Annotated in this window: 58 protein-coding genes and 2 pseudogenes; 40 read left to right on the top strand and 20 right to left on the bottom strand. The window is 43.8% G+C overall.

Annotated elements, in window-relative coordinates:
- Window positions 1-343 precede the first annotated feature (343 nt).
- From HF974_01790 to hisH, 3 genes are all read right to left on the bottom strand, one after another.
- The gene (locus HF974_01790; GenBank protein MBC2697075.1) at window positions 344-1435 is read right to left on the bottom strand and encodes a hypothetical protein; all 1092 of its coding nucleotides are present in this window, start codon (window positions 1433-1435) and stop codon (window positions 344-346) included.
- Between the two features lie 238 nt (window positions 1436-1673).
- Entirely contained in the window at window positions 1674-2486 is an 813-nt protein-coding gene (gene hisF, locus HF974_01785) for an imidazole glycerol phosphate synthase subunit HisF (GenBank protein ID MBC2697074.1), read from the bottom strand.
- A complete protein-coding gene (gene hisH, locus HF974_01780; protein MBC2697073.1) occupies window positions 2480-3079 on the bottom strand; it encodes an imidazole glycerol phosphate synthase subunit HisH in 600 nt (199 codons plus the stop codon). Before hisH ends, hisF begins: the two co-directional genes overlap by 7 nt.
- A 175-nt stretch (window positions 3080-3254) precedes the next feature.
- Here hisH and HF974_01775 point away from each other — a divergent pair, with 175 nt between their 5' ends.
- Together HF974_01775 and HF974_01770 are read left to right on the top strand one after the other, a co-directional pair.
- Entirely contained in the window at window positions 3255-3602 is a 348-nt protein-coding gene (locus tag HF974_01775) for a P-II family nitrogen regulator (protein MBC2697072.1), read from the top strand.
- Between the two features lie 12 nt (window positions 3603-3614).
- On the top strand, window positions 3615-4808 hold the full coding sequence (locus HF974_01770) for an ammonium transporter (GenBank protein MBC2697071.1): 1194 nt from the start codon (window positions 3615-3617) through the stop codon (window positions 4806-4808).
- A gap of 84 nt (window positions 4809-4892) precedes the next feature.
- Here the strand turns inward: HF974_01770 and HF974_01765 are convergent, their stop codons facing one another.
- The 4 genes from HF974_01765 to HF974_01750 all read right to left on the bottom strand — a co-directional run bounded on the left by HF974_01765 (window position 4893) and on the right by HF974_01750 (window position 9030).
- Entirely contained in the window at window positions 4893-5039 is a 147-nt protein-coding gene (locus tag HF974_01765; protein ID MBC2697070.1) for a hypothetical protein, read from the bottom strand.
- Window positions 5040-5070: 31 nt separating this feature from the next.
- The gene (locus tag HF974_01760) at window positions 5071-6210 is read right to left on the bottom strand and encodes a hypothetical protein (protein ID MBC2697069.1); all 1140 of its coding nucleotides are present in this window, start codon (window positions 6208-6210) and stop codon (window positions 5071-5073) included.
- A 203-nt stretch (window positions 6211-6413) separates the two neighbouring features.
- Complete coding sequence (locus HF974_01755; GenBank protein ID MBC2697068.1) at window positions 6414-7001, bottom strand: DUF2119 domain-containing protein; 588 nt, start codon at window positions 6999-7001, stop codon at window positions 6414-6416.
- A 1-nt stretch (window position 7002) separates the two neighbouring features.
- The gene (locus HF974_01750) at window positions 7003-9030 is read right to left on the bottom strand and encodes a DNA topoisomerase I (GenBank protein MBC2697067.1); all 2028 of its coding nucleotides are present in this window, start codon (window positions 9028-9030) and stop codon (window positions 7003-7005) included.
- A 173-nt stretch (window positions 9031-9203) separates the two neighbouring features.
- Here HF974_01750 and HF974_01745 point away from each other — a divergent pair, with 173 nt between their 5' ends.
- From HF974_01745 to HF974_01725, 5 genes are all read left to right on the top strand, one after another.
- Window positions 9204-10664 (top strand): NAD(P)H-hydrate dehydratase, encoded by a 1461-nt coding sequence (locus HF974_01745; protein ID MBC2697066.1) that lies wholly within the window; start codon window positions 9204-9206, stop codon window positions 10662-10664.
- A 15-nt stretch (window positions 10665-10679) separates the two neighbouring features.
- Complete coding sequence (locus HF974_01740) at window positions 10680-10850, top strand: hypothetical protein (protein MBC2697065.1); 171 nt, start codon at window positions 10680-10682, stop codon at window positions 10848-10850.
- A 15-nt stretch (window positions 10851-10865) separates the two neighbouring features.
- Complete coding sequence (gene moaC / locus HF974_01735) at window positions 10866-11339, top strand: cyclic pyranopterin monophosphate synthase MoaC (protein ID MBC2697064.1); 474 nt, start codon at window positions 10866-10868, stop codon at window positions 11337-11339.
- A gap of 75 nt (window positions 11340-11414) precedes the next feature.
- On the top strand, window positions 11415-11567 hold the full coding sequence (locus tag HF974_01730) for a hypothetical protein (protein ID MBC2697063.1): 153 nt from the start codon (window positions 11415-11417) through the stop codon (window positions 11565-11567).
- A gap of 22 nt (window positions 11568-11589) precedes the next feature.
- Window positions 11590-11775 (top strand): hypothetical protein, encoded by a 186-nt coding sequence (locus HF974_01725; GenBank protein MBC2697062.1) that lies wholly within the window; start codon window positions 11590-11592, stop codon window positions 11773-11775.
- A gap of 57 nt (window positions 11776-11832) precedes the next feature.
- Here HF974_01725 and HF974_01720 read toward each other — a convergent pair whose 3' ends face one another.
- Window positions 11833-12621, bottom strand: coding sequence for an NAD+ synthase (locus HF974_01720; GenBank protein ID MBC2697061.1), 789 nt, complete (start codon window positions 12619-12621; stop codon window positions 11833-11835).
- Between the two features lie 220 nt (window positions 12622-12841).
- Here HF974_01720 and HF974_01715 point away from each other — a divergent pair, with 220 nt between their 5' ends.
- The 7 genes from HF974_01715 to HF974_01685 all read left to right on the top strand — a co-directional run bounded on the left by HF974_01715 (window position 12842) and on the right by HF974_01685 (window position 18512).
- Window positions 12842-13306: a tetratricopeptide repeat protein gene (locus tag HF974_01715; GenBank protein MBC2697060.1), complete on the top strand. Its 465-nt coding sequence runs from the start codon at window positions 12842-12844 to the stop codon at window positions 13304-13306.
- A gap of 598 nt (window positions 13307-13904) precedes the next feature.
- Window positions 13905-14927 (top strand): phosphate uptake regulator PhoU, encoded by a 1023-nt coding sequence (locus HF974_01710; GenBank protein MBC2697059.1) that lies wholly within the window; start codon window positions 13905-13907, stop codon window positions 14925-14927.
- 236 nt (window positions 14928-15163) lie between these two features.
- The gene (locus tag HF974_01705; GenBank protein MBC2697058.1) at window positions 15164-15442 is read left to right on the top strand and encodes a photosystem reaction center subunit H; all 279 of its coding nucleotides are present in this window, start codon (window positions 15164-15166) and stop codon (window positions 15440-15442) included.
- A gap of 17 nt (window positions 15443-15459) precedes the next feature.
- A complete protein-coding gene (locus tag HF974_01700; protein MBC2697057.1) occupies window positions 15460-16188 on the top strand; it encodes a tRNA 5'-guanylyltransferase in 729 nt (242 codons plus the stop codon).
- A gap of 559 nt (window positions 16189-16747) precedes the next feature.
- Entirely contained in the window at window positions 16748-17173 is a 426-nt protein-coding gene (locus HF974_01695; protein MBC2697056.1) for a peptidylprolyl isomerase, read from the top strand.
- Window positions 17174-17472: 299 nt separating this feature from the next.
- Window positions 17473-17763 carry a hypothetical protein gene (locus HF974_01690; protein MBC2697055.1) on the top strand — a complete coding sequence of 97 codons (291 nt, stop codon included), beginning with the start codon at window positions 17473-17475 and terminating at the stop codon, window positions 17761-17763.
- Window positions 17764-17774: 11 nt separating this feature from the next.
- Complete coding sequence (locus HF974_01685) at window positions 17775-18512, top strand: DUF166 domain-containing protein (GenBank protein MBC2697054.1); 738 nt, start codon at window positions 17775-17777, stop codon at window positions 18510-18512.
- Between the two features lie 39 nt (window positions 18513-18551).
- Here the strand turns inward: HF974_01685 and HF974_01680 are convergent, their stop codons facing one another.
- Window positions 18552-18998, bottom strand: coding sequence for an Lrp/AsnC family transcriptional regulator (locus HF974_01680; protein ID MBC2697053.1), 447 nt, complete (start codon window positions 18996-18998; stop codon window positions 18552-18554).
- A 186-nt stretch (window positions 18999-19184) separates the two neighbouring features.
- Here HF974_01680 and HF974_01675 point away from each other — a divergent pair, with 186 nt between their 5' ends.
- Entirely contained in the window at window positions 19185-19859 is a 675-nt protein-coding gene (locus HF974_01675; GenBank protein ID MBC2697052.1) for an NAD(P)/FAD-dependent oxidoreductase, read from the top strand.
- Between the two features lie 71 nt (window positions 19860-19930).
- Here HF974_01675 and HF974_01670 read toward each other — a convergent pair whose 3' ends face one another.
- Together HF974_01670 and HF974_01665 are read right to left on the bottom strand one after the other, a co-directional pair.
- On the bottom strand, window positions 19931-20674 hold the full coding sequence (locus HF974_01670; protein ID MBC2697051.1) for a YkgJ family cysteine cluster protein: 744 nt from the start codon (window positions 20672-20674) through the stop codon (window positions 19931-19933).
- A 19-nt stretch (window positions 20675-20693) separates the two neighbouring features.
- On the bottom strand, window positions 20694-21743 hold the full coding sequence (locus HF974_01665; protein ID MBC2697050.1) for a hypothetical protein: 1050 nt from the start codon (window positions 21741-21743) through the stop codon (window positions 20694-20696).
- Between the two features lie 964 nt (window positions 21744-22707).
- On the opposite strand from HF974_01665, the gene HF974_01660 reads away from it, so the two are divergent.
- The 4 genes from HF974_01660 (at window position 22708) to HF974_01645 (ending at window position 27205) form a co-directional block, all read left to right on the top strand.
- Complete coding sequence (locus HF974_01660; GenBank protein MBC2697049.1) at window positions 22708-24900, top strand: ATP-dependent DNA helicase; 2193 nt, start codon at window positions 22708-22710, stop codon at window positions 24898-24900.
- Window positions 24901-25199: 299 nt separating this feature from the next.
- A complete protein-coding gene (locus HF974_01655; GenBank protein ID MBC2697048.1) occupies window positions 25200-25718 on the top strand; it encodes an amino acid-binding protein in 519 nt (172 codons plus the stop codon).
- Window positions 25715-26725, top strand: coding sequence for a homoserine dehydrogenase (locus HF974_01650; GenBank protein ID MBC2697047.1), 1011 nt, complete (start codon window positions 25715-25717; stop codon window positions 26723-26725). Before HF974_01655 ends, HF974_01650 begins: the two co-directional genes overlap by 4 nt.
- Window positions 26726-26746: 21 nt before the next feature.
- Complete coding sequence (locus HF974_01645; GenBank protein ID MBC2697046.1) at window positions 26747-27205, top strand: pseudouridine synthase; 459 nt, start codon at window positions 26747-26749, stop codon at window positions 27203-27205.
- A 273-nt stretch (window positions 27206-27478) separates the two neighbouring features.
- Here HF974_01645 and HF974_01640 read toward each other — a convergent pair whose 3' ends face one another.
- Window positions 27479-27937 carry an Lrp/AsnC family transcriptional regulator gene (locus HF974_01640; GenBank protein MBC2697045.1) on the bottom strand — a complete coding sequence of 153 codons (459 nt, stop codon included), beginning with the start codon at window positions 27935-27937 and terminating at the stop codon, window positions 27479-27481.
- Window positions 27938-28230: 293 nt separating this feature from the next.
- On the opposite strand from HF974_01640, the gene pdxS reads away from it, so the two are divergent.
- Together pdxS and HF974_01630 are read left to right on the top strand one after the other, a co-directional pair.
- Complete coding sequence (gene pdxS, locus HF974_01635) at window positions 28231-29127, top strand: pyridoxal 5'-phosphate synthase lyase subunit PdxS (protein ID MBC2697044.1); 897 nt, start codon at window positions 28231-28233, stop codon at window positions 29125-29127.
- A gap of 225 nt (window positions 29128-29352) precedes the next feature.
- Complete coding sequence (locus tag HF974_01630) at window positions 29353-29490, top strand: hypothetical protein (protein MBC2697043.1); 138 nt, start codon at window positions 29353-29355, stop codon at window positions 29488-29490.
- 261 nt (window positions 29491-29751) lie between these two features.
- On the opposite strand, the gene HF974_01625 is transcribed toward HF974_01630, so the two are convergent.
- The 5 genes from HF974_01625 to HF974_01605 all read right to left on the bottom strand — a co-directional run bounded on the left by HF974_01625 (window position 29752) and on the right by HF974_01605 (window position 34822).
- The gene (locus HF974_01625; GenBank protein ID MBC2697042.1) at window positions 29752-30804 is read right to left on the bottom strand and encodes a hypothetical protein; all 1053 of its coding nucleotides are present in this window, start codon (window positions 30802-30804) and stop codon (window positions 29752-29754) included.
- Window positions 30805-30946: 142 nt separating this feature from the next.
- Window positions 30947-31879: a tetrahydromethanopterin S-methyltransferase subunit H gene (mtrH, locus tag HF974_01620; protein ID MBC2697041.1), complete on the bottom strand. Its 933-nt coding sequence runs from the start codon at window positions 31877-31879 to the stop codon at window positions 30947-30949.
- 24 nt (window positions 31880-31903) lie between these two features.
- Window positions 31904-32497 carry a tetrahydromethanopterin S-methyltransferase subunit A gene (locus HF974_01615; GenBank protein ID MBC2697040.1) on the bottom strand — a complete coding sequence of 198 codons (594 nt, stop codon included), beginning with the start codon at window positions 32495-32497 and terminating at the stop codon, window positions 31904-31906.
- 72 nt (window positions 32498-32569) lie between these two features.
- Complete coding sequence (gene mtxX, locus HF974_01610; GenBank protein MBC2697039.1) at window positions 32570-33394, bottom strand: methanogenesis marker protein Mmp4/MtxX; 825 nt, start codon at window positions 33392-33394, stop codon at window positions 32570-32572.
- Between the two features lie 18 nt (window positions 33395-33412).
- On the bottom strand, window positions 33413-34822 hold the full coding sequence (locus HF974_01605; GenBank protein MBC2697038.1) for a dihydroorotase: 1410 nt from the start codon (window positions 34820-34822) through the stop codon (window positions 33413-33415).
- Window positions 34823-35024: 202 nt separating this feature from the next.
- Between HF974_01605 and phoU the strand changes: the two genes are divergently transcribed.
- The 8 genes from phoU to HF974_01565 all read left to right on the top strand — a co-directional run bounded on the left by phoU (window position 35025) and on the right by HF974_01565 (window position 43179).
- The gene (gene phoU, locus HF974_01600) at window positions 35025-35693 is read left to right on the top strand and encodes a phosphate signaling complex protein PhoU (protein MBC2697037.1); all 669 of its coding nucleotides are present in this window, start codon (window positions 35025-35027) and stop codon (window positions 35691-35693) included.
- Window positions 35694-35696: 3 nt separating this feature from the next.
- The gene (locus tag HF974_01595; protein MBC2697036.1) at window positions 35697-36737 is read left to right on the top strand and encodes an inorganic phosphate transporter; all 1041 of its coding nucleotides are present in this window, start codon (window positions 35697-35699) and stop codon (window positions 36735-36737) included.
- Window positions 36737-37426 carry a TIGR00153 family protein gene (locus HF974_01590; GenBank protein MBC2697035.1) on the top strand — a complete coding sequence of 230 codons (690 nt, stop codon included), beginning with the start codon at window positions 36737-36739 and terminating at the stop codon, window positions 37424-37426. Before HF974_01595 ends, HF974_01590 begins: the two co-directional genes overlap by 1 nt.
- Window positions 37423-38358: a radical SAM protein gene (locus HF974_01585; protein MBC2697034.1), complete on the top strand. Its 936-nt coding sequence runs from the start codon at window positions 37423-37425 to the stop codon at window positions 38356-38358. Before HF974_01590 ends, HF974_01585 begins: the two co-directional genes overlap by 4 nt.
- A 262-nt stretch (window positions 38359-38620) precedes the next feature.
- Window positions 38621-39922, top strand: coding sequence for an ABC transporter substrate-binding protein (locus HF974_01580; protein MBC2697033.1), 1302 nt, complete (start codon window positions 38621-38623; stop codon window positions 39920-39922).
- Between the two features lie 43 nt (window positions 39923-39965).
- Window positions 39966-40838, top strand: coding sequence for a branched-chain amino acid ABC transporter permease (locus tag HF974_01575; GenBank protein ID MBC2697032.1), 873 nt, complete (start codon window positions 39966-39968; stop codon window positions 40836-40838).
- Window position 40839: 1 nt separating this feature from the next.
- Window positions 40840-41868, top strand: a complete 1029-nt coding sequence (locus HF974_01570) for a branched-chain amino acid ABC transporter permease (protein MBC2697031.1) — start codon at window positions 40840-40842, stop codon at window positions 41866-41868.
- A gap of 711 nt (window positions 41869-42579) precedes the next feature.
- Window positions 42580-43179, top strand: a complete 600-nt coding sequence (locus tag HF974_01565) for a hypothetical protein (protein MBC2697030.1) — start codon at window positions 42580-42582, stop codon at window positions 43177-43179.
- Window positions 43180-43650: 471 nt separating this feature from the next.
- On the opposite strand, the gene HF974_01560 is transcribed toward HF974_01565, so the two are convergent.
- Window positions 43651-44346, bottom strand: coding sequence for an ABC transporter ATP-binding protein (locus tag HF974_01560; GenBank protein ID MBC2697029.1), 696 nt, complete (start codon window positions 44344-44346; stop codon window positions 43651-43653).
- Between the two features lie 11 nt (window positions 44347-44357).
- Window positions 44358-45086 (bottom strand): annotated as a pseudogene (locus tag HF974_01555) (ABC transporter ATP-binding protein).
- 147 nt (window positions 45087-45233) lie between these two features.
- On the opposite strand from HF974_01555, the pseudogene HF974_01550 reads away from it, so the two are divergent.
- The 6 genes and pseudogenes from HF974_01550 to HF974_01525 all read left to right on the top strand — a co-directional run bounded on the left by HF974_01550 (window position 45234) and on the right by HF974_01525 (window position 48789).
- Window positions 45234-45548 (top strand): annotated as a pseudogene (locus HF974_01550) (tyrosine-type recombinase/integrase).
- 113 nt (window positions 45549-45661) lie between these two features.
- Window positions 45662-46321 (top strand): HNH endonuclease, encoded by a 660-nt coding sequence (locus tag HF974_01545; protein MBC2697028.1) that lies wholly within the window; start codon window positions 45662-45664, stop codon window positions 46319-46321.
- Between the two features lie 135 nt (window positions 46322-46456).
- Window positions 46457-46882, top strand: coding sequence for a hypothetical protein (locus HF974_01540; GenBank protein MBC2697027.1), 426 nt, complete (start codon window positions 46457-46459; stop codon window positions 46880-46882).
- Window positions 46883-47260: 378 nt separating this feature from the next.
- Window positions 47261-47470 carry a hypothetical protein gene (locus HF974_01535; GenBank protein ID MBC2697026.1) on the top strand — a complete coding sequence of 70 codons (210 nt, stop codon included), beginning with the start codon at window positions 47261-47263 and terminating at the stop codon, window positions 47468-47470.
- Window positions 47471-48194: 724 nt separating this feature from the next.
- Window positions 48195-48443, top strand: a complete 249-nt coding sequence (locus HF974_01530; GenBank protein ID MBC2697025.1) for a DUF433 domain-containing protein — start codon at window positions 48195-48197, stop codon at window positions 48441-48443.
- Entirely contained in the window at window positions 48427-48789 is a 363-nt protein-coding gene (locus HF974_01525) for a DUF5615 family PIN-like protein (GenBank protein ID MBC2697024.1), read from the top strand. The genes HF974_01530 and HF974_01525 overlap by 17 nt, the downstream gene beginning before the upstream one ends.
- Window positions 48790-48985: 196 nt before the next feature.
- Here HF974_01525 and HF974_01520 read toward each other — a convergent pair whose 3' ends face one another.
- Window positions 48986-49405, bottom strand: a complete 420-nt coding sequence (locus HF974_01520; protein MBC2697023.1) for a hypothetical protein — start codon at window positions 49403-49405, stop codon at window positions 48986-48988.
- A 108-nt stretch (window positions 49406-49513) separates the two neighbouring features.
- Here HF974_01520 and HF974_01515 point away from each other — a divergent pair, with 108 nt between their 5' ends.
- From HF974_01515 to HF974_01495, 5 genes are all read left to right on the top strand, one after another.
- Window positions 49514-49903 (top strand): plasmid pRiA4b ORF-3 family protein, encoded by a 390-nt coding sequence (locus HF974_01515; protein MBC2697022.1) that lies wholly within the window; start codon window positions 49514-49516, stop codon window positions 49901-49903.
- Window positions 49904-50545: 642 nt separating this feature from the next.
- Entirely contained in the window at window positions 50546-50764 is a 219-nt protein-coding gene (locus tag HF974_01510; GenBank protein ID MBC2697021.1) for a hypothetical protein, read from the top strand.
- Between the two features lies 1 nt (window position 50765).
- Complete coding sequence (locus HF974_01505) at window positions 50766-51149, top strand: type II toxin-antitoxin system VapC family toxin (GenBank protein ID MBC2697020.1); 384 nt, start codon at window positions 50766-50768, stop codon at window positions 51147-51149.
- A 127-nt stretch (window positions 51150-51276) separates the two neighbouring features.
- Entirely contained in the window at window positions 51277-51465 is a 189-nt protein-coding gene (locus tag HF974_01500) for a hypothetical protein (GenBank protein MBC2697019.1), read from the top strand.
- Window positions 51462-51728, top strand: coding sequence for a type II toxin-antitoxin system RelE/ParE family toxin (locus HF974_01495; GenBank protein ID MBC2697018.1), 267 nt, complete (start codon window positions 51462-51464; stop codon window positions 51726-51728). Before HF974_01500 ends, HF974_01495 begins: the two co-directional genes overlap by 4 nt.
- The last annotated feature ends 200 nt before the right edge of the window (window positions 51729-51928 follow it).

Below are 51928 nucleotides of genomic sequence, written 5' to 3'. Positions count from 1 at the left end.
TATAGAGGCAGCCCCACAATTCAAAAAACCGGGAGAAATAAGGCCAAATATATCAACATCTTATCACTGGCTGTCAGTAATAAAGGGCCTGCTCTGCCATTATACTGGATTGTCCTTGATTGAAAAGGAAACAGTTCCTTTGAGCACTGGAAACATGTCTTAACACCAGTAATTGAAGAATTGCAGAAGATGGAAAGGCTTTCAGGCAAATCAATCCTTGTTGTGGCATATCAAGAATTTGCCAGCCCAAAACTGCCTAAATGGCCTGAAAATAGATATGGTGTGGAAGCTATACTGCGAATACAAGCAAGCATGTATACAAAAAGTGTTACTTACTGAACATTCACTCTTCGTATTCATTCACCGCTCCAACAATCGCATCGACAAAGTCATCTGCACTGGCACCAACCATCCGGATATCATTCTCATCAAAATATCTGTGAACGATCCGTTCTATATTCTCTCTTTCTGTTTTTGATCCGACAAGCAGCCCCTCCAGGGGATCAAAATCAATATCATTTATCTGCATGAAATCGCCGGTAATCCCGGCATCCATTATCTTTCCTTCATTTACATATAATGAAATCCTGATAATTCCCTTCTCTGCAGGATAGACACACGAGACATTTGATACACTGCAGTGACCCGGTCTCAGGATAAATTTCTTTGACGAGAAAATATCCATCTTTTTATTCCATATTGCATTTTCCGCCTCGTTTAATCCCGCTTTAGTTAATTTTACGTTTAATGCCTCTTCAAATCCCTGGATCAGACAATCCCTTAGTTCTGCAGGAGGTATCTTTCTCCCTAATTCCTGGATAATTGTGGTTATCCTTTTCTGTACGGAAGAAACTCCTTTCTTTTTTAATTTGGGTGCCGGGATCCTGGCTATCTTCATAAATGTGTCCATATCGAAATCCCATATAACGCTGCCATATATCAGCATGGAATTCTGCCTGGTCATTGCGGTCATCCCGCCAACCTTCTTATCCCCGATATTTATATCGTTAACTGGGGCAAAAATCGCATCCAGGCCAAGTTTTTTCAGACCTATTATGACACCTCTTGACAATATCTTAAAATTCCGATCCATATCATTTGAAACACGGGAATCCCTTTTATCCATACAGATACCCCAGGATGTGGAGCCAGGAACCATTAATCCCGCTCCTCCACCAGTCTCCCGCCTCTCGATCGTTATTCCAAGTTTTTCACATTCCACAATGTCACATTCTTCCTCACAACATTGATTCCTGCCTAAGGAAAGCACATAACCTGGGCATTCTTCTAAAAATACGGTATTGGGACTTATTCCTTTGATCATCCCGTCTACAAGCGTGGAGTGTATGGAATTGCACCTTATTACTTCCTTTTCTTTTACCTCAAGGTACCGCCATTCATTATTATCATTGTTTTCTTTTATTTCCCCCGTCATTTTATCATCCTTATAGCAGATCAGTTAGAGACTTTCTATTATTTAGCATGAAAGTACCCTTGGGTTCTTTCATTTTTTGAGCATGTCATTCGAAGAATTTCATGTACGTTTCCTGGAACGGTTAATAACCACAGAGTGCACAGAGAGCACAGAGAAACAATCACGCTCTGTGTTCTCTGTGGTTGATCTTCTTTACAATGATCTATTTCATCCAGAATAAATTAAAAAGTCTCATCAACTATAACCTCACATGCACACCGTTCTTCTTCAAATACTCCTTAACCTCAGAAACTGTATATTCTCCAAAATGGAAGATACTTGCAGCCAATGCAGCCGATACATTGGTCTTTTTAAACACTTCAAGTATGTGTTCCAAATTCCCGCAGCCGCCTGACGCAATCACAGGAATGTTCACACTATTGCTGACCGCTTTGGTTAGTTCTATATCAAACCCATCCTTGGTGCCGTCTCGATCCATGCTTGTGAGCATAATATCTCCGGCTCCGCGCTCCTCTGCTTCCATTGCCCACTGTATCGCATCTATACCTGTAAATTCCCTTCCCCCATAGAGTGAACATTCAAACCAGCATTCGCCCTGTGGAGTGTCAACAATTTCCTGACCGGTCTTACGTTCGTATCTGCGTTTGGCATCGATCGCTATCACACATGCCTGTGTCCCGAAGTATTTTGAAATTTCATGAATAAGGTCAGGGTTCTTTATTGCAGCCGTATTGACCGAGACCTTATCAGCTCCGGCATTAAAGGCAGTCCTGGCATCCTTTAAACTCCTGATACCGCCACCAACCGTAAGCGGCATGAACACGTTCTCAGATGTCTTTTCAATCACCTTAGACATTGTTTCTCTTCTTTCATGTGATGCTGTAATATCCAGAAAGATCAGCTCATCCGCACCCTGTTCATCATACTCCTGCGCCAGTTCCCAGGGTATGCCTGCATATCTGATCTGTTTGAACTTGACCCCTTTTACGACCCGTCCGAATGGAACTCCAAGATCACAATCAAGGCACGGAATAATCCTTTTTGCTAACATCTGGTCATCTCGACAAAATTTTTCAGGATAATAAGCCCTTTAGTGCTTGACTTTTCCGGATGGAACTGGACTGCATGGATATTATCCATTTCTACAACCGCAGCCAGATCCACACCATAATCAGTTGTTGCAGTGATAGTGTGCTTATTTGCAGGGACGCAGTAATATGAATGCACAAAATAGAAAAAATCACCATCATTGATCCCTGAAAGTAGGTCTGAATCGCAGCGAATTTGCAGCTCGTTCCATCCCATCTGTGGGACCCTGACCCCCTGTGGCAGACGGATAACATCTCCTTTGATAAGTCCGAATCCTGCGCAGTTGCTTTCCTCACCCCAGTCAAATAGAACATGCATTCCGATACATATCCCAAGCAATGGTATACCGTCGTGTATCAAGTCTAACAGTTCATTTTCAAACGGTTTTAAGTTGTTCATTCCATCACCGAATGACCCAACTCCTGGAATAACAACTGCATCAGCACCTGAAAGTTTTGCACTATCTGATACAATAACCGGATCTCCATTGACATTCATCAATGCATTATAAATACTGCGCAAGTTTCCCATCCCATAGTCAATTATTGCAATCATAATCGCTTGAATTACTGTTGTGTTTATTAAATGATCGGTGAGGCAGTACTACTTATTTGTTTAATTGCTTTACAATTTTTTCAATACTCTTGACTGTCCACACATTAATAAATTATAGAATATGTTTATAGAAATCTATATATATTATGCAGTAGGCTATCGTGTAGTGATACCTGTGAAATACGTAATAGCAATAATAAGACCTGAACGGCTTGATGCTGTCAAGCGGGAGCTTCAGGAGGTTGAAGTAAACAGATTGACAGTAACATCTGTTTCTGGATATGGGGCACAAAAAGGGCATTTGGAAGTTTACAGGGCACTGGAGTATGAGGTAAACCTACTTGAAAAGATCAAACTTGACATCGCAGTGAATGACGAGTTTTTAGAACCCACGATCGAGGCAATACAGCGAGGAGCCAAAACCAACGATAAAGGGGAGATCGGGGATGGTAAAATATTCGTGCTGCCACTTGAGGATGTCATAAGGATAAGCACCGGCGAAATCGGGTCCGGGGCTATTTAGGAAGGTAAAGATATGGCTATTGTTGCAGCAGATACTGCATGGGTCCTGATCTCATCAGCACTGGTATTATTCATGCTTCCCGGGCTTGCGCTGTTCTATGGCGGGATGGTGCGGCGTAAGAATGTCCTTAGCAGCATGATGCACTCGTTCGTTGCGATGGGTATTATTGCTGTAGAGTGGGTGATAATTGGTTACTCGCTTGCATTCGGGACAGGGAACTGGTTCATAGGTGGGTTCGAGCATGTATTCCTGCGCGGGATTGACCTTTACTCGACATCAGGCACGATTCCCACATATGCATTTATTGTATTCCAGGGGATGTTTGCCATAATAACGCCTGCCCTGATCTCTGGTGCTATTGTCGGGCGTATCAAGTTCAAGTCATACATAGCATTCGTCGCATTATGGGGCCTTATCGTCTATGCACCAGTATGTCACTGGGTATGGGGCGGCGGATTCCTTACAGGGGAAGCACTTGATTTTGCAGGTGGTACGGTTGTCCACATAACATCAGGTATCTCAGCCCTTGCACTCCTGGTCTTCCTTGGCAAGAGGAAAGGATATGGCCTGGATGCAATTAAGCCGCACAACGTTACTTTCACACTGCTTGGTGTAGGGCTTTTATGGTTTGGCTGGTTCGGGTTCAATGCAGGGTCAGCCCTGGCTGCCGATGAGGTTGCAGGACTTGCATTTATAACCACGTTCATTGCACCGGCAGCTGCAGGACTTTCGTGGATGGCAGCAGAATGGACCCACAGCGGAAAACCAACTGCACTGGGTTTTGCAACCGGAATTTTGGCCGGACTTGTTGCAATCACGCCAGGTGCAGGTTTTGTCACACCGATGGCTGCACTCTTAATCGGGCTAATTGCAGGATTTGTGTGCTATTGGGCTGTAATGCTAAAAGGTAAGCTGGGCTATGATGATTCACTGGATGTGTTTGGGGTTCACGGTGCCGGCGGGATTACGGGTGCACTCTTAACAGGCGTGTTTGCAAGTGTGGGGACCACAGGTCTCCTGCTTGGTAATCCACAGCAGCTATTGCTCCAGCTTGAAGGGGTAGTTATTACGATCATCTATGCAAGTGTTTGTACTATCTTGATCGGATTTGTGCTTGACAGAACGATGGGGCTGAAGGTTACTGAGAGTGAGGAAAATATCGGGCTTGACAAGACATGTCATGGCGAGACAGCGTATAATATTTGAGTGAAGGGATCATTGGATTCCTTCCACTATTTTTCCATGACCTGCTAATTCACTGACGTTTTGAAATAAGGATAAATCAGTAGCTCATCCAGTCACCTGGATATTGTAGGGGACTTCATGCTGTGCCTTTCTTGTGGCCATAATCTTCCCACCCAGAGCAAGCTGGTTGACCTCTTCAAAGGCCAGGAGGTTTCCCTCTATTGCAGTAAAGGCATGATCTAATTTTCCCAAACTTCCCACCACCATCATTATATTCAGTTTTTCACATCTCCAAATGGTACTCGCCAATACTCTTTATAACCAGTTCTCCCCTGCTCACGGCCTCAATAGCATCGGCAGCAGCCATTGCCGCCTGTATCGTGGTGATGTATGGTATCGCATAATCCACTGCCGCCCGCCGTATACTCCGCCCGTCCTTGTAGCTTATCTTGCTTGTGGGCGTATTTATGACCAGGCCGACATCATCTTTGCGCATCAGGTCAATGACATTTGGACTGCCGTCATGTACCTTCTTTATTTCAGTAACATCGAAACCCTTGCCAGACAGGTACCGGACCGTGCCGCTGGTAGCAATGATTTCCAGTCCCGCATCAACCATCTTCCTTGCTATCTGCACCAGTACCGGTTTATCCTGGTCCCTGATGGACATGAACACCTTACCCTTAAGCGGTAGTGCATTATCTGCTGCCAGTTCTGCCTTGAAAAAAGCCAGCCCGTAACTGTAATCCACACCCATGACCTCGCCAGTACTGCGCATCTCAGGGCTGAGGATCGGGTCCGCTCCAGGGAGTTTGTCAAATGGCAGGAGGACTTCCTTCACTGAAACATGTACAGGCCTGGGTTCCTGGAGGTATCCCTGTTCCTTCAATGTTATTCCTATCATGGCCCTGGCCGCAATCTTTGCCAGCGGCAGGCCCACAGCCTTTGATACGAATGGAATGGTACGGCTGCTGCGGGGGTTCGCCTCCAGCACATAGACCACCCGGTCCTTGTATGCCATCTGGATGTTCAGGGTGCCCTTCACCCTGAGTGCCAGGGCAATGCGCCTCACATTGTCCCTGACCGTATCCAGCACATAGTGTCCCAGTGACTGGGGCGGTATCACGCAGGCCGAATCACCGCTGTGTATCCCGGCCTCCTCGATATGCTCCATGATTGCACCGATGAGCACGTCCTCGCCATCGCATATGGCATCCACATCGATCTCAATGGCACCCTCAAGGAAGTTGTCGATGAGCACAGGATGCTCGGGCGAGACCCGCACTGCCTCATTCATATACCTGTTCAGGTCGTTCTCGTCGTATACTATCTCCATGGCCCGTCCGCCCAGTACATAGGAGGGGCGCACCAGCACAGGGTACCCGATACCGGCTGCCACTTCCCTGGCCACGGCTTCCGTGATAGCATAGTTGTTATCCCTCTCGGCCTACCTATATAGTAGGCTACGAGATACTTTTTTATTGATATTGCAAGAATAGTGTATATACGAATACAGAGGGAAAATACTCTGTGCTCTCTGTGTCCTCTGTGGCAAAAAAAACAGATTACACAGATAAAAAGCAAAAATCAATTTTGTCTATGGTTATTTTGCTGCAATGTTTGATGTTAGTAAAGGTCTCCGTAAAACCTGAGATAGTTCCTGACAGCCACTGAGGTCTGCTCAGGATAGTGCACCTTCATGTACCTGACAAAAGCATCCCGGCCCCTACATTCCTTTACAATGTCAAGCAAGTGGCCAATCACTTCCAGGGTTTGCCCTGATGGTCTTTTTGGCATCTCAAAGGATACGCACAGGTCATATGGGCTGAAATGATCCCGCCTGATATGGGGTGATACCGAACCCATTAGCACACCGGCTTCGATCTCGATATATGCAGGTATACCATGGCGTTCGAACCTGCCGTCCCCTGTTAGTATTGAAAAGTTAACCTTCGAATAGGAATGAAGTTCAAGATAGATACATGGACGGTACTCCTTTATGGCCTCCAGTAAATGGGGAGCATATTGAGTGTAATAGTTCCTGTCTAGTGTGCTGAGGTACTCATTTCCAGACACTTTGGACATAATAAGCAATGTCCCGGTCAGGGGTTGGGTCAACTCTTCCAGCAATGGAGTAGTGGTTTCCCATTCATCACCATGCAGCCCCCCTGCGAACAGGCGCACAGGACTGCCGCTGCTTAGGCTTTTAATCATATTACTTACTTTTCTTTTCGTCATCCTTAAGGCTTTTTTGCCATTCCAGATAGTTGCAATAAGGACATCCCAGGTCCCAGGGCCGCTTTCCCTTGGTAATTATCTTGATATGGTTCATTTTATGCTGCTCACACAGTTTATCTGTGACCACTATCTGGCCGCTTTTGGGTAACGGCAGTGAAAAATCACAATCCGGATACCCGGTACATCCAATGAACCGCCCGCCTCTTTTGGACCGCCTGATGATCAGTTTACTGGCACATTTCTCGCATGTGCCTATGATCTTGTCTTCCCTCATACTGGAACGCAGGCTCTCGGTGATCTTCTCCTGGTTTTTTAACAGTTCATCAAAGACAGCATCAAGCATCTTCCTGGATTCATCTTCCACATCTTTCTCTTTCCTGGAGCCCTCGGCTATCAGGTCCATATCATTTTCAAGAGTGGCAGTCATGTCAGGTTTGGTTATGGTATCAGCATATTTTTCCAGTGACTCTATAACCCCTATGGCAATCTTGGTTGGCTGCAGGGGGTTGCCGTGGACATATGCCCTGGCATAGAGTTTTGATATGATCTCATGCCTGGTGGATTTGGTGCCAAGTCCCAGGTCTTCCATGACCTTTATAAGCCTACCTTGTCCGTATCTCGAAGGTGGTTTTGTCTCTTTTTCCACGAACTCTTTTTCCTTGACCACGAGGACCTGCTCCACCTGCAGGTCAGGCAGTATCATATCCCCTGGTTTATTGTACGGGTAATACCAGCGCCATCCCTCTTCCAGCAGGCTGGCACCCCTGGCTTTGAACACCTCACCAGAGATGTCGAACCCTGCCTGGATAACAGCCCATTTTGCAGGCCCGGCAAATGTGGCAAAAAAACGGCGTACCACCAGTTCATATATCCTCCATTCATCATCCTTTAGCTTGGATGGTTCCACATATGAGGCTGGGATAATGGGTGGATGGTCTGTGGTCTCTTTCTTCCCCCTTGTGGGTTCTAATCCTGGTAATTTCAGCAGGTGTTCAGCATATCGCTTGAACGGGCCCTTGCTAATAACCTGTATCAGCTCCCGCAGGTCAATACTCGCAGGATATACTGTATTATCTGTCCTGGGGTAGGATATGAAACCCTCCATATACAGGTTCTCTGCTATCCTCATGGCATTAGAAGCGGTAAAACCGATACTGCTGGCCGCCCTGATAAATTCTGTTGTATTAAAGGGTGTGGGGGGACTGTCTATTTTCTCATCCTTTTTCAGTTTTATGACAATAGCTGTATCACCCAGTTTATCGAAAATCTTTCGCCCCTCATCTTTATCCCATATCCGTCCGGCCTTGTGCTTTGCCTTGAACTCTATATTGTCCACCAGGGTGGCAAATATCTCACAGTACGGTTTTGGCACATGGGCCATCCGTTCCTTTTCCCTGTCAACCAGCAGTGCCAGGGTCGGGGTCTGGACACGTCCCACGCTCAGGAACAGGTTGCCCAGCCTGCCTGCTGTTGTGGAAACATACCTGGTCAGTGCCGCACCCCAGATGAGGTCAATGACCTGTCTACTCTCACCAGCAGCCGCCAGGTTGAAATCTACTGCAACAGGGTTTGAAAAAGCCGTTTCGATCTCTGTTTTTGTGATTGTACTGTACTGAATACGGTCAACAGTAACACCTTTATTGACCTTCTCAATTATGCGCAGTGCCTCAACGCCTATCAGTTCCCCTTCCCTGTCGTAGTCAGTGGCAATGGAAACATGGTCTGCTTCCTTACCCAGCTTACGCAGGGCCGATACGATCTTCTTCTGGGTAGCCGTTGTGATTATCTCGGCATTTACCAGTTCCCTGCTGTCAACTTTTTGCCAGTTATTGTATTCTTTTGGAAAATCCACTGAAACAATATGACCGCTAAGCCCCATTACCACAGTGCCGTCCCACTGGTATGTGTCAACTCCGCTTACCCTTACCTGTTTGGGTTTTTTTGGGGCCAGGATTGAGGCTATTCTCTTTGCCGTATTGTGTTTTTCTGTGACCATCAGATGCATATTAACGTCCCATATTCTAACTTAAAATAAAATTATTGATTGAAATATACTAATTCAATATATAAGTTTGGTCTGTTTTGTAGCAAAAAATCCGGATGACCAAAAAAGTGCTTTATACAATGTCATATATGTCACATAATAGTATTTTATGATCAATGGAGGATTTTCAAAACATGAGGACCATTACTTCCAGACAAATGGATGCACTGGATACTAACTTTGAGCAACTGGGCCTGATCCCTCTTCAGTTGATGGAGAATGCAGGTTCTGCAGTTTCGGCCGAAGTTATGAACCTTCCTACCAGGGAGCGTGTACTGGTAGTGGCCGGGCGCGGTAACAATGGCGGGGACGGGTTTGTGGCTGCCAGGCACCTGATAGGCTATGAGGTTACGGTATTGCTCCTGGGAAAGTCAGATGGGATCAAGACCCCGGAAGCTGCCCGGAACTTTTCCATCCTTAAAAGGACAGGTATACCTGTAATTGAAGTAACAGATGTATCCGGACTTAAACCTGAATATTTCTCAGAATGTGACGTGATCGTGGATGCCGTGTTCGGCACTGGTATCAAAGGTCACGTCAGGGAGCCTGAAAACACTGCCATTGACCTGATAAATGATTCAAAAGCAAAAGTAGTATCTGTGGATATCCCCTCAGGTATGGACCCGGATGGCGGCCAGTTCGAAAAGGCGGTATACGCAGATGTGACCGCTACTTTCTATTTGCCAAAACCGGGTTTGATAAATGTGGACAACCAGGAGTTCGTGGGCGAGATCGCAGTGGCAGATATCGGCATCCCACCGGAAGCAGAAACTGTAGTGGGTGTAGGTGATGTGAAACTGGTGAGCGGGCGTGGTCATGATAGTCATAAAGGTGATGGCGGTCGTGTGCTTGTGATCGGCGGTGGGGCATACAGCGGTGCACCCGCCCTGGCGGCAATGGCTGCACTTAGAACAGGAGCTGATATTGTAACTGTGGCAGCCCCAAAAAGCGTTTCAAAGATCATTGCATCTTTTTCACCTAACCTGATAGTCAGGAAACTCTCTGAAAAACGACTGCACCAAAAGGATATTCCTGTACTGGAAGAACTGATAAAGGCTCACGATGTGGTTGTTATAGGCATGGGGCTGGGCAGGGATGATAAGACGGCTGCGGTTGTGTGTGATATCCTGCCGCTGTGTGATAAGGTCGTGGTTGATGCCGACGCACTAGCTGCCCTTGAAAAGCCACTGGAACAGTATGGCTGTAATATGATAATAACACCTCACGCAGGTGAATTCAAGAATTTAAGTGGTGAAGATATTCCTGTTGACCGTGAGGCGCGAATCGGTCTTGTTAATCGGTTCTCTCGGGAGAACGATGTCGTTACCCTAATGAAAAGCCCTGAAGATATTATCTCAGACGGCCAGGCCAACAGGGTCAACCTTACAGGCAATCCGGGCATGACAGTTGGCGGTACCGGGGATGTGCTGGCCGGTATCACTGGGGCACTGTTCGCCGGATACACAGGGATCGAAGCTGCGGCAGCGGCAGCATACATCTGCGGGCGATCAGGTGATATAGTATATGATAAACTGGGGCTCGGGCTTACGGCAACCGATGTGATAGACAAGATCCCGGCTGCTATGAAGATTTGAACAGGAGGTTAGATAATGAGGGAGTTGTTAGTAGAACTGGAACGCAACCGGGTGAGGCTGGTGGTGCGACATGGCGAGGATGAAATTGTATTGAAACTGAAACTAGAAGAGGCTGAGGCACTTTCTGCTGACCTGGCAAATGCTCTGGAGGATTACCAGCAGCGAAAGCACATCAGGATCGATTGAAAGGATTGATTGAACATGGACGGGACTTTTACACACATACACGAAGGCCGGGCCAGGATGGTGGATATTAGTGATAAGGCCAAGTCCACCAGGCGTGCCGTGGCTTCGGGATATATCAGGCTTAAACCTGCAACTATCGAGGCGATAAGGAGCCATACCGTTGAAAAGGGCAGTGTGCTGGATACTGCGAGGATTGCGGCGGTGCAGGCTGTGAAGCGCACCTGGGATACCATACCCATGTGCCACCAGATACCTATCACCCATGTGGACGTGGACTTTGATGTGGATGATGACAGGGTGAGTGTTGTTGTTGAGGTGCGCTCGGTGGGCAAGACCGGGGTTGAGATGGAGGCGCTGCATGGGGTTTCGGTGGGGCTTTTAACTGTGTGGGATATGGTAAAGTCTGCTGAGAAGGATGAGACAGGGAATTATCCTGAGACTGAAATTTGCGGGATAAGGGTTGATGAGAAAGTTAAGAGAGAGGTTTGAGTAATAATATATTACACACACATAACATCAAATCAGGGTTAACTTTGTATTTATGTAAATCGTGTGCATAATTACATGGAATATATCGATGATGAAGGGTTGAACAGACCTGCAAAGCATTTCCTGATCAAGGATAACATTTTGTTCTTTAATCCGCATACTGGAGTCATCAAACCGCAATCACGTCTGAATCCGCTTGCGATACGAGAAGTCCTAAAGGATATGTGAACCGGAACTGGTTATAGGGATCTTGATTATAGGGCTATTGGTTGTAATCGAAATTCTGGTTGGAACGACTGCGGGCGTGCAGGCGCAGAGTGATAATGGGCTGTACCTTGAAGGCATGTTCTCTGAGGCTAATTATCCAGAGCGCAGCATGAACGGTTCAGTCAGGGCAGGATATGAAGCGACCGGTGCTGTTGTGCGGGACGTGTGATTATCTATAACCCACCTTTGGCAAGTCAATATTTTCTTTTCCCCCAACATCATATTTCTATTTAGGAGGAGTAGGTGCTACCTTGCGTTTATGGATATTCTTTTCGATACGCTCCATCAGCCTGTTTATTGCTGATACTTCAATACCGTAGCGGTTTACCAGGTATTCCATTGGTTTGTTTATATCCAGTAAGGTAAAGAACATAGTATCGATATCTTCATATGACATACCCAGTTCTCCTTCATCGGTCTGTCCCGGCCACAGTCCGGCAGTTGGCGTTTTATCGATAATATGGCGCGGCACTTCCAGGTATTCTGCCAGTGTCTTTACCTGTGTCTTGTAAAGGTTGCCCAGAGGCTCAATATCAACGCCGCCATCACCGTATTTAGTAAAATAACCCAGCAGGAGTTCGGTCCTGTTGCCAGTACCCACCACTATCCTGTTCATGATATTAGCATAATAATATAGGGTACACATCCGTATCCTGGCCTTCAGGTTCCCGGTAGCTGCCAGATCAGACTCTACCGATTCTGGTATGGCAATAAGGAACGTATTCAATATATCTGCAATCTCTACCACTGAAAATTCAATATCTAATATACTTGCAATCTCTGTAGCATCAAGCACATCCTCATCAGGTGTCAGGTTCCTCTCAGGTATGATCAGGCCCAGTACATTTTCCCGACCCAGTGCTTTCACTGCCAGGTATGCAGTAACAGTAGAATCAATACCTGAGCTTAGTCCCACTATGCATCCTTTGGTACCTGACTTTTTCACATATGACCTGATAAAATCAGTAATTCTATTTGTGGTCTCTTCAGGATCAATGTCTAACCTTGGTACCATAAAATTAAAATAAATAGCAATCAATATAATACTTACTGTTATTTTGTCCTAAGGCTATCAAAAGATGAAAAGTTAAACTATATTTTCATGCATAAAAGTCATTTAAAATCGAAAAATATAATACTCATTAGTTATCTCGGAATACATGATAAAATTATTCCCAATGTGTATGATAATGGATTAGTGTTTGGCATTATTTTAATGTAGGAAAGTGGAATGTATGGATTTTGATAGTAGTGAGACAATCAAAAAACTTGCCTTGATTGTTTTTACAAGGCTTAGATCCATTAAAAATGGTGACGGGTCTGATCTTCAATCGGTTGTAGATGAAACAATTGAATTTTCTGTCAAGAACTCCATTCCGCCAGAAGTTCTCCTGGAAGGGTTCAACATCTACTTGTCGAATAATATATTCAGTGCAGCATTTATTTATGCCGATGCTGCTGCTGGTATGTCAACAGGCAAAATAAAATCCATTGCACATTGTAATGCGGGTGTGGCATCATATCGTATGGGCCTGGCAGATGAAGCTGAGAAACAGTATGAGCTGGCACTTGCCTCTGACCCTGATGATGCCATGACTCATTCTAATTATGGGATTCTCCTTGAGGAAATTGGACGAAATGAGGACGCTGAAGAACATTTCCGGTTAGCTAAGGCCCATCGAAAGGCAGATACTAACTGAAATATAATTAGTATGGATGACGATGTAACCATACATTTGTGGTATATAGTATCATAAATACTCCCATTTGACTTATCGGTCATTTGGGAGTTTAGTAAATTATAACGAAATACCAATCGGCACTTTAAAATCAATAATCAGGCAAGCTGGACTTTCTCCAGAGGATTTTATAAAATTATTTTGAACTTGAAGGTTCACCTTAACATCATGTGGAAACTTCATTATTTAGGAATCACATTCTCTGATTCACATAATGATTTATCGATATAACGATATGTCTATCTGCCACCTGCCTGACGATCTATCAACAACATTTTTCAACAGATTTATATATTTCACTACTTACTATATGGAATACCACTATTCTATATAGGTGGAATTCATGTGTCATCGGTTAAGAGTAATATTGTGATAGAACACGGATGACACGGATTCGCGCGGATACCAAAATAAATCCGTGAAAATCCGTCTAATCCGTGTCATCTGTGTTCCATTCAAACTAAATTGGTAAATCATAAAAAATCATTGGTTATTTGGAAAACAATACATATCGAGCCAGTCAAACTCCTTAACCGATGACTAATGAGGTGGAATTACTATCACACCCGAAAAAAGAAAGATACAGCTAACAGGCGGCTCTACATTCATAGTGTCCTTACCCATCAAGTGGGTGCGGGAGATCGGGCTGTCAGCCGGAGATTCCGTAACACTGTCACCGCAGCCGGACCGGACACTCCTGATATCATCAGAGCCAAAGGTAGAGGAGCGGCTTTATAAAGCAACCATCGAACTCTTCCAGGGTGATGATCCTGAGGATAACTTCAGGTGTCTTGTTGCACACTACCTTGTCGGATATGACATTATAAAACTGGTCTCACATAAAGGATTCAGTGTATCTGACAGGAAGTTTATCAAGGACGCCGCACGCCAAAGGTTGATTGGTCTTGAGGTCATTGAAGAGTCCAGGAATGAACTGGTCCTGCAAAGCCTTCTTAACTACCGTGACCTGTCACTCGATAAAGCTATGCAAAGCATGTCCAGGCTTGTGTCATCTATGCTGGAGGATGTCATGCGTGCATTGCGTGACCATGATCTTGAACTTGCAACGGATATCATCCAGCGAGATAATGAAGTAGACCGTTTCTATTTATTGACAGTACGTCAGCTCAAAGCAGCAATAGAGGACCCGCATCTTTCCGAGAAGATAGGGATCAAACGCCCAAGAGAATGCCTCGGATACCGGCTCGCCACAAAGAGCATGGAGCGGATCGGCGATCATGCCGAGCGGATGGCAAAGAATATCATCAAACTGGATCACGGGATCAATGAGGGCGATCAGATCTTTAAGATGGGGGTGCATGTACATAATGTTTTTACTGATGCTGTCAAATTACTTGCAGAAAACGATGTAAAACATGCGAACAGGGTCATTGCAAATGCGAAAAAAGCTGTAACTGCCGGTGCTTCTCTTGCTAAGAAGAACAGGAAAAATGCAGATCCATGTATATCCGGTACTGAAATGAGATCGATCCTTGAGAGTTTGAAACGGATAGCTGAGTATAGCGCTGATATTGCCGAAGTATCGATCAATATGAGTGTTAAAGAACTGCGGGAGATCTGAGATTACCAGATATTAAGTTCGCTCATTCTCTCTACATCCTCATCGATACACTCAATTTATCGTGAAATTGCAGTCGTATATGCACCACTGTCCACCAGGCGTTAACAGGGTGTAAGATGGCTGTTAGGCCAGCATGTGTAGGGCTCTGCAAAGTACTGTATAATCCCGAAAAATAAATATGGATTAAAAAAGTATATATCTACATAAGTTTAACACATAGCAAAAGAGGGATAATCATGCGCGCGGAAATATCTACATTGTTCGGATTAAACGTTTACACTGATAAGGGCGTTTATATTGGTAAAGTCAATGATGTCATCCTCGATCCCAATGAATCCAAGATAACGGGATTGGCAGTGAGAAAAATAAATGATAAGTTGTTCAATGTTGAAGGCAATAAGGGCATAATCCTGCCTTATCGCTGGGTAATTGCAGTAGCTGATGTTATTCTTATAAAACAGATGGTTCACCGGTTAAAAAAGTCTAAAGAGGAAGAGGAAGAAGAATCTGATTAATGCTTTTTAATGCCAGGATGAAGGACTGTGAGATATTCTCGCAACTAAAGGTTCCGGACACGGCTATTGTGAGAGTCGATGGGAGAAGGTTTGGAAAGGTCCTTCGCAAATTAAATTTTAGCAAACCATTTGATCTTCGTTTCGCTAATGGAATGGTTGAATCCATTGAACTCTTTTCTAAAAAAAGTGCGATCAATCCTGTGTTAGCATATTTATTTTCAGATGAGATCAGCCTGCTATTTATGAGGAACCTTCCGTTCAATGGCAGGCTGGAGAAGGTCGATTCTGTTATTCCCAGCTTTATTTCTTCAGCACTTGCCTTGAACCTGGGCAGCCCCGATCCTATGTCTTTTGACTCAAGGGTTTGCGTAATAGATTCTAAAAATATAATTGAGTACCTGATCTGGCGTCAGGAGGAATGCTGGCGCAACCTGGTGAGTTCATATGCTTTTTACCTTTTAAGAGATGATGGTTTTTCAGCTAAACAAGCCGCAGAAAGGTTGAAAGGCCTGAAATCCGATGACCTGCATGAACTTGCCTGGGGTTATGGTGTTAACCTATCAGAAACTCCTGCATGGCAGCGCAGAGGTATATTGGTCTATAAACAGAAGTTTGAAAAGGATGGTCAAAATCTGTTGACTGGAGAAAAAACAAAAGCCATGAGAACCCAGATAGTAAAGGACTGGGAGCCTCCGATATTCAAGACAGAAGAAGGATCCCGGATGATAGAGAATATCCTCCAATAAAATAACAAAAAAACCAGATGTGAAACTAAGCCAGATGTACTTCTTATTCTTAAAATAGAATTCTTGATTATCGTTTGCGTGCGGATTGCACAATTTGCATTATGTGAATATTACTTTCCTGGATCAGTGCACCACTGCTGTAGTGTTCGCAATAGATGTATTCTTCCAGTTTTTCACATTTATCATAACACTTGTTAATATGCTCTTCCCTGCCTGGCATTATAGCATAGCAACCTGTTTGAAGACGAGGGCATTTTATTGGTAATAACAAATAGATTCCTCTTTTTCTTGATCAGATCATATGTACAGAAATTATAATAATATTATCAAGTATTAGATTATATAATTAACGCACCATATAAATAAATCATTTCCCGGTTATTTAAAAGCATCAGTTGAAAGTGATTCTCAATTATTTCGACTAGCTGTGGATTTATGTCAACACAGGTTAATAATTCGCCATGTTCGGCGGTCTGTAATTCCCATCATCCGGAATCTTAAGTAGACATAAACTATTAAATCAACCTCATCCATTAATCCTGCATTGAGGTAAACAATTATGAAAAAAGCAATTATTGAAACCGATAAAGGTAATATTGTACTGGAACTGTTCGAAAATGATGCCCCCAACACAGTGGCGAATTTTGTCAAACTGATAAACAAGGGATACTATAACGGTCTCAAATTCCACAGGGTCATCCCGAATTTCATGGTACAGGGCGGCTGTCCCGTAGGTAACGGCACAGGCGGGCCTGGATATGCCATAAAATGCGAGATAAATCCCAAAAAACACCTTACAGGTACACTCTCTATGGCCCATGCAGGAAAGGATACAGGAGGAAGCCAGTTCTTTATCACCCACTCGCCCCAGCCCCATCTTGACGGTGTGCATACCGTATTCGGCCAGGTGATCGAAGGTATGGATGTAGTGAATGCTATACGCCAGGGCGACGTGATGAAACAGGTAAAGGTTGTTGAAGAGTAGGCAGGAACTTCCCTGTTAGCTCCCTTTAAACTCCCTGTAAGCAAAAGAGATCGTTCACATTAAGATAAAGTGGATATTATAGTTACACTATGACATCCACTTTGCAAAATGTGCAGCGGACAGTGCCGTAAGATGGTATCCTTTTTATTATGGAAAATCGTTTATACTGTTACAAATTTTTTACACGCTGTGAGGAATAAAGACTAACTGATCACTAATCAGAAGTAGGACTATTCGGAAGCAAGGGTATTCGGAAGTATTGAATATGAAGAGTATATTATTAATAATGAGGAATAACTATGGAATACGATATCAAGGTGCATACATGGTGGGAGCACAGGATAAGGAAAATAACCATAAGCTCGGGAGAGAATAAACTGGGTATATGGTTTGCACATTTCGGGGAACTGGATCTCGAAGATAAAAAGACCCAGAATATCTTTGCCGGGATCATGCAGGGTATTTTTGGCGAACCAGTTGAAACACCTTCTGTTCATTTAAGCGTTATTAATAAAAATAAGAAATATTCAAAAAGAGTACACAATACTCAAGAGTTGATGGACAGCTTTAAGCAAGCATTTGGAACATGATAGAGGGATATATGCAGATCTGTATATTGTATTCCGGTGAGTTTGGAAAAAAGGTTGTTGGAAACCTGGTAAATCTCAGTAATTTCTGTACGGCCTGCGGCGATCTGTGTGATAAGTGTCGCGCAGGCAGGATGTCTTTTGCAGATATGGTGTATGAGATCCATGAACTTCCAGCAGACCTGCCTGATTTTATTGAAGATCCAGCAGATCTGTTTCCAAAGATCGGTCATTGTGACCTGATCATTGCTCTGGGTATCCACCCTGACCTGCTGGCTGATATCCCTGCAATAGCAGAATCAACAAATACCAGGGCAGTGATCGTTCCTGTGGAAGAGCCGGGCTGGGCACCACCAGGGCTTCAAAAACAGATACGTGAAAAACTTGAATCCATAGGTGTAGAATGTGAGTTCCCCAAGCCGTTCTGCTCATTAACACTGACAGGTAAGCCTGTGATCGATATGTTCGTAAAGCTTGGGTTTGGTAAACCTGAACTAAAGATATGTTTGAGTGAAGATGGCAGATTTTTTACCAGGGTAGAAGTACTCAGGGACGCTCCCTGTGGAAGCACCTGGTTTGTGGCAAGGAAATTAAAGTGGTCAGATACAGCAGGATATAAAGAAACAATTTCAAATGCCCATCACTCATATCCATGTACAGCCAGCATGGATAGGGATGTGCAACTGGAAGATACTATACTGCATAAAGGAGGATATATTATTCGGGAGGCTGTAGAGAAAGGACTTCATTAGATAATTAGATAATTAGATCAGTAATTCCATAATTAATTATCACGGCAGTAGATATCCACTATGCACTTTCCAGTTCTCCAGGATAATAGTTGGAGATACCCTCTTTACGCCTTCCTGTTTTTCAATGTTCTCAGTAATAAACCTGCCAAGTTCTTTGCTATCATTGGTCCAGATCTCTGTTATGATCATGTGGTCTCCAGTTGAAGTTGCAACAAATTTCACTTCAGGAAATTCGGTCATTCGCATTGCGACATCAAGAAGATGTGTTGATTCAACATCTATACCAACCATAGAAACCGAATTGTAACCGAGTTTTGAAGGATCAACAACAACAGTGTATTGTGTTATTACGCCATTTTTTTCAAGTGTTCTGATACGCTTTCGTATAGTTGATTCACTAACATCAAGCCTTGATGCAATTTCTGTAACTGGAATGCGTGCATTCTCACGCAGCATATCTATTATCTTTAGATTTTTTTCGTCGATCATTGTAGTATCATCACGTTGGTTTATACATTATATGGGGAACAAGATTTGGGGGGAAATTTATACTTTATATACCATAAAAGGACGAAATTCGTACCATAAAGTTATATATTCATAATAAATATTAGCATATCGATAAACCTTTAAAAGGTTTGCGTACCAGATACTAAATAAGGAGTTATGAAAATGGCTGATGAAAAGAAAACAGATCTTCCTGAGAAAGGAGCAGTACTGCAAAGAGACAGGGAAACATATGCAATAGCACCTGATACGCCTGCCGGTATAGTACCGCCGGAAATTTTACGTAAGATCGCTGATGTCGCAGAAAAATATAATGCAGCAGCAATAAAGATCACAAGTGCACAGCGGATGGTGATCGTAGGCCTTAAAGAAGAAGATATTGATAATGCCTGGAAAGACCTTGGAATGAGCCCTGGTGCTGCGATAGGGCTGTGTGTTCGAAGTGTCAAAATATGTCCCGGAACTGCATTCTGTAAACGAGCTGTCTCAGATAGTTTGAGCCTTGGGATGGCACTGCATGAAACTTATCATGGTATGAGTCTGCCGGCCAAGTTCAAGATGGGAGCATCCGGATGTCCGAACTGCTGTGCTGAGTCGTGGGTAAAGGATATTGGGTTCATTGGTTTCAAGGATGGATTCAAAGTAGTAGTTGGTGGTGAAGCTGGCAGGAAGCCGAGAATTGGAACTGAACTGACTTATGCTGCATCGATAGATGATGCAATGAAAGTGACTCAGGATATCATTGACTACTATAAAGCGAATAGTAAGCCAAAAGAGCGTTTAGGTGAATTCATAGAACGCATAGGGTTTACTGAGTTTTCGAATGGTGTACTTAAATAGTTACCATTAAAAGGTGTGATTGGGTCAGGATGCTGACCGATCCATCTCTTTTTTTTCTGTAGATAGTGGCCTTAACCGATGGCAAATGATACACTGCCCGATACATAATCGCTTATTCGTATCAAGTTCTTCTCGAACCCCCCGTCATAATACACCAAGACCTCTATCTCACCGCCATGCTGAAAATGCCTCATCTGTTTGTCGTAGATTCCCTGTACGTGCCTGAGCCTGTTCTTCCCAAAGTGGGCATCTACTGCCTCCAGGAACCCTATCTCCTGTTTCAGACAGGCAATCTCATATCCCTTAGTCACCTCTGCGATCTGGCGGCACTGTCTTTCCTCAATATCTGTATGGTAGCACCCGTGCTCGTTCAAACCGCTTATCTGCCGCCAGTCCATATTTCCATCTTCATCTGCCTCCCTGTAAAGCATATACGGATATATCCGGCAAATAGTAAGACGCTGGCTGTAGATACTGCACCGTCCCTGTTCCAGGAAAATGCATGAACCATCCGGCCTGCTCTTGAGGGCATAGCCCGACACATAGAACCTTCCCTTCCTGTCACAGAACTCATAGTACGGTGCAGGGATGAGGGCGTCCGGTGCTATCTGCTTTATCCGGGCGGTATCAGTATCCAGCAGGAATACATGGTCATTGAATTCTGCTGTACAGCATTTACCACACAGGTCGCATTTAAATCCAATTTCCCTGATAATGCTGCTAAGTGTTTTATCCGGATAATCAATGACACCCCGGAGTTCTTGCTTTTTTTGTATTATGGTGGATTCAATTGGTTTGGGAGTTAATTTGATCACCTGTGTTTTTCCGGATATCTCATTTTCCTGTATTGCCCTGTTTTTTGTAGAAATAGTATCCTACAGCGCCCAGGATTACGAAAATTACCAGCAGATAACCTGCATACCCTATCCTCTGGGCCAGGGGAACGGATTCCCGCACCTCAATAGATGCTTTCATAACATCCGATATCTGTGTATCGCCGTGTTCATTCCTGTATTTTACTTCGGTATTGATACCATAGGCCTTGGGAAGGGCATCCTTATCCACTTTTACCTTATATTGTGCTTCATATGAGTCCCCAGGGTTCAGTGTACCCAGGAATGCCTGGTCATCAGTGGTACTAAAGGGGTCTACCACACTTATCCTGGCCACAGCATCCTCTGCCACTTCATCCCCTGTGTTCTTGTACGTGATATGAAGAACACCCTGCCCACCTGAGACCAGGCTATCACTGACCTTCACGATCTCGAACTGGGCCCTTGGTTTAACTATTATCTGAAGAGGGATCGTCTGGTTTTTGGTGATGTACCAGTAATCGAATTCTTTTTCAGGATATCCTTCGACCTTTACGTCATACTGGTACTGGTATGTCAGGTTAAGCGTGAGGTCGTATATTCCCGCAGGTGCGTTCTCAAATATCTCAATGTCGAATTCCATTGGCTGGGATGTTTCGCTGCTCCGAAGAGAGCCTGCCTGCTGGAGACCGCTTAAAACCCTGAATGCATTTCCATCTTCAGTTTCCAGGGTTCCCCTGATATTGATGGCAGTAGTGACATCGTATTCCAGGTCAAGCTCTGCCTGGGCATCCATGGTTTCATTGGAGCCGGATGGGGTCTCATCAGTCTCAAACCCGAATATAAGCCCGTCATTCATCAACTGGATAAAAATCGTAGATGTCTCACCACTTTCATATTCCGGGTTTCCCACAATAGAAGCTGTTAATTGCGGTTCACCTATCACGTTATAGTAATCTTCGGTGAACTCCCAGATATTTGCAGGAATGGTTTCAGAATGAACATGGACTGCAGTTGAAAATATCATGAACGCTACACATAACATCAATATCTTTTTATCCATTTTACTCACATTGAACCGTTATTGCTGATTACTAATATAATATTTGTATTTGTTCAGTTCAAGCACACCCCATACTCAATAGCATATTATGAATGCATTTTATACTAAACTAAAAAATTGAGCAAAATTCAAATACAAAAAATTTACAGCTTATAAAAGTTTGAAAATAAAGCAATTGAGTCAAGCAAATTAAACTACTCCTACTGTCGAGTCAACCTTCAAGTGTCAGATTATGAAGGGCATAGGGCACAATTCTAAAATCAAATTATTTTAATAATAATATTAGACGCAGATTTACACAGATACATTCACTTCCGCGGGAAGTGAATGCCTGCTACGCCTTAAGGGCGTGCAGGTTACTCAGATGCAACCTTAAATCTGCGTAGATCAGTGTAAATCTGCGTCTTAAAAATAACTGGGAAATGGAACAGTGTCAGATAATATATCTAGCGATATTGTATGGTTGACTCGACACTACTCGATTCAATTTCAATTTCAATTTCAATTTCTGGTTTTTCAACTATAACCTGGTCAGACTGACAGATTATACATTTGGCTTTTATGTCGCTCATGAAAAAATTGTACTTATAGCCACATGTTTGGCATTGTAAATACATATTCAACACATCTCCAATATTCGATAAGCCTCCAAAATAGATAAATCTTTTTATGTGCTATTAGATACTTTTAATTATTATCTGATAATGGCCAATTTAAATCAATTTAATTAGATATATGTAGATAGATATTTACTTATTTAATATAAGTTTATATGATATTAAATGAAATATTTTTTTGTAATATTACTTACGAAAAGATTTACACCAGAAACAAATAATGTGATGGAGCAATTATTTTCTTTAATATCTGATACCATCACTTAAGCTAGATCTTTTAAAATTGATGAATGTTTGTATAATTTCTGATGGTGAATTACCAACCATATTTAAAGGGTAATAGGAATGTTACTTTGATGACTTCCAGCCTCATGAATTTTTTCCCCAAGCCTACCTGTTACCCTAACCAGGAAGAGGCAATGGATTCCATTTATAAGGCCATCCTGGACAAAAAAATAATAATGTTCGAAGGTGCCTGCGGGACCGGAAAGACCTTGAGTGCCCTTGTTCCGTCCCTGGCCGCAGCACAAAAACTGGGCAAGGTGGTCATCATCGCCACCAATGTCCACCAGCAGATGCTTCAGTTCTTTGAGGAATCCAGGGAGATCAAGCAGAAACAGGACATAAAAGTAGCAATCCTGAAAGGGAAAAAGCACATGTGCCCCAGGGATGAGGATTACGAGACCTGCAGTGTGCTTCGGGAAAATACCTATGAGTTGATAGGCAAAGAGCGGGAGATCATTGAACTTGAATCGCGCCTTGATCTGCAGCAGGAATTAGAACCGGGCCCGGATAGATCAGCTCCAGGATCTGTCAGGACGATGTCCGGTGAACTGAGCAGAATGGCTGAACTCAATGAAATTGAAAAACGTGTCAGGGAACTTCGTGACCGGCACTGCTCTTACCTGTATAAAGTTGCAATATCTGATATAGAGGATTTTTCTGCATGGTACTATGAAGATGTACGCACACCAGAGGACTTGAACGAATGGGCATATGAAAGAGGAATGTGTAGTTATGAACTGGTCAAACGCCAGATGATACATGCCGATCTGATAATCTGTAATTATCACCATATCCTGAACTTTGACATCTTAAGCAACCTGCTGGGCTGGATAGACAGGGGACTGGATGATGTAATAATAATCTTTGATGAGGCCCATAACATCGAATCTGCTGCCAGGAGCCACTCATCCATGATGCTGCCAGAATACAGCTTGCAGCACGCATATGAGGAAGTTACTGCCAACGAGGCCATGGGCAGGAACGATTCATACCGCATAAGGGATATGGAGGTGTTCTTCAAGACCATGCACCTGCATTTGAAGGATACATACGAGTCAAGACTGGAGTTCGGTGAAAGGGAACGGTTGAGCAGCACATGGAAGGATGTAAGCATCTGCGACCCTAAACACAAAAACGACTATTTTCTGCATCGTTTACTGGAACAGGTGGAAGAGGCAGGGATAACCGACCTGGGTGAACTGATTGAAGAAGCAGTTGAACTGGGGCAGTTCCTGGATGATTTTTATAAAGATCAGTATAAAAACGGACATGCAGGAAGGCGCAAAAGGTCCCAGCTGCTGCGCAGTGCCGAGTTTGCCAGGTTCTATCTTGAACATGCTGCGGACCCCATCTATTATCCAATACTCAACCTGAGAATGCGGGATGGCGAAATGGAAGGCAGGATAGAACTTGTTTCGTGTATCCCGCGAAACATTACCGCACCGCTGTTTAGTTCATTATACTCCTCAATCCTCATGTCTGCCACCCTTAAGCCCTTCCATGTAATGGGTGCCTCACTTGCCATCAAGAGGCAGGTGGAAGAAATAGCATTCGGCCTTACATTCCCTGAAGATAACAGGCTTACTATTGCCGTTAATATACCGCCCCTGTTTGCAAGGAACCGGGACGATCCCATTATAATTGAACAAGTGACCTATGCACTTAACGATATCATCCACTGCAGCAGGGGGAATATATTGGTGTTCTTCCAGAGTTATCACGAAGCCCTGATGTATAAGGATCGCATCACTACCGACATACCCGTGTACCTGGACGAAGTAGGTACATCTTCCCAGAAGATCAGGGAGGAGTTCTTCCAGATCGGTGAATCTGGCCATAAAGCTGTGATATTTTCATACCTGTGGGGTACCCTGACCGAAGGTGTAGATTACAAAGAGGGGCGGGGCAGGACTGTTGTGATCGTAGGGGTGGGCTACCCTGCCCTGAACGATCGTATGCGGGCCATTGAATCCGCTTATGAGCATGAGTTTGCCGGGCACGGCTGGGATTATGCGATCCAGGTGCCTGCCATACGTAAGATCAGGCAGGCAATGGGTCGGGTCATTCGATCCCCAACTGACCATGGCGTGCGGATCCTGCTGGACGGCAGGTTCACTACCTCATCACCTCGGCAGTGGAAAAAATATTCGGTATTTAATGCCTTTCCGCAGGAGGAGCGTGAGGAGATCATAGATGTGGAACTGGAAAAAGTTAAATTCTCATTGATGAACTTTTTTAATGATATACAGGGACCTGTTGATTAAGAAAATGGAAATTTCAGATAGGATTGACAGGATACGATCCAATCCTGTAAATCCTGTCAAAAGATTTTATTGAAAGTAAGAAAATTAACTATATCGATATCGAAATGCGTTTGTAATTTCCTATACGCCAATAAAATGCTCGCTAACGTTCGCATTTTCTAAGCCGGTAGGGAAGTATATAATTCCTATATGTTGAAAAACCAAATACACAAAACGCTTAATACTGACAAGGGCGTAAATGAATCAAATTTTAACGCCACAGGCTTAAATGCCTGAAATATCTCCCAGGAATATATTCTATGATTGTTTCAATGGACCTTGAGTTGAAGGATAGACCCGGCCAGCTTGTCCAGGCCCTCAAACCACTTTCCACGTTCGGTGCCAATATAATGAGTGTCCTGCACCACCACGACCAGCGCACACCCAGGGGTGCCATACCTGTGCAGGTCGTTTTCCAGTTGACCAACGGAAAATTGGATGATATCATTGCCGAACTGGAAAATGGAGGGGTCCGTATAGTATGTGTAGGAAAAAAATTAATGTACGAAGAAGTGACGGTCATTCTTATAGGCCACATAGTCAACAGTGACATGGGTGATACCATTGACCAGATCGACAGCACTGGCTTTGCCGAAGTGGTGAGCCTGTCTATCTCCATGCCCGGGATAAATGAACCCTCATCAGCATCAATGGTTATAAGTGCAGTAGATATGGCACAACTTGTTAAAGCACTGGATATATTAAAACGGGTTGCCTCGGAAAAGGACCTGCTGGTCATCGAACCCATAGAAAAGGATCAATTATCGGTGAAAACATGAAGACCATAAGACTTTCCATAATCGGGTTCGGGGCAGTAGGCCAGGGCGTGGCCAATGCATTATTGCATAAACAGGATTACCTGGAAAGTGCAGGCATAAACTTCAAAGTAGTTGCAATATCCGATCGCCTGGGTGCATGCATCGACCTTGATGGAGTTGACCTTGAGGCTGCACTGGAAAGGAAAAAGGAATCGGGTTCAGTTGCCACATCTGATGTTATGTCCCTCGAAGTGATCAGGGATGTGGATCATGAACTGGTAGTGGAAGCTACCCCGACAAATATAGATGACGGGGAACCTGGTCTTACCTTTATGCTGGAGGCATTCAGGCATGGGCGGCATGTAGTGACATCCAATAAAGGCCCACTTGCACTCAAGTACAACCAGTTATGTGATGAAGCAAAAAATAATGCTGTCCATTTCAGGTATGAAGCGACAGTGGGCGGTGCCATGCCAATATTGAACCTGGCACATGATGCCCTGGCAGGCAACAGGATCATTGGTATAGAAGGGATATTGAACGGTACCTGCAACTACATACTCAGCCGGATGACAGAGGAGGGCCTATCATACCAGCACGTACTGGGTGAAGCCCAGGAACTGGGCTATGCAGAAACCGATCCTACCTACGATGTTGAGGGTATCGATGCCGCATGTAAACTTGTCATACTGGCAAATTCCATTTTCGGGATGGATGTGACCTATGATGATGTAGAGGTTACAGGCATCACCAGGATCACACCCGAGGCCCTCACACTGGCAGGGGACGAAGGGATGGTTATCAAGCTTATTGGAGAGGTCAAAGACGGTGAGAATGGCGTAATAAAGGTTTCGCCCAAACTTGTGCCTGAACAACATCCACTTGCAGTGGGAGGCACACTTAACGTGGCCTTGTTAAAGACCGACATGGCAGGTCCTGTATGTGTGACCGGAAAAGGGGCCGGGTCAATGGAGACTGCCAGTGCCATATTGAGCGATATTATCGCAATTTGCAGGAACAGCCATTGAGGGGCTATATTCTTGAGTTTTATGTCCAGCAACCTTAAACGTGTCAGGACCATTGCAGATTTCCAGTTTGGTAGGGGGGTAGGCCGTGCCCTGTTCCCTGAAGATTCAGAGTTTCTAATGTCCAGGACCAACAGGATCAGGCAGGTAAGTTTTAACGGGACCAGGATCGCCACTGTCCGCGCCAGGGACGGACTCCTTACATTGAGCATGAATGGTGCCCTGCGCCTGCATGATTTCCTGGAATTGCCCGCATATCGGGTGACGGTGCATGCAGATGCAGTACCCTTTGTCCTTAAGGGCAAAACCCTGTTTGCAAAACATGTTGTTGATGTTGACCCTTCTATCAGGGCCATGGATGAAGTACTGCTGGTGGACCTGGAAAACAACCTGCTGGTAACAGGACAGGCGCTACTTTGTGCAGCCGAGATGAAGGATTTTAATTACGGGGCTGCTGTTGCAGTAAGAAAAGGCAAGGGTTAGTAAAGTAAGGGTTAGTAAAGTAAGGGTTAGGAGAGCAAGGTTTGCGAAAGTATGGGTTGGGAAAGATATTAGGTAGAATACCCACCAGTACGTCATTGAAAGGACATTCATATATTTTAAAGGATACAGTGGTATTTTTTATTGACATAATATCTGTATCAATCCCATTGCTTCATAAATGAATAATACGAATACCCCACCAAGAAGATATACTATCACAGTCAGGATCATAACTGTATCCAGACCTAAAATCATTTTATTTTACCTCACATTTTACTTTACATCCTTTATTAAAATGTTACAAGCTTTTTCTTTGTGCCTCCTTGTAGTGATCAGGCTGCTTGACCCAAGTACCCCCTCTATCTCATTGATTATACGAAGTACATTGTTCTTAAGGGAATTTATGTCAAAGGTCCTTACTTTTAAAAACAGGTCATAGGGTTCCAGCAGTTCATATATCTCAAGTATATCTTCGATATTATTGAGTTTATTGATTATATTGATCCTCAGGCTTGAATCTATATTAAGGCCAATGAATGTGGTAATGTTAAGATCAAGTTTGGACGGGTCAGTTATTATTGTAAAATTCTCAATTATGCCTTCAGATTCAAGGTTCTTAATGCGTTTGTGGATGGTAGAAGTGGCAACTCCAAGTTCTTTTGCTATGTCAGTACTGTGCATACGGCCATTCTTTGAAAGAAATTTAAGAATAAAAATATCCAATTCGTCCATAATTAAACAGAATATCTTATAGTACTACAATATAAAAATTTCGACAAATCAAGCAAAATCAAAAAAAGTGGTGCAAAATAAGTGATTATTAAGTTTTATATTTTATATTTTATAAATATATAAAGTTTGCACTTTTTTTCCGGTAATAGAAAGCAAGTTTTATCATTTATCATATTAGATTAAGTCTGGATTTTATGGATACATACTCACATGAGTATTAGGAATTATACTTCACATGCTGCCAGACGTAAAGATAATAGGCATGAATTACATTTAGAGTGCAGGTTGATAAAATGGAACTTGAAAAATTACGACACGGTACTGAACTATTAAAACGCGGGTTTGCCAAAATGCAAAAGGGCGGGGTCATCATGGATGTAACTAATCCGGAAGAGGCGCATATAGCAGAAGATGCCGGGGCTGTTGCGGTCATGGCCCTGCATATGGTTCCGGCCGATATCAGGAAAACTGGCGGAGTGGCACGGATGGCTGATCCGCAGATCATAGCCGAGATCATTGATTCGGTCACTATACCTGTTATGGCAAAGGCCCGTATCGGGCATTTTGTAGAAGCTGAGATATTAGAAGCGTTAGGCGCGGATATGATCGATGAGTCTGAAGTGCTCACACCGGCTGACATTAAATATCATATAGACAAAAGAAATTTTACCATACCCTTCGTATGCGGAGCACGGAACCTGGGCGAAGCCCTGCGAAGGATACACGAAGGAGCGGCCATGATACGCACTAAAGGCGAGGCAGGCACAGGCGATGTGAGCGAAGCTGTGCGGCACATGCGCCTGATCAACGAACAGATTGGTAAATTAAAAGGCATGGACCTTCAGGAAATAGAACGTGTAGCCCGTGAAATTGAGGCTCCAATCGAACTGGTTGTGGATACCGCCCAACGACAGCGCCTTCCAGTAGTGAACTTTGCAGCCGGAGGTGTTGCCACTCCTGCAGATGCGGCATTGATGATGAAGCTTGGTGTTGATGGTGTTTTCGTTGGCAGTGGGATATTCAAATCCGAAAAACCGGCCACGATGGCCTCTGCCATTGTAGAAGCTGTTAATAATTTTGACAATCCGGGTGTACTGGCCGAGATTTCAAAGGGTCTGGGCGACCAGATGAAAGGTATCAGTATAAGCAGCATTCCCGAAGAGGAAATACTGCAGACCCGAGGGTGGTAATTACCACCCATTTTGCTTTTTTAACGTATAGTGAAGGTATATACTTTTCAGCAGGCTTAGAAAAAGCGAACGAAGTGAGCGTTTTCTTGATCCTGTTTTGATCAAATGTAAATAAAACAGGATATCCTTTTCATACGATAACTGTAGAAAAAATCGACAACTATTTAAGGCATAATACATGTTGGCTTTTTAGAGCGTAATGTATAAAGTAATGGTATGAAAATCATGAAATGTAAAATCGAAAAATGTGAACAACACAAATCTTCCCTGTTGGTCGATAAGAAAAACATTGACAAAAACTGGGAAGATGAATTGAGCCAGTGGATAATCGAAGAGTTCTACTCCCCATACCAGGCATCCTGAAGTATATTTTGGGATTCAATTATTTGACATTATATCAATTAACCACAATCGATGGCGATATATCTTGGAATTAAAAGGAATATGCAGTATATGTCACCATTCGGCTACAATGTATACATGCCAGTTATGTGGTCGTCTCGTATGTAGCAATTGCTTTGATGCTACAAGGGGAGTCTGTGTCCAGTGCAAAGGTGGGCCCGGGCTGGGTTCTGTAGATACTGTACTTAGTGGATGATGTTACCCTTCTATCGAATAAGCAGGTTATTCGTCTTCCAGTTTACCTTCTCCTTCCTTAATGGTCCTGGAGAACCTTGATGAGATTGAATTTTTAATGGTATCTAACATTAACTCTTTACTTTTAACATTATTGCTATTTTTGGTAATTACACTAAACAGCCCCAGTGGAATGGTAATGGATGCATAAGACGAATTGCCGATTATATTACCACAGTGTCCGAATGCTTTTTTAAATACCTGTGTCAGGTTGATCTCGATATTGTTGGATACTGCATATACGTATATATTGGAAGTGTCCACTGCATAGACAAGGGCGGTAGATATCCCCTCCAGGTCAAGCATATATTTGCATACCTTTGGCAGAGTACCAGGGTCTTTGATATAACCGGTATTGGTCAAAAGGTATGTACTTTTTATCTCCCTGTTATTCAGTGCTTTTGAAAGATCATTAAATGTCTCGGATTTTACATCTGGTTTCTCTAATTTCAGGAGCAGGTCATGGTCCATGTGTTCAAGCACAAAGAGGTATGCTTCAAGTCCGTGTTTATTCAGGTTAGTTAAAAAAGTCCTGGTTCTGTCCCTGATCGCGAACAGGAACATGGTTGCTATGGTACTGTCTATTGGTACCTTCAGGCTTCTGAAGTACTGGACCATGATGGTGGAAGTTGTTTCAACATTTGCCCTTATATCTTTATAATGGCATTTGATATCCTTATTCGCCATCCTGGAATGCGAAATGATTATCGCAGGGATGTCAATTAAAGCACTGACATCTTCAGGCAATTCACTTGGGACTACATCTACCAAAGCAAGCGTGCCTGAAATTTCATCTGTTATTACATCAGGCAAAGGTTCTATACCAGATCCCATTATATTTAGCAGGCCCTTATGGTGTACGGTGCCGGAATAATAGCATTTTGCATTGATATGGAAATGTTCTGCAATCCTTGCAAGAGCATAGGCACTTGCAAGAGAATCTACAGTAGGGTTTTTCCTGATAAGTATTGTCAGTCCGTCTTGTGTTCTTCTTAATATGGACTTGAGTTTCCTGCGCTTAAAAAATCCCAGCTTTTTCACAATATGTCACGTCCAATAAAACCAGACTTCTATTAATGAAGCTCTACTAATAAACTTCTATTATAAACTTCCACTAATATCATAGTATGGTATATGAAATTTATACGTATCGGTATATTCACATGCCCCATTATCGATACATTCAAACCAATTTCCATATCGGGTGACCTTCCACCGGTTCGATCCCCATGTCTGCCACACTTTCTGATATCATGATATCAGCCATGGCTGCCATTGGGAATGTATATCGCGCATTTTCGATGGGGCCGTACAGTATGAAGTCCCCGGCTGCCATCTGCTGGATACCAGTGGATGCAATATCACATATCCTGTAAATTAGTTTATCATCTTCCCCCATATTTCGAAGCCAGTTCCATGCAGACGGGGCATTATGGATACCTGAACCCACTGGAATGCCCCATTTTGCCTTGGCAGCAATGGTCATCCGAAGCGCTACTCCGGCACCGTTTCCCATGGGAGTAATGCTGGGGTCGATGAGCTTCTTCTTGATGCCACATTCATCTGCTGTCTCAAACAGACCATGAGGCAGTACCTTTCCGCCGTTCTCCAATAGTTCCATACGCCCGCCCAGGCTTGAATCCATTGCATTGAAGCCCAGGATGATGGCAGTATCCATGTCTGATAAAGTCAGTGCCTCGATCTCTTCTTCTGTCACTGCCATATTCAAGCTGTTATAAATGGTCTTATCGGCCAGTCCGATCTCACTGACATAACTGGCTGCAGCCATCCGTACACGGCTTTCAGTAGAATCAATTAAAAGGGGCGCATCAGTTACATTGCTCACAAAGTCCAGGTAGCGCATTGCCGCATCACGACTCTCTGCATAGATGTGCACCATGCATGGATTGCCTGTTTCATCAGAGAGTTCCTGCTGCCTGTTGATTATTTTCTCGGCAGCGGGCTTATCAAAGATACCTTTCCCAGGGTCCAGGACTATGCTGTGTTTGTTGTAGAAGATGGTCCCTGCCAGTACTGTCGGGTATTCGCCGGGCTGGCCGCCAATCTTGATATTAGCGATATTTACGATCTCCTGCACTTTCTGGAATGTGAACATATTGATCAGTCCTGTTTTTTTGTTTCAGGTCTCGGCAAATATGACCCCTGATGTTGAGTCCATCATGATTCCGGGAGCTATCATCATGTCCCCGCCTGTGATCTCACGATTAATCTTTTGTTTCTTCTTCCTGGTTTCAATGACCATCGGCGGTTCCGGGAAGGGGTTGCCCCTTGACCGGTATTCATTGATCAATTCCTGTATCTTATTTGTCTCAACAAGTCCGCGCCTGTCAATTAGTTCCACCTGCTGCCTGAATCGTTCAATGGCCTCTGCCGGGATGTTCTCTATAAAAGGAATTGCACCGTCCGAACCGATTATCCTGCCCTGTTCATCTATACCGTTATGGTGTATTGCAAGAAGTGTATTGCCTGAAAGGTGTCCCCTTGACTCGTTGCCACATACTAAGATGTACCTGATATTGGAATTTGAAATAGTATTTATAATGATCTTCTCAATACCCAGGTTCTCTGTCTTGCAGCTGCCTACCATACATGCACCAGGGAACGCTTCCATGTCACTGGCAAGGGTGGCTACACAAATCCGCGAGCTTGGGTCGACCACTGTATAATCACCCCGTACAGGTGGCCATTCTTTATCGATGGTGTCATCCGACATTCTTGCACACTCATTGTTTTTCAGTTATTTAATGGCTTATGTTGTGATTGTAACATGAGTATATACTCCAAGTCAACCCAACCGAAGAGAGGATTTACCCGCAAGTGCGGAAGCTATCATAATGGCCTTAGTGTAATGCCCGCCCACCCGGCTGGAATCCACAAACACTTTATCCATCAACACAACCGCACCATATCCGTACCCACCGGCAACCAGAACCAAAGTCCTGAAAATAAGGTTCCCTGAAACACCGTCAGGAGCAATAATAAAGTTAGCCTCACCCACTGCATCCTCGATAAGTATGCCGTAGTGTCGTACATCATAGCCTTCTTCTAAGGCTTTGCGTGTGACAAACTCAGCATCGTCCAGCGTCTTATCCACATACGGGTCCCGCCCCTTATCCTCGAACCTCCCGCCAGAAAGTATCGCTATCCTTGGCTCCACACCCAACCTCCTGATGTGCTCTGCCCCGCGCCTGATAAACTCAAGTTTACCCTCAACAGTGCTCCCTTCATCAATACCCACCGGAGCCAGGAACAGCGGAATCCCGTCCGGGGTTTCAAGCAGTGCCACCCGGTAGAGGCTTTTCATACCCAGCCTTTCTTTGAGATAAGACAGCGTGGACGTGGCCGACAGGGTGCCGCGAACAGCCGCATCCACACCCCCTGTGGCAAGCATGTCAACTATGGTCTTGGCAGCCTCAACAGAATGAACCACTTCCAGGTCTGTGCCTATTTCATGAATCTCACTGCTGTTCCCAACCAGCACTACCTCTGCGAATTCACCTGCCAGAACCGCACTATTCAGGAGTTTAGAACTTACACTGCCCATACCCAGGGCAACCCGGGCATGGTTCTCCACCGCCTTTTTCTCAATACTTGAGATTATTTCGCTCATGCTCACACCATGATATGGTTATTTTTCGTCAATACTGCACATTGCTGCCGGCTCTTCTTGAGCCTTTTCATCGTACCCGGCACCTGGCAGGAATTTGCCGCGTCCTTTTTTGGCATGAATACCTTCATCCCATATCACCTCGCCTCCTGATATGGTCATTACAGGGAATATAGCTTCCATACCTTCATAGGGACTCCAGCCTGCCTTGCTGTGCAGCTTATCAGCATCGACCTCTGATATATTTGCAGTATCCAGAAGCACCAGGTCGGCATCGAACCCTTTCCAGATGGCGCCCTTCCTGTGGTTTGTCAGTCCGAATATCATTGCCGGATTGGTGCACATGACCTCAACCATCCTGGGCAAAGGAATAAGATTGCGCCGCACCGCCAGCAGCATCAATGGCAGCATGGTCTCAACACCGGGCACACCTGCAGGCGCTGACCAGATATCTGTCTGCTTCTCTGCTTCGGTATGGGGGGCATGGTCGGAGGCCACGATATCAATAGTACCATCGTTCAAGCCATTCCACAGGTACTGGAGACTGCGCCTTTTCCGAAGAGGTGGGTTCATCTTGCCAAGTGTGCCCAGCCGGTCGTAATCCTTATTTGACAGGAACAGGTGGTGCGGTGCAGCCTCAGCTGTGATCGTGCCGCCACAATCCCCGGAATCACCATAATCTCCACATTTGGCACCCCTGATGAGGCCAACAGATTCCCGGGTGCTGATGTGGCACAAGTGTGCTTTTGCATTGAAAGCCATAACATCTTCAATAGAATTGGCAACTGCCACTGCTTCTGACAAATTCGGGCGGCTCTTTGAATAAGACTCGGGCTCCAGGTTTCCCTTTGTCAATTTGCCATATGATTCGAGTATCTCCTGGTCTTCTGCATGGATACATGCCAGGGCATCCAGGTCGCGGGTGATCTGCAATGCTGCAGTCATGTGGTCGCGCTCTATAGTCATAGAACCCGTGCTTTCGCCCAGGAATATCTCGCCAAAGGCCGAGCAGCCTGCCTTCCACAATGAAGCAAGCTCATCCAGGTTATCCTTTACACCGGCATTGATCCCGAAATCGATTATGGATCTGGAAGAGGCAAGTTCCTGTTTTGCCTTGAAAGTGTCCTTGTCCAGTGTAGGAGGTATGGTGTTGGGATGGTCTATTACTGTGGTCACCCCACCGGCAGCAGCCGAACATGAACCTGAATACCAGTCTTCCTTGTGGCTCATACCCGGTTCCCTGAAATGAACGTGGACATCGATTATGCCGGGAAGTACCAGCATATTGTCTGCATTGATAACAAGATCGAAATCATTTTTGGGTATGATCTTTGCAATCTCGACAACCTTCCCGTCTTCAATAGCCAGCTCTGCTTCATGTATCTGTCCCTGGTAAAAGATGCGGGCGTTTTTGATTATTGTGTCAGGCATTGTGGTTGTATATGTAATTGATATAATATTAATCCTGATGTAAGGAGGGGGCTATATATGACTATATATTTTATGTAGAAAATATTTAGATACTTTGGCAGTAAACACAAATCGAAAAATATCTATGCTATTTTGTAACAAGATATTAAGATGAAAGAGCATATTTGTAGAACATATTTTGAGTATCTGACATGGTGAAAATATGGTGGATAAAGCACAAACAGATGTTGATAACATAATCAGGGATATTATCCGGGATATTAAGGAGATGGGGCAGCGTACCAGGCTTTCCATTGACCGAACCGTCACTTCCCTCAAAGAGCAGGAGACTAGCCTGGCAGATAAGGTCATTGGAATGAACAGGGAGATCGATGAATTCGGTGATGTTGTTGAGGATAAGTGCACCAGGACCATGACAATAAAAGTGTCACCAGCCCAACTCAGGATGCTAAAGGGCACCCTGAAGATGATCATCGACCTTAAAAGTATAAGCGGGCTGGCAGTTGAAATTGCGTACATCACCAAGGCCACTGCAGGTTCACCACACATTAAACCACTGGTGGATATACCAAGGATGTCTGATATCCTGCAGGAAATGCTGGATGGTAGTATTGAAGCCCTGGAAAAGCAGGATGTAGAACTGGCAAAGGATATAGCTTCCAGGGACGAGGAAATTGATGCACTGTTCGACCAGGTCAGGCGGGAACTAATCACTTACATGATCGAGGACCCAAAAAAGATAGCCAATGCATCACATCTTACATTTGCGTCACGATACCTGGAACGTATGGGCGACCACATAAACAACCTATGTGAAAGGGTTGTGTACATGGTAACCGGCGAAAAGCCGGACCTGAACAAACGGGGTTAAGAAATGGATATTTTCGATCCGATCATACTGTTAGTGCTAGTGGCCGGTCTGTATATGGCATGGAATATCGGTGCCAACGACCTGGCCAATTCAATGGGCACTTCGGTTGGTACAGGTGCATTATCGATCAAACAGGTAGTGATCATAGCAGGCACGCTTGAACTGGTCGGTGCACTCGTATTCGGCGACAGGGTCACAACCAAGATCGCAAAGGGTATTGTACCCATTGAAAATATTATAAGCGTTGACCCGAACATTGTAATAATCGGTTCCCTGGCGGCTATACTTGCTGCGAGTTTCTGGATCACTTTTGCCACCTTCTACCATTTGCCCGTTTCCACGACCCATTCAATCGTGGGCGCAATAACAGGTTTTGGACTGGTTGCTACCATGTTTGTTGATACCTTCACCATTGACCAGATACAATGGATCGTGCTGGGAAAGATCGTAATCTCCTGGATCACATCTCCACTTATCGGGGCCTTGATGGCATTTACCATATTCACGATTATACGCATTTTCCTCTTGGCACGTGTGGATGACCCCTACAAGCTGGAAAAGAAATTCGGGTACCTCCAGATACTGTCTGCCTGTTTTGTGGCACTTGCCCACGGATCAAATGATGTTGCCAATGCCATAGGCCCGCTGTCTGCAGCCCTGTCTGCTGCCAATATTACAGAGTACGGTGTCATACCTATGTGGGTATTGGCCATCGGCGGTATCGGCATCGTGATCGGTCTTGGGACCTGGGGCTGGAAGGTTATTGAAACAGTCGGCAGCAGCATAACTGAGCTGACGCCCACGAGGGGTTTTTCAGCCGAGTTTGCCACGGCCGTGGTAGTCTTCGGTCATTCCTATAGTGCACTACCCATATCCACTACCCATACCCTGGTTGGGGCAGTTGTGGGTGTGGGACTGGCGGGCGGTCTTGCAGCGGTTGATTTAAGTGTTATAAAGAAAATAATCTTATCCTGGGTAATCACGGTGCCAGTGGCCGCCCTGACATCAGGATTGATATTTGTAATATTAATGAAGGTGCTATAATGCCAATTGAGTATATTCGTTCTGTGCTTGGAATATTCGGGGAATCACCCTTTAAACCTGTTCACACACATGCAGAGAAAGGAGGGCAGGCTGTGCAAAAGCTGCAGCTTTCCGTGAAAGCCTATTGCAGGGGCGATTATATGGCGGTGCATACGTTCAACACTGAAATATCTGCTATAGAGTATGAGGCTGATATAATCAAACAGACCATACGTAAGCTCATACCCAGTTCCATGATGCTGCCGGTAGACCCTAATGACCTGCTTTCTTTCCTGAAACCCCAGGACTCGATCGCAGATAATGCCCATCATACTGCCCACTGGCTTACCTTAAGGGAGACCGAACTTCAGCCTGAGATCAAGGAAGGGGTGCTTGAGTTGATGGAGCGTATTGTCAAAACTGTTGATGCCTATGAGGATATGGTGGATGATATTGCCAAACTCCTTGAAACATCTTTCAGTAAAAAGGAAATTAAGAGAATACTCAAAAAAGTCCCCATTGTCGAGGAACTGGAACATGAGACAGATATTACCAAGAAACAACTCCAGGCCACGGTCTTCAAATACGAGGACGAACTTGGCGGTACGGGCGTGTTCTATTTGATAAGTCTGTTGCGGGATATGGGCAACATTGCTGATAGTGCCAGTAAGGCAGCAGACCGCCTAAGGACGATGATCTTACGAAGATGAATGAAAAATTAGATTATTTAACTGAATTTGAGCCGGCCTATATGGAACTGGTCAATAGTGGTGAGATTGACAACCGTATCGAAAAGCTGTTTTCGAAACTTGAGCATTGTGATATCTGTCCAAGGAATTGCGGTGTGAACAGGCTTGATGGTGAGATAGGGTACTGCCAGGCCGGTGCTGAACTGGTGGTGTCCTCGGTCCAGCCCCATTTCTGGGAGGAAGCTCCCCTGGCTGGAATTGGAGGTTCGGGTACTGTGTTCCTCGCAAATTGTAATCTGCGCTGTGTGTACTGCCAGAATTATGATATCAGCCATGAGGGAAAAGGTAATCCAATCACCGAAGAGCAACTGGCAGATAGCATGCTCTGGCTCCAGCGTATCGGCTGCCACAATATCAATCTTGTCACTCCGACCCATTACACGCCCCATCTTGTAAAGGCCGTGGCTATTGCAGCCAGAAAGGGGTTGAGACTGCCTGTTGTGTATAATTGCAGCGGTTACGAGGATGCCCGGACCCTGGAACTGCTTGACGGTATTGTGGATATCTATATGCCTGATATCAAGTATGGCGGCATTGAGAGTGCGAAACTGTACAGTGATGCCCCTGATTATTTCGAGGTGTGCAAGCTGGCGGTGCGTGAGATGCACAGGCAGGTGGGCGACCTTGTGATCGATCGGACTATTGCCTGGCACGGGCTGCTGATGCGCCACCTGGTACTTCCCAATAACGGGGCTGATAGTTTGCAGGTGCTGGAGTTCATTGCCAATGAAATATCAAGGGAGAGTTATGTGAATATTATGCTTCAGTACAGGCCCGCATATCGTGCAATGGAATTTGAGGATATTAACAGGGCTGTGTACATTGAGGAATATTATAATGTGCTGGATATGGCCAGGGGACTGGGGCTGCACAGGGGATTTCCTAACGAGTGAACTGTATGGCAGGGAAGTATCCAATGATTGTATATGATGTACACGAATATTGGCAATAAATTGGGACCAGTTTTTACTCGGAGACACGACCCCGGCCGGAGACTATATCTATGGATAATATTGTGAACACACTGCTCATTATGAGAATCATAATATGTGTAGTCCCGGATGTTTAGAATTTAGAAAAACTTAAATATATATATACTAAGAAATAGTATGATTTTGTTTATTCAATATTTATATAATAGGAGGAATAAAAGTTATGAAAATAATTAATGCTAAATTATCCATTATCGCATTAATTCTTCTAGTACTCATTACCGCAGGTTGTACCGATACGTCTGAAGAAGGTACGTCTGAAGAAGGTACGCCTGAATACATCAACATCGGACTTGTAGCGCCGCTTAGCGGTGGTGCTTCTGATGTAGGTAATGACATGAAACAGGCTGCTGTCCTGGCAGTAGAAGAGATCAATGCAGATGGTGGAGTGTATGTAGAAGAATATGGAGTAAAAATACCACTGAAATTGGTAGAAGGAGATACACAAACTTCACCAACCGAAGGTGTAACTGCTGTGGAGCGATTGATCACAAACGAGAATGTAGTAGTACTTGTGGGCGGTTTCTCCAGTGGTGTCACTCTGGCCAACCAGGTACCGGCCGCCGGTAAAGTGCCGTACATTATCACAGGTGCGTCCAGTTCCCAGGTTACAAGAAGAACAGAGATCGATACCAGTTATTTCTTCCATTACTGTTCAACCACGGACGACTATTCACAGCCCATCCTGCAGTTCTTTGTGGACGAACTTAAACCAATGGTTGCCGCAGACAGGGACCTGAAACTGGCTTTGATATACAGGGACGATGCCTATGGAAAAGGTGTTATTGAATCCAGTGTGGCATATATTGAGGATAACAGCATGCCAATAGAATTAGTGGCTCAGGAGAAGTATCCCACAGATGAAACTGATTTCCACACATACCTGACCAAGATAGCAGAAGCAAAACCTGATGCAGTTTACACAGTTGGTTTTGTGAAGGACACATCCAGTGTCTATATCCAGGGACAGAGGGATGTAGGTCTTAATACGCTTTACATGGCAGTGGAATGTAACGAGGACCCTGCGTTCTACAAACTCCTGGGCGAATGGGGCGACGGCCAGCTTCTTGAAAGCAAGTTCGCACCCTATGCAGCCGAATACACTGAACTGATGGGACCGTATAAGGAAGCATATCTAGCCAAATGGGATGAAATGCCTGGTATGATGGGTGCTGATACCTACGACGGTATCTATCTGGCAGCCTCTGCAATTGAGCGAGCAGGTTCACTTGATCGGACACAGGTAAGGGATGCCATCAAACAGACTAACGAATCCGAGATGCTTATTTTGCTGGAAGGCGGGAACATCACCTTTGATGAGTACAATGAGATATCACCAATTATATTCATTGAACAGATGTTCTGGGACGAGGAGACTGAAGAACTCAAACCTGTCATCGTCCTTCCGGATAGTCTAAAAGAGCAAGACTTTGTACTGCCTGACAACTATGAAATTGGTGGATGAACGATCCACCGATTTCCTTTATTTTTATTAATTATCTTTTAGCATGACTGAAATCACCACATTGTTACAGATATTCATCTGGGGCCTGACAGCCGGATGTATCTATGTACTCATGGCAGTGGGCCTGAATATGATATTCGGTGTGATGAAGGTGGTGAACTTTGCTCATGGCGAGATCATGATGCTTAGCGCTTTTACCAGTTTCGGACTATATTATTACACAGGTCTGAACCCTTATTTCCTAATGCTATTCTCAATGGTCATCATTGGGATTTTTGGAGTAATAATAGAACGTTTTGGGTTCAGGAAGGTTCTGGGAACAGGAAAACTGAACGAGATATTCTTAAGCCTTGGTTTAATTTATATTCTTCAAAATGCAGCAGTGAAATTATGGACAGACGACATCAAAAAGATCAACAGTCCTTACAGTTCAATGACCCTGGACCTTGGAGTGCTGAACATAACATATGACCGGATTATCGCTATTGCATTTACGGCATTGATACTTATCAGTCTATATTTGTTCCTTACAAGGACCGATGTGGGCCGGGCGCTGCGGGCAACCAGCCAGAACCATGAAGCAGCTATGTTAATGGGTGTAAATGTCAATCATATGTATATGCTGAGTTTCGGGATTGGTTCAGCCCTGGCCGCATCAGCGGGTACGGTCCACGCTATCCTGTCCCCTTTCAATCCGTATATGGGTACCATACCAGGTATCATGGCCTTCACAGTGATCATTATTGGCGGTCTTGGCAGCATCCCGGGTGCTATCATCGCAGGATTGATGCTGGGACTGGTCCAGAATTTTACTATATTCTATTTCGGGGGAGCATGGAAGGAAGCAGTGGCATTCGTACTTCTGATCATCGTGCTGGTAATAAGGCCGACCGGTATTTTCGGGGAGGAACATTGACATGACTGTTAGAGAACTGGTTAGCAAATATGCAGTTTCCTCATACTCAGCATACTTATTACTGGTGATGATCGGGCTGGCACTGCCACTGGTGATAACTGACGATTTCTATAACAGGATAATAATACTCACGTTTTTCTATATCATGTTCTCAACAAGCTGGAACCTGCTGGCATATTCAGGACAGGCATCCCTGGGACATGCGGCTTTTCTTGGTATAGGGGGCTTTGCTTCCACCATCCTTATTATAAACGGTGTAACACCAGTGTTGGGAGTGTTGACCGGCGCACTGGCTGCGTCAATGGTGGGATTGTTCTTAGGTATTATTTGTGTCAGGTTAAAAGAATGGTTCCTGGGGCTTGTCACATTCGGTTTTGCTATAATAATGGCTGCTGTGGTAAATGAGTTATCAGTTTTTATCGAGGCAATAAATGGTGTACTTATTGCAGTGGGTCTATCAGGCAGCATGGACCCACATATGCTTGGCGGCAGTCTTGGAATATATTCACCTGACATTGTGTCAAGAGCCCAATATTATTACCTGTTCTTCTTCGCTATGGTAGGAACAATACTGGCATCTCACCTGGTGATCAGGTCAAAGATCGGGTTTGCCTTTGCGGCTATCAGGGAGAACCAGGCCGAAGCTGGCATGATGGGTGTGGATATCACACGGTATAAGCTGATAGCGTTCATGATCAGTACGTTTATGGCAGGATTTGCAGGAGCACTGTTCGCTCCTTACAATTATTTCATCAACCCTGAGATATTCAGCATACATAATTCCTTTATGCCTATTATTATGACAATAAGCGGGGGAATCGGGACAATAGGCGGTCCCGTCATAGGTGCACTGGTAATAAATATTCTATGGGAACAGATGGGATTGTGGGGTATGAGCATTGACCGTCTGCTTATCCTTGGTGTGATACTGGTTCTTGAGATTCTGTTCCTGCCTAAGGGCTTGATGCCGCTAATAAAAAAGATTACTGATAAAGTTGCGGGCACTACATCCCGAGATATGCCTCTTTGACATGGTTATTGTCAAGCAGTTCACTGCTTGACCCTTCAAGGGTGATGCGCCCGGTTGCTTTGTATGCAGGCGGCGGCCTTGGGTGGTGGTGAGGGCTGCCGGTGGTGACATGGTGGTTAAAATATATAGTTTGTGTAATTCTGAGACCGTTACAATTCGTGTTGGTGAATTTAATTAAACCACAGATAAACACAGATGAACACAGATTTTCAGGTAGCGTATCCGCGTTTATCTGCGTTCGTCTGCGGTTAGTTTGATAATACCAACATGTAATGTGACGGTCTCGTAATTCTTAAGCCACAGAGGACACGGAGTGCACAGAGCATTTTTGCTTTTCTCTATGACTCTCTGCAGTTAGTATTGAACTAATTCCCCCCCTCGTTAGTTCATTCTTAGGCTCTTATGCCCCCCTGCTTGTCGCTGATTCCTGCACCCAGATGCTTTACTTCACCTTTAGTATTCTACACGCACTTACCAGTAGGAACATTGAGTAACAACTTGTGGCCCGGTTAGCAATACAACAGGCATATATGGTGCCTATGATTATATATAAAAAGAAGTAAAGTAGTTCCTAAGTAATAACAGTATATGAAAAAACATAAACATAAGCAAATTTGTTTCCAATAAACGGATAATTCAAAAAAATGCCAATTGAAGAAGCAATGGAATTGGGATAGTTCTAATTTACAAATTAAGGATAAGGTAAATAATATGGAACTTGAAATAGAAGGAAAATATGTTTTTCTAAGAAATAAAGTGGTTTCCAAGCTGGACCTTTTTGTTATAGACTTTATCAAAATTCTGGAAAAATATACAGATTATGTTATTGTAAGTGGTTATGTTTCTATACTCTTCGGAAGATCCAGGGGAACGGAAGATATCGATATATTTATTGAAAAAATTGATTTCAAAAAGTTCAAACAGCTTAATGACGAATTACGCCAAAAGAAATATTGGTTTTTAAATGCCGAAAATCCTTTAGAGTTATATGGAATGCTTAATGACAAACTTGCAATCAGAGCTGCCATACAGGATACTGTTATTCCAAATATCGAGATCAAATTTACTAAAAACAGAATAGATAAAGACTCTTTACAAAAGCATATGGAAGTAAAAATCGATCGAGATAGTATAAACATTTCACCTCTGGAAATCCAGATACCTTTCAAGCTTTATTTAGGCAGTGATAAAGATATAGAAGATGCCGTTTATTTATATGAATTATTTGGTGAACATCTAAACAAAGAAAAATTGAAACACTATATGGATCTTCTTAAAGTAGAAGGTAGCAATTATGGAATCGAATTTTGATAAAAAGCAAAACCTAAAAGAAAGACTTGAATTTGTACGTTTCTACAGCCGATGGGTCAAATCCGTACCAAATGAAGTATGGAGTAAACAGCAAACGGACTTTCTCAACAGTTTATTTGAAAATGCAGTCAACTATCCATTTTCACCAGAAAAGTATTTAAAATCACTTAAAAAATAACACGAAATCCATCTCTCAAAATAGAATGACTCCCAGCGTCCTTTCGTTGCATTTTATCTCCCGCTGGCCCCTCTGCTCTCCCCTATGATCTAGACAAACCGCACCCGTCCCAGCCAAACACTGCGGCAGACGGCGCACGGGTGTTCTGCATGCGTGCGGCGGCCTCGGGGAGTGGTGAGTGCAGTGGAGGGACCCCCATGGCTATTAAACTATATAATCGATGTAATATATTAAACCGCAGAGGTTCGCAGAGCATCCTTTGTGAAAAAAAATCACTGATAAAGTTGCGGGCACTACATCCCGAGATATGCCTCTTTGACATGGTTATTGTCAAGCAGTTCACTGCTTGACCCTTCAAGGGTGATGCGCCCGGTCTCAAGCACGTATCCCCTATTTGATGCTTCCAGTGCGTGATGGATATTCTGTTCCACCAGCAGCACGGTCACGCCTTCACTGTTCAGGGTCTTGACTATATCGAACACTGTTTTGACCATTATCGGTGCCAGTCCCAGTGAGGGTTCATCCAGTATCAATAGTTTGGGACGTGACATAAGACCCCTGGCTATGGCCAGCATCTGCTGCTCACCGCCGCTCATAGTACCGGCAGACTGTTTCTGTCGTTCTTCCAGCCTGGGGAACAGGTTGAACACCGATTTCAGTGTATCTTCCTTTTCATCTGAGGTGTATGCTCCCATTTGCAGGTTTTCCATTATGGTCATCCTTGGGAACAGTTCTCTTCCTTCTGGTACAAGGGCGATGCCATCTTCTACGATCTTGTGGGTGGGTGCCAGATGGATTGGGTTTCCATTGAATTCGATAGTACCTGATGTGGGTTTGAGCAGTCCCATTATGGTCTTGACAATGGTGGTCTTGCCTGCACCGTTCGGACCGATAATTGTGATGATCTCTCCTTCACCGATGTGGAAGTCCACATCCCATAGTATCTTGACAGAACCGTAGGAAACATTGACATTTTCAACTTTGAGCATTTCATAACCTCTTAAAAGATGTACTTCTCACCCAGATATGATTCAATCACTTTCTCATCATTTGCTATCTCCTCAGGTGTACCATCGGCTATCTTTTTCCCGTAATCCAGCACTACGATGCGGTCAGATACACCCATGATGACACGCATTATGTGCTCTACCATGAGTACTGATGTGCCGTTGTCGCGCATCTTTTTTATGAGTTCGATGGCCTGTAGGCTCTCTTTTGGATTGAGGCCCGTGGTCACTTCATCCAGCAGGATGCGATGGCCTGGAGGCTCTCCTTTGGGTTAAGGTTGTATGTACTTGAGTTCCATGAGGTTGAGGTTCTTAACCGGGAGGTGTATTTTATCTTTTGAGAATCCTATGAATTTGAGGAGTTCGATTGCTTTGTGCTTTGCATCTTTTATGTTGCCGTTATCTTCGTCACCGAACAGGGCTCCGACCATTACGTTTTCCAGGGCTGTCATTTCAGGGAATGAATGTATCAACTGGAATGTTTTGGTTATGCCCAGTTTGCATACTTTGAAAGGGGGCATTTTGGTGATGTCGTTACCGTTGAATATGATGGAGCCTGAGTCGGGGCGATATATGCCGCTGATGAGGTTTAAGAGGGTGGATTTTCCTGCTCCGTTGGGTCCTACCAGACCTACTATTTCTCCCTGACCTACATGGATATCCACGTTGGAAACGGCTACAAGGCCGCCGAATGTTTTGGTTAGGTTGGTAGCTTGGAGCAGTATAATCACCTGTAATCATTTAGCATGAAAGTACCCTTGGGTTCTTTCATTTTTTGAGCATGTCATTCGAAGAATTTCATGTACGTTTTTTGGGTTTTATGGTATGATATGATTTAGCTTTTCCGAAATGGGAGTGTGGTGTTGGAGATGGCAAGGAGATATCTGGAAGAATGTGGACGATCAAATTGGTTATTCCCGAGTCGGGATAAGGGAAAGCACTTAACAACCCGGACGGTCGAGTAGATATTCTCAAATGCCTATAAAAATGCTGACACTAAGAAGAAAGCCATAGGTCACTCTTTTAGATATAGTTTTGCCACACATCTACTGGAAAGTGGTACAGACCTTCGATATATCCAGGAATTGCTGGGGTATAGAAGTTCTAAGACAACAGAAATATATATGCATGTAAGTAACAAGAATATAGGTAAGATTAATAGCTGTTGGATGGTTTATAGATAAAAGGAGAAGAAAATGATTACGATTGTGAAGTTTGACCAGAGGGATGTATATGCGAAGTAAGTTCGGATATACATTGTTATACGACATAACCTGGCCAAAAATTGAGGATTATAATGGGCAAATTTGAATATACACCACCTAAGAATGCATCTGTTTCATCTGAAGAATTACTACATAATTTAAAAAAGGTTGCATCAGATAACAATACGGATATTTTACCACAACGAGTTTATAAAAAATATGGAAAATACGACGTTACTAATATTTCTCGACGATTTGGAACATGGAATAAAGCACTATTAAAGGCAGGTTTGAAACCAGGAAATATTAATAATTATTCAGACGAAGAATTATTTGAAAATATATTAAATATTTGGCAACATAAATGTAAACAACCTGTTCGGAGAGATTTAGATTTAGCCCCCTCTAACATTTCTCAACATCCCTATAATAGACGATTCGGATCTTGGTCAGAAGCATTACGATGTTTTGTTGAATACGCAAATGAAAATGATAATACTGTTATTACCTCCAGCGAATCAAAAGATATTACACAGAAAACAAATAGAGATCCCTCTCTCAGGTTGAGATTTCAAGTATTAAAAAGAGATAACTTTACTTGTGTCCAATGTGGTGCTAGTCCAGCTAAGGACCAAAGCGTTGAACTGCATGTCGATCACATAAAGCCTTGGAGTAAAGGTGGTGAGACAATCTATGAAAATTTACAAACACTATGTTCGAAGTGCAACCTTGGAAAAAGCAACTTGGAATGACATGGCCAGCCTACGATCATATAATAACGGATAAAAGGCTACGGTGCTTCGCACTTTCGCCCAAATTGCCTTTGTCAACTTCTTTTATCCACAAAATGTTATGTGACATTGCAAAAATACAATGGATGTTAAATTATGGATACAAATGTATTGGTTGCCGTGATAACAGTCTCTGGGAGTATTTTGGTTGCCTCACTAACCTATTATTTTACAAAACATTCGCAGACAAAAACTGAATGGCAACATGAAAAAATGAATCATTATAAAGTTCTTTTATCATCGTTGTCTAATTTAGCCGTAGACGGCAAGGATAAGATAGAAGCTAATGAACGTTTTGCATTGGCTTACAATACAATATGCCTTGTTGCTCCACAAGATGTGGTAACTGCATTAATGGAATTTTATGATGAAATAGAATATTCTAATACAAACAAATCGTCTGAAAAACATGATGCTTTACTCAAAGAGCTATTATTGGCAATTAGGAGAGATATTGGTTTATCTAAATCTGACAATAAAGATACATTTATCTTTCATTTAATAGGTTCGGGGCCAAAATGAAGAATATGTCAACGTCACATAACAGGCGTGTATCTGGATAACTTTGCCCTTCAGGCTTGTTCAGCCCAAATCTTCATTTCGCTCAATCTTCAAATACCAGATGGGCGTTATATGCTATTGGTTTTTGAGGAATACTAATAATGTTCAATTACGATGAACTAAAACAACTCACTCAAGAAGAAGACTTTGAGCTAATAGAAGCAAGCTTCAGTGACCTACATGATTGCGATTTATCAATGTTAACAGAAGGAATTGCACTTACAATTTTTAGTCCGATTTTCCCGAAACTCTAATTTGGCGTGAAGGTGATTCGGTAATTGCTGAGATAACTGAACATATTTGCACAAATGATAATTACAAAATATAAAGGTGATAATAATGACAGAACTCAATTTCAAATGTAAAAAATGCAAAAGATATTTCGATTGCAATATAGGAAAAATCTCCTTTCCATCGAAGGAAGAACGTCCCAATTTTGAAAAGAACATAATCTGCCCCGAATGTGGAATTCGAACTATGGACGAAGTGGAATTAACAGAACTTGGACAAACTCAATTGGGAGAAATTTATTTCTCATTGTTAAGATGAATTAATTTTATTTCTGCATCGTCTAATCCATTCATACCTCGGCTCCAATATTGCACGCCTTCGGCCAGATCCATGGTCGGGACTTTCATGAGCGTGATAACGTCGCCCAACCCACAGCCTGCCCCCGGGTGCTCTACATGCCGGCGGTGGGCATGGCTGTAGAAATATATAATTTATGAAATACTGCACCGCAAAGGACGCAAAGTTAAGGTTACAATGTTTTGCGAACTTTGCGGTGAAACAGTGAACGGCAACCTTTAATCTGCGTTTATTTGCGTTCATCTGCGGTTAATTTCTGCAGAAATCCAGCCCGATTCATTCCTTCTCTCTCCCGCCTCCCGACATTTCCACTCGCCTGCGCTGCCTCTGCTCACCCGGCCGCCCCTACCGCTCGACCCCACAGCCTGCGCCCGGTTGCTCTACATGCGTGCGGCGGCCTCGGGTGGTTGTGGGTGCTGCCTGGGGCGGGCATATCTGTAAAATTATAAAATTTATGTAATACTGCACCGCAAAGCACGCAAAGTTAAGGAAACATTGTCTTTGCCCTCTTTGCGACCTTTGCGGTGAAACAAAAGGCAGCAAACTTTCAATCTGTGTAAATCCGTGTGAATCCGTGTCTTATGAATAACGAATTTCAGCCCCCATTCGTTTTGCCACCACTGTCATACAAATACCCAAAACAGATATATCGCTGCATTCCAATCTATAAAAAGAGGCATACATTATGCAAAGACATCTTATCCAATCCGACCCGGCAATCATGATGGGCAAGCCTGTAATTGCAGGTACGCGTATTACAGTGGAATTAATCCTGGAAAAACTTGCTGCTGGCGAGAGCATTGAACAGATCATCGAGGCACACCCACGCCTGACAGAAGAAAAGATTCGTGCTGCGTTAGCATTTGCATCAGATGCATTGCGGGCGGATGTGGTCTACCCCATTACGAGGCAGAAAAGTGAAGTTTCTTGCTGATGAGTGTGTAGATCGACAGATTGTAGATCGTCTCAGGCACGATGGGCATACTGTGTTATGCGTTGCTGAAATGGAACCAGGGATTTCTGATCAAGAGGTTTTGAATCTGGTTAATCAGGAAGAGGCGATACTGTTAACGGCTGACAAGGATTTTGGGGAACTGGTATTTCGTCAGGATAGAGTTGCACCTGGCATTATTCTCGTCCGCCTTGCCGGATTATCAGCCACAACCAAAGCAGAGATTATCACCGTTGCTATCGAAGATCATCTGGCAGAACTTCTGCAGTCATTCACGGTAATTATGCCTAGTAGGGTAAGAATTCGGCGAAAATTTATCTATGGTTGATGAAAGTATCATGCAAATTATTGCACTAAGTGATTTCTAAATAGATAATGAATATCAGATATTGAATGTGTTTACTCCATGATACTTCGATCGCTATCGATTACTCTCGGAGAAGGGGGGCTATTTATCAAAAGAATGAACATTCACCATAAAACTTCTACCACCATCCCAAAAAGTCCGCGCTTCTCTATGCACGCTAAATGTGCCCGGTATGGAACGCCCGCTGATGGATGCACCGTCCAGCCACCACTTGCAACACACGTCCGCCCCAGCCAGACATCGCTGCAGACGGCGTGCGGGTGTTGGTTGGTGCTGCCGGTGGAGGGCATGGCTGTTGAAATATATAATTTATCTGATTTTTAAGCCACAGAGCACACAGAGTGCACAGCGCCTTGTTGCTTTTCTCTGTGTCCTCTATGCTCTCGGTGCTAATATTGAAATGACCCCATCCCCCACGCCTTATTTCGCTCTGCTGCCGCCTACCATCTTCATTTGGCTCGCTGCTCCTGCACTCACCCAGCCGCCCTTCCCGCTCAACCCCACAGCCTGCGCCCGGATGCTCTGCGATGCGGGCGCAAGCCACGGGTGTTGGTGGGTCTGACGAGAGTGAAACCACGACAGTTAAAATATATAACTTATATGATAATGTTTTCTAATCCGTCTAACTTCAGATATAAATATGATTGTTAAGCGAAAGTGATTTTCATATAGAAGGAGGATAATTATGGAAGATGAAAAGGTATACATGTTTAAAGCTGCTTTGAAGCATCGAAAAAAAAGTTGGTTTCATATTGAAATCATGGGTAATCAAACACTTGGAGATTTTGATTACATCATGCGTGAAGCATTCAACCATGATATATGGGATCATTTAAGTGAATTTTTTTCAGGTCGAGCATGGAAATCAAAAGGCTACGGCGAAATCGATCCCGATGGCGGGGGTAGTGGCAGTAAGAAACTAATATATCAACTCGCACTATCAGAAGGAGATAAATTAGAGTATGTGTATGATTTCGGTGACGATATTCAACATGTAATTACGCTGGAAAGTATTGCAGAACCTGAAAATGAAGTAGAATATCCTCGCATAATTTCTAGGAACAAAACGAGATAGCTATTGCAAAACTGCTAAAATGGATTGATGTAAGGGCTAGAGCAAAGAAGGCAAGATTAATGCATAAATATGGAGATTCTTCCTACTGTGGTAGAGATGTAAAGGGTGATAGGTTGAATTTGACTATCAATACGGGTGTAGGTCTTGTGTGTTGACTAGTGCTGCCGTTGAGGGATATATCTGTTAAATTATATAATTTATGTAAAACCGTGCCTAAAAGCACGCAAAGTTAAGGTAACAATTTCTTTGCGGTCTTTGCGACCTTCGCGGTAAATTTAGAGAATAACAAGTATCAATCTGCGGAAATTGGTGTGAATCCATGTCTTACGAATTACAACCCACATTCCATCTTTCGCTCTCCTATCGCACACAATTTCCACTTTGCTGAGCTTCTCCTTCACCCACCCGGCCGCCCTTTTCGCTCAACCTCACAGCCTGCGCCCAGTTGCTTTACGATGCGGGCTGCAGTGGCAGGATAAAGTGCAGATGACGGGGCGGCGGGAGAATTAGTTGTCTGGTGCCGCCGGAGATGCTTGCAGGGACAGGTTTTTCAAGAGACCGGGGGCATGGCAGGGTGTTATTTGGCATATATAGTTATACTATTTAGTATAACTATATATGCCAAAGATCACAATATCTTATTTGATCAGAATTTGCCACGCAACTGTTGAACTGAAAAAATGGGGGAATTCCCTGGGAATTATCATCCCGAAAGACAAGATAGAGGAACTGGGGTTATCGGAACACGATATCATTGACCTGGATTTAGTCAAAAAGGAAAAGGTATCTGGGTTTGGAATTGCTGAGGGAAAGTCCCCCTACAGGCGTGAGCACACTGCTGAGCATGAGGATCTGTGGTGATATGGCGTATCTTCTGGATACCTACGCCTGGGTAGAATATTTCATAGGTTCAACAAAGGGTGAGTTTGTTAAGGGGATGGTGGAAGATGAGAACAGTGTTATCTATACCCCTGAATGCTGTCTTGCAGAATTGAAGGGCTGGGCCATCAGGGAGAATGTGGACTTTGAAGAGCTGTACCGCATTGTAAGGAAGCTGTCAGATATCCATTGCATTACTACAGGGGACTGGCTGGATACAGTAACCGTACAGAGCGAGATGAGGAAGAAGGCGAAGGATTTCGGGATGATGGATGCGCTGATTGTGGCACAGCAGAGGCGTCTTGGTTGTAAGGTTGTAAGCGGGGATGCGCATTTCGAGGGAGTTGAGGGTGCTGTTCTTTTGTGAGTTTGTAGGGGCAGAAGTGTGTGTTTTAGGCATGCGGGGCATGGATGGTATAAGTTGAGGCAGATTTTTTTTGCGACAAGATGTAGTGGTAAACACTTATAAGGCTAGAATCTCAAATAACAACTATATGGAAACCGAAGCTGTGATTGAATTAAGAAAAATTCGTACAGATCTTGATATGCTTACGAACTTATATTCGAAACTTGTTGATAGATTAATCCCTGAAGAAGAACCTGAGCCTGAAGACCTAAAAGCTATTGATGGCAGGGATAAAATTTCCAGTGAATCTGAACTTCTTAAGGTACTGGACGCATGACCTTTGATATCAATATCAAAGAAAAATCTTTGAAATTTATATCTTCCCTGCAAAAACATGACAGAAAACGCCTCAAAGAGGCAATTTTTATCTTAAAGGATGACCCGGTTCCTATAAAATCCCTTGATGTTGCTAAACTGAAAGGTGATAAGAATAAGTATCGTATACGAAAAGGTAGATTCAGAATTGTTTATGAAGTTATATGGGAACAAAAGGTCGTCTTAATTCATAGAGTTGATTTCAGGGGCGACGTCTATAAGTAAAAATCCAGATTTCTCTTCCAGTTTCAGCTATACAATATCTAATAACATTCAATTGATATAGGTAATTATGGATTTGCAGAAAATCAGATATTGACCCGCTAATTTACTGATGTTCTGAAATAAGGAAACGTCAAAAGTTCCTCCATTGACCAAATATGATCAGTTTTTCCAGCCGCCATCATCGGTGTTCTCTGAATATA

Source organism: ANME-2 cluster archaeon (assembly GCA_014237145.1).
GTDB lineage: Archaea > Halobacteriota > Methanosarcinia > Methanosarcinales > Methanocomedenaceae > Methanocomedens_A.
Note: the sequence above shows the minus strand (reverse complement) of the source record. Positions and strands in the feature narration are given on the sequence as shown.

Coding starts and splice junctions, on each gene's coding strand:
- HF974_01790 (MBC2697075.1), bottom strand. CDS start 1,435: ATGACGGGGGAAATAAAAGAAAACAATGATAATAATGAATGGCGGTAC.
- hisF (MBC2697074.1), bottom strand. CDS start 2,486: ATGTTAGCAAAAAGGATTATTCCGTGCCTTGATTGTGATCTTGGAGTT.
- hisH (MBC2697073.1), bottom strand. CDS start 3,079: ATGATTGCAATAATTGACTATGGGATGGGAAACTTGCGCAGTATTTAT.
- HF974_01770 (MBC2697071.1), top strand. CDS start 3,615: ATGGCTATTGTTGCAGCAGATACTGCATGGGTCCTGATCTCATCAGCA.
- HF974_01755 (MBC2697068.1), bottom strand. CDS start 7,001: ATGATTAAAAGCCTAAGCAGCGGCAGTCCTGTGCGCCTGTTCGCAGGG.
- HF974_01750 (MBC2697067.1), bottom strand. CDS start 9,030: ATGCATCTGATGGTCACAGAAAAACACAATACGGCAAAGAGAATAGCC.
- HF974_01745 (MBC2697066.1), top strand. CDS start 9,204: ATGAGGACCATTACTTCCAGACAAATGGATGCACTGGATACTAACTTT.
- HF974_01740 (MBC2697065.1), top strand. CDS start 10,680: ATGAGGGAGTTGTTAGTAGAACTGGAACGCAACCGGGTGAGGCTGGTG.
- moaC (MBC2697064.1), top strand. CDS start 10,866: ATGGACGGGACTTTTACACACATACACGAAGGCCGGGCCAGGATGGTG.
- HF974_01730 (MBC2697063.1), top strand. CDS start 11,415: ATGGAATATATCGATGATGAAGGGTTGAACAGACCTGCAAAGCATTTC.
- HF974_01720 (MBC2697061.1), bottom strand. CDS start 12,621: ATGGTACCAAGGTTAGACATTGATCCTGAAGAGACCACAAATAGAATT.
- HF974_01715 (MBC2697060.1), top strand. CDS start 12,842: ATGGATTTTGATAGTAGTGAGACAATCAAAAAACTTGCCTTGATTGTT.
- HF974_01705 (MBC2697058.1), top strand. CDS start 15,164: ATGCGCGCGGAAATATCTACATTGTTCGGATTAAACGTTTACACTGAT.
- HF974_01700 (MBC2697057.1), top strand. CDS start 15,460: ATGAAGGACTGTGAGATATTCTCGCAACTAAAGGTTCCGGACACGGCT.
- HF974_01695 (MBC2697056.1), top strand. CDS start 16,748: ATGAAAAAAGCAATTATTGAAACCGATAAAGGTAATATTGTACTGGAA.
- HF974_01690 (MBC2697055.1), top strand. CDS start 17,473: ATGGAATACGATATCAAGGTGCATACATGGTGGGAGCACAGGATAAGG.
- HF974_01685 (MBC2697054.1), top strand. CDS start 17,775: ATGCAGATCTGTATATTGTATTCCGGTGAGTTTGGAAAAAAGGTTGTT.
- HF974_01675 (MBC2697052.1), top strand. CDS start 19,185: ATGGCTGATGAAAAGAAAACAGATCTTCCTGAGAAAGGAGCAGTACTG.
- HF974_01660 (MBC2697049.1), top strand. CDS start 22,708: ATGACTTCCAGCCTCATGAATTTTTTCCCCAAGCCTACCTGTTACCCT.
- HF974_01655 (MBC2697048.1), top strand. CDS start 25,200: ATGATTGTTTCAATGGACCTTGAGTTGAAGGATAGACCCGGCCAGCTT.
- HF974_01650 (MBC2697047.1), top strand. CDS start 25,715: ATGAAGACCATAAGACTTTCCATAATCGGGTTCGGGGCAGTAGGCCAG.
- HF974_01645 (MBC2697046.1), top strand. CDS start 26,747: ATGTCCAGCAACCTTAAACGTGTCAGGACCATTGCAGATTTCCAGTTT.
- HF974_01640 (MBC2697045.1), bottom strand. CDS start 27,937: ATGGACGAATTGGATATTTTTATTCTTAAATTTCTTTCAAAGAATGGC.
- pdxS (MBC2697044.1), top strand. CDS start 28,231: ATGGAACTTGAAAAATTACGACACGGTACTGAACTATTAAAACGCGGG.
- HF974_01630 (MBC2697043.1), top strand. CDS start 29,353: ATGAAATGTAAAATCGAAAAATGTGAACAACACAAATCTTCCCTGTTG.
- mtrH (MBC2697041.1), bottom strand. CDS start 31,879: ATGTTCACATTCCAGAAAGTGCAGGAGATCGTAAATATCGCTAATATC.
- HF974_01615 (MBC2697040.1), bottom strand. CDS start 32,497: ATGTCGGATGACACCATCGATAAAGAATGGCCACCTGTACGGGGTGAT.
- mtxX (MBC2697039.1), bottom strand. CDS start 33,394: ATGAGCGAAATAATCTCAAGTATTGAGAAAAAGGCGGTGGAGAACCAT.
- HF974_01605 (MBC2697038.1), bottom strand. CDS start 34,822: ATGCCTGACACAATAATCAAAAACGCCCGCATCTTTTACCAGGGACAG.
- phoU (MBC2697037.1), top strand. CDS start 35,025: ATGGTGGATAAAGCACAAACAGATGTTGATAACATAATCAGGGATATT.
- HF974_01595 (MBC2697036.1), top strand. CDS start 35,697: ATGGATATTTTCGATCCGATCATACTGTTAGTGCTAGTGGCCGGTCTG.
- HF974_01590 (MBC2697035.1), top strand. CDS start 36,737: ATGCCAATTGAGTATATTCGTTCTGTGCTTGGAATATTCGGGGAATCA.
- HF974_01585 (MBC2697034.1), top strand. CDS start 37,423: ATGAATGAAAAATTAGATTATTTAACTGAATTTGAGCCGGCCTATATG.
- HF974_01580 (MBC2697033.1), top strand. CDS start 38,621: ATGAAAATAATTAATGCTAAATTATCCATTATCGCATTAATTCTTCTA.
- HF974_01575 (MBC2697032.1), top strand. CDS start 39,966: ATGACTGAAATCACCACATTGTTACAGATATTCATCTGGGGCCTGACA.
- HF974_01570 (MBC2697031.1), top strand. CDS start 40,840: ATGACTGTTAGAGAACTGGTTAGCAAATATGCAGTTTCCTCATACTCA.
- HF974_01565 (MBC2697030.1), top strand. CDS start 42,580: ATGGAACTTGAAATAGAAGGAAAATATGTTTTTCTAAGAAATAAAGTG.
- HF974_01560 (MBC2697029.1), bottom strand. CDS start 44,346: ATGCTCAAAGTTGAAAATGTCAATGTTTCCTACGGTTCTGTCAAGATA.
- HF974_01545 (MBC2697028.1), top strand. CDS start 45,662: ATGGGCAAATTTGAATATACACCACCTAAGAATGCATCTGTTTCATCT.
- HF974_01540 (MBC2697027.1), top strand. CDS start 46,457: ATGGATACAAATGTATTGGTTGCCGTGATAACAGTCTCTGGGAGTATT.
- HF974_01535 (MBC2697026.1), top strand. CDS start 47,261: ATGACAGAACTCAATTTCAAATGTAAAAAATGCAAAAGATATTTCGAT.
- HF974_01530 (MBC2697025.1), top strand. CDS start 48,195: ATGCAAAGACATCTTATCCAATCCGACCCGGCAATCATGATGGGCAAG.
- HF974_01515 (MBC2697022.1), top strand. CDS start 49,514: ATGGAAGATGAAAAGGTATACATGTTTAAAGCTGCTTTGAAGCATCGA.
- HF974_01505 (MBC2697020.1), top strand. CDS start 50,766: ATGGCGTATCTTCTGGATACCTACGCCTGGGTAGAATATTTCATAGGT.
- HF974_01500 (MBC2697019.1), top strand. CDS start 51,277: ATGGAAACCGAAGCTGTGATTGAATTAAGAAAAATTCGTACAGATCTT.
- HF974_01495 (MBC2697018.1), top strand. CDS start 51,462: ATGACCTTTGATATCAATATCAAAGAAAAATCTTTGAAATTTATATCT.